Source organism: Streptomyces sp. NBC_00158 (assembly GCF_045160885.1).
Lineage (GTDB): Bacteria > Actinomycetota > Actinomycetes > Streptomycetales > Streptomycetaceae > Streptomyces.
Genome location: NZ_CP108161.1, coordinates 6,227,501 through 6,283,436 on the forward strand (window position 1 = coordinate 6,227,501; position 55,936 = coordinate 6,283,436).

A 55,936-nucleotide genomic window follows, 5' to 3' on the forward strand; every position below is an offset into this window, starting at 1 on the left:
AGGACATGCGAAAGGTCCGGCGTAGAGGGTAAGACCCCCGTAGCTGAAATCTGTACGGCTTGCTTGCTCATCTCCCAAGTAGCACGGGGCCCGAGAAATCCCGTGTGAATCTGGCGGGACCACCCGCTAAGCCTAAATATTCCCTGGTGACCGATAGCGGATAGTACCGTGAGGGAATGGTGAAAAGTACCGCGGGAGCGGAGTGAAATAGTACCTGAAACCGTGTGCCTACAAGCCGTGGGAGCGTCGGATGCAGCTTGCTGTATCTCGTGACTGCGTGCCTTTTGAAGAATGAGCCTGCGAGTTAGCGGTGTGTAGCGAGGTTAACCCGTGTGGGGAAGCCGTAGCGAAAGCGAGTCCGAATAGGGCGATTGAGTTGCACGCTCTAGACCCGAAGCGGAGTGATCTAGCCATGGGCAGGTTGAAGCGGAGGTAAGACTTCGTGGAGGACCGAACCCACCAGGGTTGAAAACCTGGGGGATGACCTGTGGTTAGGGGTGAAAGGCCAATCAAACTCCGTGATAGCTGGTTCTCCCCGAAATGCATTTAGGTGCAGCGTCGTGTGTTTCTTGCCGGAGGTAGAGCACTGGATAGGCGATGGGCCCTACCGGGTTACTGACCTTAGCCAAACTCCGAATGCCGGTAAGTGAGAGCACGGCAGTGAGACTGTGGGGGATAAGCTCCATGGTCGAGAGGGAAACAGCCCAGAGCATCGACTAAGGCCCCTAAGCGTACGCTAAGTGGGAAAGGATGTGGAGTCGCAGAGACAACCAGGAGGTTGGCTTAGAAGCAGCCACCCTTGAAAGAGTGCGTAATAGCTCACTGGTCAAGTGATTCCGCGCCGACAATGTAGCGGGGCTCAAGCGTACCGCCGAAGTCGTGTCATTGCAGCAATAGGGCCAACGCCCGCTGTGATGGGTAGGGGAGCGTCGTGTGCCGGGTGAAGCAGCAGCGGAAGCTAGTTGTGGACGGTTCACGAGTGAGAATGCAGGCATGAGTAGCGATACACACGTGAGAAACGTGTGCGCCGATTGACTAAGGGTTCCTGGGTCAAGCTGATCTGCCCAGGGTAAGTCGGGACCTAAGGCGAGGCCGACAGGCGTAGTCGATGGACAACCGGTTGATATTCCGGTACCCGCTTTGAAACGCCCAATATCGAATCCATTAATGCTAAGCCCGTGAAGCCGTTCCGGACCCTTCGGGGAAAGGAAAGTGGTGGAGCCGGCGATCCAAGGTGGTAGTAGGTAAGCGATGGGGTGACGCAGGAAGGTAGTCCAGCCCGGGCGGTGGTTGTCCCGGGGTAAGGGTGTAGGCCGTGTGGTAGGCAAATCCGTCACACATTAAGGCTGAGACCTGATGCCGAGCCGATTGTGGTGAAGTGGATGATCCTATGCTGTCGAGAAAAGCCTCTAGCGAGTTTCATGGCGGCCCGTACCCTAAACCGACTCAGGTGGTCAGGTAGAGAATACCGAGGCGTTCGGGTGAACTATGGTTAAGGAACTCGGCAAAATGCCCCCGTAACTTCGGGAGAAGGGGGGCCATCACTGGTGATCGGACTTGCTCCGTGAGCTGGGGGTGGCCGCAGAGACCAGCGAGAAGCGACTGTTTACTAAAAACACAGGTCCGTGCGAAGCCGTAAGGCGATGTATACGGACTGACGCCTGCCCGGTGCTGGAACGTTAAGGGGACCGGTTAGTGACCTTTCGGGGTTGCGAAGCTGAGAACTTAAGCGCCAGTAAACGGCGGTGGTAACTATAACCATCCTAAGGTAGCGAAATTCCTTGTCGGGTAAGTTCCGACCTGCACGAATGGCGTAACGACTTCTCGACTGTCTCAACCATAGGCCCGGTGAAATTGCACTACGAGTAAAGATGCTCGTTTCGCGCAGCAGGACGGAAAGACCCCGGGACCTTTACTACAGTTTGATATTGGTGTTCGGTTCGGCTTGTGTAGGATAGGTGGGAGACTTTGAAGCAGCCACGCCAGTGGTTGTGGAGTCGCCGTTGAAATACCACTCTGGTCGTGCTGGATGTCTAACCTCGGTCCGTGATCCGGATCAGGGACAGTGTCTGATGGGTAGTTTAACTGGGGCGGTTGCCTCCCAAAGGGTAACGGAGGCGCCCAAAGGTTCCCTCAGCCTGGTTGGCAATCAGGTGTTGAGTGTAAGTGCACAAGGGAGCTTGACTGTGAGACCGACGGGTCGAGCAGGGACGAAAGTCGGGACTAGTGATCCGGCGGTGGCTTGTGGAAGCGCCGTCGCTCAACGGATAAAAGGTACCCCGGGGATAACAGGCTGATCTTCCCCAAGAGTCCATATCGACGGGATGGTTTGGCACCTCGATGTCGGCTCGTCGCATCCTGGGGCTGGAGTCGGTCCCAAGGGTTGGGCTGTTCGCCCATTAAAGCGGTACGCGAGCTGGGTTTAGAACGTCGTGAGACAGTTCGGTCCCTATCCGCTGTGCGCGTAGGAATATTGAGAAGGGCTGTCCCTAGTACGAGAGGACCGGGACGGACGAACCTCTGGTGTGCCAGTTGTCCTGCCAAGGGCATGGCTGGTTGGCTACGTTCGGAAAGGATAACCGCTGAAAGCATCTAAGCGGGAAGCCTGCTTCAAGATGAGTATTCCCACCTCCTTGAGAGGGTAAGGCTCCCAGTAGACGACTGGGTTGATAGGCCAGATGTGGAAGCCCGGTAACGGGTGGAGCTGACTGGTACTAATAGGCCGAGGGCTTGTCCTCAGTTGCTCGCGTCCACTGTGTTAGTTCTGAAGTAACGAACTCGCCTTGCCGGCTTGAGTTCAACTTCATAGTGTTTCGGTGGTCATAGCGTTAGGGAAACGCCCGGTTACATTCCGAACCCGGAAGCTAAGCCTTTCAGCGCCGATGGTACTGCAGGGGGGACCCTGTGGGAGAGTAGGACGCCGCCGAACAACCTTTGTGGGAAAGCCCCGCACCTTATGGTGCGGGGCTTTTCTGCGTTCAGGGCCCGGTAGCCGATGGCCGGCGGCCCCGGCTGCCTGCCCCATCGGGGACTCCCGTGGGTGCAGCCTGTAGGGTCAGGGGGCATCGATTCGACCATTTCTAGCGTCACAGTGGAGGCCCCCGGGTGGAGGTCCAGGAGACTCGGGTTCAGACCGACCGAATTTTCACCATTCCGAACATCCTGAGCATGGCTCGTCTCGTCGGCGTACCGCTGTTCCTCTGGCTCATCCTGGAGGGCTACGACGGGTGGGCGCTGGCCGTCCTGATGCTCAGCGGGATCAGTGACTACCTCGACGGAAAACTCGCGCGCCGCTGGAATCAGATCAGCAAACTGGGCCGCCTTCTGGACCCTGCCGCGGACCGCCTCTACGTCCTGACCACGCTCTTCGGCCTCACCTGGCGGGAGATTCTCCCGCTGTGGCTCACCGCGGCCCTCCTCGCCCGTGAGGCAATGCTGCTGGTCATGGTGTGGATCCTGCGCCGGCACGGCTATCCGCCCCCGCAGGTCAACTTCCTCGGCAAGGCCGCGACCTTCAACCTCATGTACGCCTTCCCCCTCCTGTTGCTCAGTGACGGGGACGGCTGGTTGGCCTGGATGGCGTCCGTTTTCGGATGGGCGTTCGCGGGATGGGGTACAACGCTCTATTGGTGGGCAGGAATCCTTTACGTGGTGCAAGTCCGCCGCCTGGTCAGGGCTGCCACGGCCGATTGAGCGCGCTCGGCGCCGGTACTGACGCGGAGGAGTTGCGGAGTATCCGTCCCGGACGGGTGAGGTCGGCTGGACCGTCATCTCTCTAGGAGGACTCTTCCGACATGAAGGCCGTCGTGATGGCCGGTGGCGAAGGTACGCGGCTTCGCCCCATGACCTCAAGCATGCCCAAGCCGCTCCTGCCGGTGGTCAACCGGCCGATCATGGAGCACGTGCTCAGGCTGCTCAAGCGCCATGGGCTCAGCGAGACCGTGGTCACGGTGCAGTTCCTGGCCTCACTGGTCAAGAACTACTTCGGTGACGGCGAGGAGCTCGGCATGGAGCTCACCTACGCCAACGAGGAGAAGCCTCTCGGGACCGCCGGCAGCGTGAAGAACGCCGAGGAGGCCCTGAAGGACGACACGTTCCTCGTCATCTCCGGCGACGCGCTGACCGACTTCGACCTCACCGACCTCATCAATTTCCACAAGGAGAAGGGCGCACTGGTCACGGTGTGCCTGACCCGGGTGCCGAACCCGCTGGAATTCGGCATCACCATCGTGGACGAGGAGGGGAAGGTCGAGCGCTTCCTCGAGAAGCCGACCTGGGGACAGGTGTTCTCGGACACCATCAACACCGGCATCTACGTGATGGAGCCGGAGATCTTCGACTACGTCGACCCGGACGTTTCGGTCGACTGGTCCGGTGACGTCTTCCCGCAGCTGATGAAGGAAGGCCGTCCGATCTTCGGTTACGTGGCCGAGGGCTACTGGGAGGACGTGGGCACCCACGAGAGCTACGTCAAGGCGCAGGCCGACGTGCTCGAGGGCAAGGTCCAGGTCGACATGGACGGCTTCGAGATCTCGCCCGGGGTCTGGATCGCCGAAGGGGCCGAGGTCAGCCCCGACGCCGTGCTGCGCGGGCCGCTGTACGTCGGGGACTACGCCAAGGTCGAGGCCGGGGTGGAGCTCCGCGAGCACACCGTCATCGGATCGAACGTCGTCGTCAAGAGCGGGGCCTTCCTCCACAAGGCCGTCGTCCACGACAACGTCTACATCGGCCCCCACAGCAACCTGCGCGGCTGCGTCATCGGCAAGAACACCGACATCATGCGGGCCGCCCGGATCGAGGACGGGGCCGTCATCGGCGACGAGTGCCTCGTGGGTGAAGAATCCATTGTCCAGGGCAACGTGCGCGTCTACCCGTTCAAGACGATCGAGGCCGGCGCCTTCGTCAACACCTCGGTGATCTGGGAGTCCCGCGGCCAGGCGCACCTGTTCGGCGCCCGGGGCGTCTCCGGGATCCTCAACGTGGAGATCACCCCCGAGCTGGTCGTCAAGCTGGCGGGCGCCTACGCGACGATGCTCAAGAAGGGCGCGATCGTCACCACGGCCCGTGACCACTCCCGAGGCGCCCGTGCGCTCAAGCGCGCGGTGATCTCGGCGCTCCAGGCCAGCGCCATCGACGTACGCGACCTGGAGAACGTACCGCTGCCCGTGGCCCGTCAGCAGACGGCCCGTGGCGCCGCGGGCGGGATCATGATCAGAACCTCGCCCGGGGTGCCCGACTCGGTGGACATCATGTTCCTCGACGAGCGCGGAGCCGACCTCTCGCAGGCGCAGCAGCGCAAGCTGGACCGGGTGTACGCACGCCAGGAGTACCGGCGCGCCTTCCCCGGGGAGATCGGCGACCTGCAGTTCCCGTCGAGCGTGTTCGACTCGTACACGGGCTCGCTGCTCCGGCGGGTGGACACCACCGGGATCGCCGATGCCGGGCTCAAGGTGGTCGTGGACGCCTCGAACGGCAGCGCCGGCCTCGTGCTGCCGAGCCTCCTCGGCCGGCTCGGCGTCGACGCGCTGACGATCAACCCCGGTCTCGACGAGTCCCGGCCGACCGAGACCCGGGAGTCGCGGCGGGCCGGGCTGGTGCGGCTCGGGGAGATCGTGGCGTCGGCGCGGGCGGCGTTCGGCGTGCGGTTCGACCCGGTGGGAGAGCGGATCTCCCTGGTGGACGAGCGCGGCCGGATCATCGAGGACGACCGGGCGCTGCTCGTCCTCCTCGACCTGGTCGCCGCCGAGAAGCGCAGCGGCAAGGTGGCCCTGCCGGTGACCACGACGCGGGTCGCCGAGCAGGTGGCGGCGTACCACGGGACCCAGGTGGAGTGGACGACGACCTCGCCCGACGACCTGACTCGGGTGGGCCGCGAGGAGACCACGATCTTCGGCGGGGACGGCCGGGGCGGGTTCATCGTCCCGGAGTTCAGCAGCGTCTTCGACGGGTCGGCGGCCTTCGTGCAGCTGATCGGGCTGGTGGCGCGGACGCAGCTCACCCTGAGCCAGATCGACGCCCGCATCCCGCGCGCCCACGTGCTCAAGCGGGACGTGCCCACCCCGTGGGCGGCGAAGGGCCTCGTCATGCGGCGGGTCGTGGAGGCGGCCGGCGACCGGCAGGTGGACACCACCGACGGGGTGCGCGTGGTCGAGGCAGACGGGCGGTGGGCGCTGGTCCTGCCGGACCCGGCGGAGGCGGTCACCCACCTGTGGGCCGAAGGCCCCGACGACGCCTCCGCGCAGGCGCTGCTCGACGAGTGGGGCGCGGTCGTGGACGGCGCCGGACAGCACTGACCGGTTCCGGCGGCCCGGGTGCGGGGAGTGACCCGGCCCGGCCCGCCGGACGGGCGCATTGGGTGTTGGCGGCGGCGACATGCAACGATGTGCGGCATGTCGCAGCCGCCCAACAACCGGAGTTCGGCCACACCGCCCGCGCGCCCCGACGCGTCCATGTCGCTGCTGACCCACGTGATGGACCACAGCCTCGACGAGGGCTATGCGGAAGCCTCGGCCCGGCGTGAGGCGGACGGTACGGCGGGGCTGCCCCGGACGCTCAAGGCCAAACTGGGGCTCGCCGCGGGTCTGGTTCTCGCGGCGATGGTGGTCACGCTCGGTGCCGCGCAGGCGCGAGTGGCGGCACCGGTCCTGGCCAAGGAGCGTCAGGAGCTGATCGACCGGGTGCAGCGGGCCAACGAGCACGCGGACGCGCTGGAGCGCGACACCGAGCGCCTGCGGACCGAGGTCGCCGACCGGCAGCGCGCCGCGCTGAAGCAGCAGGTCGGGGAGCGTGGCCGGCTGGTGGAACTGCTGGCGGGTGCAACCGAGGTGCACGGTCCCGGCGTAAAACTGGTGGTGGACGATGCCAAGGGCGCCTCGTCGGGCGGCGGTGGCGGCCCGCGCGAGAGCGCCGGGTTCTCGAACACCGGCCGGGTGCGCGACCGGGACATGCAGCGGATCGTCAACGGGCTCTGGCAGTCGGGTGCGGAGGCAGTCTCGATCAACGGGCAGCGGCTGACGGCGCTGTCGGCGATCAGGGCCGCGGGTGACGCGATACTGGTCGACAACAAGCCACTGGTGCCGCCCTACGAGGTCCTCGCGGTGGGCGACAAGAAGCGGCTCGGGCCCGCGTTCCAGGACTCCGTGGACGGTCAGTACCTGCACGTCCTCCAGGAGAGCTACGGGATCCGCTACAACCTGACCCCGATGGACGAGGTACGGCTGCCCGCGGCGTCGAGCCTGACCGTCCGCACAGCCACAGCAGCAGAGCCGAAGAAGGGTGCGTCGTGATCGCGGTACTGGGCCTCTTGGCCGGAGTGGTGGTCGGGCTTCTGGTCCGGCCCGAGGTGCCGGCCGTGGTGGAGCCTTATCTGCCGATCGCGGTGGTCGCCGCGCTCGACGCGGTGTTCGGCGGTCTGCGGGCGATGCTGGACGGGATCTTCGTCGACAAGGTCTTCGTGGTGTCGTTCCTGTCCAACGTGGTCGTCGCCGCGCTGATCGTCTTCCTCGGCGACAAGCTGGGCGTCGGCTCGCAGCTGTCGACCGGCGTGGTCGTGGTCCTCGGCATCCGGATCTTCTCCAACGCCGCGGCCATCCGCCGGCACGTCTTCCGGGCGTGACGCCGATGAGCACGGAGAACACCCCGCCGGAGGAGCCGGAAGTGCCCGGCCCGTCGAAGCCGGAGCCGAAGCCGCTGCCGCCGGCGGCGCAGCCGCAGCCCGCGCCCGCTCCGGCGGCGCGGCCACAGGAGCCGCCGCAGGAGACCGGCCGCCAGCGCCTGGCAGCCGGGCTGTGGCCGCCCAGGTTCAGCCGGGCCCAACTGATCGTCGCGCTGCTGCTGTTCGTCCTGGGCCTCGGCCTCGCGATCCAGGTCCGGTCCAACAGCGACTCCAGCGCCCCGCTGCGCGGCGCCCGGCAGGAGGACCTCGTACGGATCCTCGACGAGCTGGACGGGCGCACCCAGCGCCTGGAGGACGAGAAGCAGCGGCTGGACGATCAGCGCAAGGAACTGCAGAGCAGTTCCAACCAGGCGGAAGAGGCCCGGCGGCAGACGGTTGAGAAGGAGCGCCAACTGGGCATCCTGGCCGGTACGGTGGCCGCACAGGGCCCGGGGATCACGTTGCGGATCACCGACACCAAGGGCCAGGTGAGGTCCGACCAGTTGCTGGACACCCTCCAGGAGCTGCGGGCGGCCGGGGCGGAGGCGATCCAGATCAACGGGGTGCGCGTCGTGGCCGGCTCGTACTTCTCCGACGAGGGCGGCGGGGTCGGGATCGACGGTAAGAAGATCACACAGCCCTATGAGTTCAAGGTCATCGGGAAACCGCAGGATCTGGAGCCCGCGCTGAACATCCCGGGAGGTGTGGTGCAGACGATGGAGAAGGAACAGGCCACGGTCGCCGTCACACGGTCGGCGAAGATCGTTGTGGATGCCTTGCGGGCTGCGAAGCAGCCTGACTACGCTCGGTCGTCATCGCCGTGATGCGCAGCGGAACGTGGACAGGCTCACGCGGGCCGACGCCTGCGGGGGGTCGACGCACGGAAGTCGCCGTGCGTGGTGGAAACTGTCTGGTGGTTACGGACGTTGTCAGAATGTCCGGGTCGGCAGGTGTGTGCATGCAGAGTTCGTCCTGCCCCACGGGCGGGTCTGTTTCGGTCAAGGGGAATCGCCCGTGAAGTTGTTTGAGAAGTTGTTCGGCAAGAAGAAGAACGAGGAAAGCGGTGCGACGCGGCACCGCGCGGGGCAGCCGGAAGGGGAAGGGCAGGGCGACAGGCCGCTCTTCCGCGACGAGGTGGCCGGCCCGGGTGACAATTCGGGCGGGCACGGCGCGTCGTCCGTTGACCCCGCTGGTTCCGGACGCATAGGTTTCGGTGAACCGTCAACCTCTAGTGCGGGTGGAGGGTTTGCCTCTGACCCCTATGCCACCAGTGCCTCCGCGGGGCAGCCGCGGCGCGAGGAGCCGTCCATGTCGGCCGAGCAGACCTGCGGCAGGTGCGGTCACCGCAGCGACGCCGCGAGCCGTTTCTGCTCCAACTGCGGGGCGCCGCTGCGGCCGGGTCTGACGCCGGAGCGCGCTTCGGAGACCACGTCCACCATCTCGATCTCGGGCCTGGAGGCCTACGAGGCCGAGGGGTCGGGCCAGCACGTGTCGTCCTCGCTCTCTCCCGAGGCCCAGGCCGCGGTGGAGGCGCTGCCGCCCGGTTCGGCCCTGCTGATCGTGCGGCGCGGGCCCAACTCGGGCAGCCGGTTCCTGCTGGACGGCGAACTGACGACTGCGGGCCGGCACCCGCAGAGCGACATCTTCCTGGACGACATCACCGTGTCCCGCCTGCATGTCGAATTCCGCCGGAGCCCGGAGGGCGGCTTCACCGTCGCCGACGTGGGCAGCCTCAACGGCACGTACGTGAACCGCGAGCCGATCGAGTCCGTCGCTCTGCACAACGGTGACGAGGTGCAGATCGGCAAGTACCGGCTGGTCTTCTACGCGAGCCTGCGGGGCGTCTGACCCCCTCGGACACCGTCCGGGGGGAACCCCACCCCCGGACACCCTCCGGGGGGACCCCAGGGAAGGTTCCATGCTGCGTACCCCGACGGGCGGTGCCCCCAAGAACGGCACCGCCGGCTCGGCCGGGCAGCTGGTCAGCATCGGCACGGTGCTGACCACGCTGCGGGACGAGTTCCCCGAAGTCACGATCTCGAAGATCCGTTTCCTGGAGGCGGAGGGGCTGGTCGAGCCCCGGCGCACGCCTTCCGGATACCGCAAGTTCAGCACGGAGGACGTGGAGCGGCTCGCGCGCATCCTGCGCCTGCAGCGCGACCACTACCTCCCGCTGAAGGTCATCCGGGAGCAGCTCGACGCGCTCGACCGCGGTGAGCAGATCCGCATCCCCGGGCCCACCGCGCACGGGGAGTCCGTGGACGGCGCCCCGTCCTTGGCCGGGTGCGCGGAGGCGGCGGGCGAGCCGCCCGCCGCGGCCCGGGTGGGCCGCGCCGAGCTGGTCGCGGCCGCCGAGGTGGACGAGGCGCAGCTCGTCGAGTGGGAGTCGTACGGGCTCGTCTCCGAGCTGCCCGGCGGCGGGTTCGACGCCGGGACGCTCACCGTGGCCCGGCTGATCGCGGATCTCGGCCGGTTCGGCCTCGAACCCCGCCACCTGCGCGGGATGAAGGCCGCGGCGGACCGGGAGGCCGGTCTGGTGGAGCAGCTCGTCGCCCCGCTGCGCAGGCACCGCAACCCGCAGACGAGGGCGCACGCGGAAGCCACCATGAGGGAGCTCGCGGGGCTCTCCGTAAGGCTCCACGACGCCTTGGTGCAGACCGCCCTCGGGCTCCGTCCGCACTGACCCGACGGGTCCCGGTGGGGCCCCGACTACCCAAACCTGCCGGGCAGGTCCTAGGGTTGCTGTGTGAACGAGCTCGACGTTGTGGGTGTCCGGGTGGAAATGCCCTCCAACCAACCGATCGTGCTCCTGCGTGAAGTGGGAGGCGACCGGTACCTCCCCATCTGGATCGGTCCTGGGGAGGCGACCGCCATTGCCTTCGCGCAGCAGGGCATGGCCCCTGCCCGGCCGCTGACGCACGACCTGTTCAAGGACGTGCTGGAGGCGGTCGGCGAGGAGCTCACCGAGGTCCGGATCACGGATCTGCGGGAGGGCGTCTTCTACGCGGAGCTGGTCTTCGCCAGCGGGGTCGAGGTGAGCGCGCGGCCGTCGGACGCCATAGCGCTGGCCCTGCGCACGGGAACGCCGATCTACGGCAGTGACGGCGTGCTGGACGACGCCGGGATCGCCATTCCCGACGAGCAGGAGGACGAGGTGGAGAAGTTCCGCGAGTTCCTCGACCAGATCTCTCCCGAGGACTTCGGCACTGGGCCCCAGTAGCCGAGCCGGCGGCCGTGCCGTCCTCCGGGAACTGCCAGCCCATTCGAGTAGCCTTTCCCCGCAGCGGGGTACGGGAAACCACTCTCAGGGTGATTATCACTCGGCGTGCCGAGTGTGGCGATCGTTGACGCACCCCTGGTCACTGCCTACCTTCAAGGTGGCAGGTCAAGGACGGAGGGTCGGCGTGAGGATCACGGGCGGCGGTACGACCGGGGGCACCCCCGCGCGGAGCGACGGTGGGCCGTACCCGGTGCACGGCGGCGCGGCGGGTCCCGCGGACCGTCAGCCGGCGGCCGCGCCGGTCGGACCGGTGAGCGAAGGCCCGGAGCCCGAGCAGGTCGGCTACCGCGGACCGACGGCGTGCGCCGCCGCGGGGATCACGTACCGGCAGCTCGACTACTGGGCGCGCACCGGGCTCGTGGAGCCCAGCGTGCGGCCCGCGTACGGGTCGGGCACCCAGCGGCTGTACAGCTTCCGCGACGTGGTCGTCCTGAAGATCGTCAAGCGCTTCCTGGACACCGGGGTGGCGCTCCAGAACATCCGCACCGCCGTGCAGCACCTGCGGGACCGGGGCTTCTCGGACCTGGAGCGCATGACGTTGATGAGCGACGGCGCGACCGTCTACGAGTGCACCTCGCCCGACCAGGTCGTGAGCCTGCTCCAGGGCGGGCAGGGCGTCTTCGGCATCGCGGTGGGCGTCGTCTGGCGCGACGTCGAGAACGCCCTGTCGCAGCTGCACGGGGAGCGCGTGGACACCGGGGAGACCCTCGTCGGCCACAACCCGGCCGACGAGCTCGCGGCCCGCCGTAACCGGGCCGTCTGAGCCGGGCCGTCCGAGGCGGGCCGGACCGCCGGCCGCGCCCCGCGGTGGGTCGCGGGCCGGTGATCACCGCGTTGTCAGTGGCGTAGGGCAGCATCGGGGGCGTGAGAGCCGCCCCGACCATCCTGCACCTGGACATGGACGCCTTCTACGCCTCCGTGGAGCAGGCGTCGAAGCCCAGCCTGCGCGGGAAGGCCGTGATCGTCGGAGGGCTCGGGCCGCGCGGGGTCGTGGCCACCGCCTCGTACGAGGCCCGGCGCTTCGGGGTGCACTCGGCGATGCCGACCGCGCAGGCCCGCCGCCTCTGTCCGAACGGCGCCTACCTGATCCCGCGCTTCAGCCTCTACCGCGAGGTCAGCGAGCTGGTCATGGGCCTGCTGCGGGATCTGTCGCCGCTGGTGGAGCCGCTCAGCCTGGACGAGGCCTTCGTGGACCTGGAGGCGGGCGGCGCGGCCTTCGACTCGGCGAGCGCCCGCGCGACGGGGGAGCGGCTCCGGGCCGCCATCACCGCCCTCACCGGGCTCAGCGGCTCCGTGGGCCTGGCCGGGTCCAAGATGCTCGCCAAGATCGCCTCCGAGGAGGCCAAGCCCGACGGGCTGCTGCTGATCGAACCGGGGTCCGAGCGCGAGCTCCTCGCGCCCATGCCGGTGCGCACCCTCCCCGGGGTGGGGCCGGCCACCGGGGAGCACCTGCGCCGTGCGGGGATCACCACCGTGGGGGAGCTGGCCGAGGCGGGCGAGGACGAGCTGGTGCGGATGGTGGGCCGGGCGCACGGCGTCGGCCTGTACCGGATGGCCCTGGGTCTGGACGACCGGCCCGTGGTCGCCGAGCGGGACGCGAAGTCCGTCTCGGTGGAGGACACTTTTGACGTGGACCTGCACGACCGGGTGCGGATCCGGTACGAGGTGCAGCGGCTCGCCGACCGCTGCGTGGGCCGGCTGCGCGCCTCGGGGCACTCGGGGCGGACCATCGTCCTGAAGGTGCGCCGGTACGACTTCTCGACGCTGACCCGCTCCGAAACGCTGCGGGGTCCCACCGACGACCCGGCGGTGGTGCGGGAGGCGGCCGCGCGGCTGCTGGAGGGCGTGGACACCACCGGCGGGGTGCGGCTGCTGGGGGTGGGCGTGACGGGGCTCGCGGACTACACGCAGGAGGACCTGTTCGCCCAGGCGCGGGCCGCCGCCGAGGGGGAGGCGGAAGCGGAGGCGCAGGGCCCCGCGGAGGACGCCCCGGGGCCCGCCCCGGAAGGCGGGCCCGCGGAGGGGTCCGCGGCGGCGCTGGAGGGCGCCGGGGACGCTCCCGCACGGCACTGGGCGGCGGGCACCGACGTGCGCCACGCGGTGTACGGGCCGGGGTGGGTGCAGGGCAGCGGGGTCGGGCGGGTGACCGTACGGTTCGAGCGGCCCGGATCGCCCCCTGGCCGGGTCCGCACGTTCCTGCTGGACGACCCCGAGCTGGAGCCCTCCGATCCACTGCCCCTCGTAGGGAAGGCCGAGGCAGCCTAGGGGGTGTCCTGGGGGCGGGGGCGCTGGAAGTCGGAGGGGAGGGCCACGTCCAGGCCGTAGTGGTGGTAGAGCTGGAGCTCCTGCTCGGGGGAGAGGTGGCGGCCGACCCCGAAGTCGGGGGCGTCCTTGATCAGTGAGCGTTCGAAGGGCACGCGCAGGGCGTCGTCCACCACTTCGCTGGGTTCCAGGGGGACGAAGGCGTCGCGGCCGAAGAGGCCCGTCCGGACTGCGGCCCACTCCGGGACGCCGGTGGCGTCGTCGAGATAGACCTCGTCCACGGTGCCGATCTTGGTGCCGTTGCGGTCGAACGCCTTGCGGCCGATCAGGCTGCGGGGATCGATGTCGGTCTGCACGGTCCCTCCGTACGGTCGCGGTGATGCACAGCTCATCCGTAATGACTACAGAAAGGCATATTTGGAGAGGGGGCCACTCGAGGGAGGGTCGAGAACGTCGCTGGTAGGCTGGGTGACGGCTGTTGACCCTGTGCGGGAGAGTCCTCCGAGTGAGTACGACGGAGGCGCCGAAGGAGCAAATCCTCCCCGGAATCTCTCAGGCATACGTACCGCACGAGACGAGGCCACTCTGGAAAGCAGGGGCACGTCCCGGGACCCGCAGTACCGGTACTGGCCCCTCACCGACGGTGAAAGCCGGAGCTCGTGGGCGAACCCCGCGGATCCGGTGAAGCTCTCAGGTTGAGATGACAGAGGGGGAGGCCGTCCGGGTGCCCGCGCCGTGGTGCCCCTCGCAGGTCATACGACCAGGAGGCCTCCGTAATGACCGCCAACCGCATTCCGCTCTCCCAGCTCGAGCGGGGCATCCCCTTCGAGCAGCGTCACATCGGCCCGGACGCCGAGGCGCAGGCGAAGATGCTCGCCCAGGTGGGCTACGGCTCCCTCGACGAGCTGACCGCCGCCGCGGTACCGGATGTGATCAAGACCGCCGAGGCGCTGAACCTGCCCGAGGCGCGTACCGAAGCCGAGGTACTGGCGGAGCTGCGCTCGCTCGCCGACCGCAACCAGGTGCTCTCCTCGATGATCGGTCTCGGCTACTACGGGACCTTCACCCCGCCGGTCATCCTGCGCAACGTCATGGAGAACCCGGCCTGGTACACGGCCTACACCCCGTACCAGCCGGAGATCTCGCAGGGCCGCCTCGAGGCGCTGCTGAACTTCCAGACCCTCGTCGCCGACCTGACCGGCCTGCCCACCTCCGGCGCCTCCCTGCTCGACGAGGGCACGGCCGCCGCCGAGGCCATGTCGCTGGCCCGCCGCGTGGGCAAGGTCAAGGGCGGGGTCTTCCTCGTCGACGCCGACGCGCTGCCGCAGACCATCGCCGTGATCGAGACCCGCGCCGAGCCTACGGGCGTCGAGGTCGTCGTCGCCGACCTGTCCGAGGGCATCCCCGCGGAGATCGCCGAGCGCGGCGTCTTCGGCGTGCTGCTCCAGTACCCGGGCGCCTCCGGTGCCGTCCGCGCGATCAAGCCGGTCATCGACCAGGCGCACGAGCTCGGCGCGATCGTCACCGTCTCCGCCGACCTGCTCGCCCTGACCCTGCTGACCTCCCCGGGCGAGCTGGGCGCGGACATCGCCGTCGGCACCACCCAGCGCTTCGGCGTCCCGATGGGCTTCGGCGGCCCGCACGCCGGCTACATGGCCGTCCAGGCCAAGCACGCCCGCTCGCTGCCCGGCCGCCTCGTCGGCGTCTCCGTGGACGCGGACGGCAACAAGGCGTACCGCCTGGCCCTGCAGACCCGCGAGCAGCACATCCGCCGCGAGAAGGCCACCAGCAACATCTGCACCGCGCAGGTGCTGCTCGCCGTCATGGCCGGCATGTACGCCGTCTACCACGGCCCGGACGGCCTGAAGACGATCGCCGGCCGCACCCACCGCTACGCCGCGATCCTCGCCGCGGGCCTGACGGCCGGCGGGGTCGAGGTCGTCCACGGCTCCTTCTTCGACACCGTCACCGCCAAGGTGCCCGGCAAGGCCGCCGAGGTCGTCGCCGCCGCCCGCGCGAACGGGGTCAACCTGTACCGGGCCGACGCCGACCACGTCTTCGCCTCCTGCGACGAGACCACCACGCGCGCCGACCTGGAAGCGGTCTGGGCCGCCTTCGGCGTCACCGCCGACGTCGAGGCCCTGGACGGGGCCACCGCCGACGCGCTGCCGGAGGGCCTGCTGCGCTCGGACGCGTACCTGACCCACCCCGTCTTCCACCAGCACCGCTCCGAGACCGCGATGCTGCGCTACCTGCGCAAGCTCTCGGACAAGGACTACGCGCTGGACCGCGGCATGATCCCGCTGGGCTCCTGCACCATGAAGCTCAACGCGACCACCGAGATGGAGCCGGTGACCTGGCCCGAGTTCGGCCAGCTGCACCCGTTCGCCCCGGTCGAGCAGGCCGAGGGGTACCTCACGCTCATCAACGAGCTGGAGGAACGTCTCTGTGAGGTGACCGGCTACGACAAGGTCTCCATCCAGCCGAACGCCGGCTCGCAGGGCGAGCTCGCCGGTCTGCTGGCCGTCCGCGCCTACCACCGCGCGAACGGCGACGAGCAGCGCACCATCTGTCTCATCCCGTCCTCCGCGCACGGCACCAACGCCGCGAGCGCCGTGATGGCCGGCATGAAGGTCGTCGTCGTCAAGACCGCCGACGACGGCGAGGTCGACGCCGACGACCTGCGCGCCAAGATCGAGCAGTACCGGGACGAGCTCTCCGTCCTGATGATCACCTACCCGTCGACGCACGGCGTCTTCGAGGAGCACGTCGCCGACATCTGCGCCCAGGTGCACGAGGCCGGCGGCCAGGTGTACGTGGACGGCGCCAACCTGAACGCCCTGGTGGGTCTGGCCAAGCCGGGCCACTTCGGCGGCGACGTCTCGCACCTGAACCTGCACAAGACCTTCTGCATCCCGCACGGCGGCGGCGGCCCGGGCGTCGGCCCGGTCGGTGTCCGGGCGCACCTGGCCCCGTACCTGCCGAACCACCCGCTCCAGCCGACGGCCGGCCCCGAGACGGGCGTCGGCCCGATCTCCGCCGCGCCGTGGGGTTCGGCGGGCATCCTGCCGATCTCCTGGTCGTACGTCCGCCTGATGGGCGGCGAGGGCCTCAAGCGCGCCACCCAGGTGGCGGTGCTCGGCGCCAACTACATCGCCAAGCGCCTGGAGCCGCACTACCCCGTCCTCTACACGGGTCCGGGCAACCTCGTCGCGCACGAGTGCATCATCGACCTGCGCCCGCTGTCGAAGGCCACGGGCGTGAGCGTGGACGACATCGCCAAGCGCCTGATCGACTACGGCTTCCACGCGCCGACCATGTCCTTCCCGGTGGCCGGCACCCTGATGATCGAGCCGACGGAGTCCGAGGACCTCATCGAGATCGACCGCTTCTGCGACGCGATGATCGCCATCCGCGCCGAGATCGAGCGGGTCGCCGGCGGCGACTGGCCGGTGGACGACAACCCGCTCGCCAACGCCCCGCACACCGCGGCGGCGCTGGGCGGCGAGTGGAACCACCCGTACACCCGTGACGAGGCCGTCTTCCCGGGCGGGGTCTCCGCCGCCGAGAAGTACTGGCCGCCGGTGCGCCGGATCGACGGCGCCTTCGGCGACCGCAACCTGGTCTGCTCCTGCCCGCCGCTGGACGAGTACGACAACTGAGCCGCGCCGGCGGGACCGTCGCCGACGGGACGCTGACCCGGTGAGGGAACGGTGAAGGGGCCGGTCCCGGAGCTTCGAGCTCCGGGACCGGCCCCTTTCCGCGTCCCCGCGTCGTCGCCGGGCGGTGTCGGCTACGCCGCCGCGAGCGGGCGGTGCGGGGCGATGATCTGTCCGTCCGGCAGCAGCTCACCGGTGTCCTCGAAGAGCAGGACGCCGTTGCACAGCAGGCTCCAGCCCTGTTCCGGGTGGTTGGCCACCGGGCGCGCGGCCTCCCGGTCGGCGGATTCTGATGACGGGCAGGCGGGCTGGTGCTGGCACATGGATGGGTTCTTTCGCTGCGGTGTGGTCTGTTCGCTACGGCTCGATGCGTGATTCATGGCCGTCCCCCTGGGTCGTCCCCGCACCTGCGGGGAGGATGTCCTCAGTGTTCCCCCAGGACGGCTGCTTCGCAGGTATTTCCCGGCAGCTGTCCTCTTGGAATGAGGACGCATCACCCGTGCGGGCGGTTCAGGCCAACTCCCCTGTCATTTCGGGTGGTTCGCATTGACCCGAGCGGACTAGGCCGAATGGGCCACTCGGGTCAAGCAGCCGGGGCCGCGAGGGTGGGCGGGGCCGGTGGGGCCGCCGGGGTCAGCCGGTGGGTCAGTACGGGCAGCAGCTCGGAGACGGGGTGCGGCCGGAAGGGCGCGATCCCGGGCGGGGCCGGAGCCAGCGGCACCAGCAGGTCGGCGGCGGCGGGGAGGCCGGCGGCGGCGTCGGCGCCGACCGCCCCGTGCAGCCACAGGGTCAGCATGTACAGCTCAGGTACGGACAGCAGCCTGGGCTGGTAGCCCTTGCCGAGCGACTCCGCCTGGCGCAGGGCGCGTTCGGTCGCGGCGACGTAGGGGCCCTCGAAGAAGTGGGAGAAGGCCCAGCCGTCCGGGGTCAGCCGGGTGTCGGCGGCCGCGACGAAGCGGTCGCCGCTGCGGATCAGGAAGCGCCAGCCGGTGAGCCGGGTGCGGGGCGGGCGCCCGGCGGCCGTGTGGCCGGACACGCCCAGGCGGTCGAGCACGTGGACCGGGAGCGGGAGTTCGGCGGTCAGCGGTCCCTGGAACGAGCGCAGGGCCGGGGTGTGTGCCTCGTGGACGGCGGTGGGAGAACCGAGTGCCGCGAGGACGCTGCGCAGGGCGGGCGCGGGAGCCGGGGAAACATGCAGCGGCATGGTGGGTCGCCTCTCACTTGGGAGACCTGTGGTGCGGGGGAAAGTGCGGACGGCGCTGTCGCATTCTGGGGTCAGAGGTGGGCTTTGGGGCAATGGCCGCGCGCCAACTCTCTGCCTCGTTTGCGGAGTTTATACGACATGTGTTCACGCAGTGTTTCGGCTAGCCGTCCCGCCTATTGCCGGCAAGGCGTCTTCCGGTCCCGCTGTCATGGTATTCATGCCGGATGCACGCGGACATGCCGCGCTGACCTCGGAGGTTACCCCAAGGGCGCTCGGCTGGAAACCTCCGTTAATCAGGAATCGGCAAAGGACACGGGGAAATTGCGTCCCGTGGGTTGCCAGGTGAATGTGCCGGAGCGCCCTTCGGGCCATACCGGCGCGCGCTCCCCGCCAAGGCCCCCCGGACGGCGTTATGGATCACGGTGCCTGGGCATCATCGACCGTGACGTGCGCCCGGGTGCTCCGGGCCTGGCCCACTCGAGGAGGGACGCTTCGATGGGGGAGAAGGTCGTGGCAGGCGGATTCGACCTGTCCGATCGGCATCGGTATCGGAGGAAGCTTCACGAGTGCCTGGAGGGGCTGGAGCGGCTTCTGGCGGAGAAGAGGTTCGACCGCCCCAAGAACATGATGGGGCTGGAGATCGAGCTGAATCTCGCGGGTGCCGACGGTTTGCCGCGCATGGTGAATGCGCAGGTACTGGAGCGGATTGCGAGCCCTGATTTCCAGACCGAACTCGGAATGTTCAACCTGGAGGTGAACGTACTCCCGCACAGGCTCGACGGGAGGGTATTCGACCAGCTCTCCGAAGAACTGAGCGCGGGGCTGAACTACGCCCACCGGCAGGCCGCGGAGATCGACGCGGGCGTCGTGATGATCGGGATCCTGCCCACCATCTCCCGCGCGGACCTGGCCCTGGCCAACCTCTCGGCGGTGGACCGCTACTCCCTGCTCAACGAGCAGATCCTGATGATGCGCGGGGAGGACTTCCGGCTCGACATCGACGGGGTCGAGCGGCTGACCTGGAGCACCGGATCGATCGTGCCGGAAGCCGCCTGCACCTCGGTGCAGCTGCACCTCCAGGTCACCCCGGCCCGGTTCTCCGACGTGTGGAACGCGGCTCAGGCGGTGACCGCCGTACAGATAGCGGTGGGGGCCAACTCGCCGTTCCTGTTCGGGCGCGAGCTGTGGCGCGAGTCGCGTCCGCCGCTGTTCACGCAGGCCACCGACACCCGGCCGCCCGAACTCCAGGCGCAGGGGGTGCGGCCGCGGACCTGGTTCGGGGAGCGGTGGGTGGACTCGGTGTACGAGCTCTTCGCCGAGAACGTCCGCTTCTTCCCCTCCCTGCTGCCGATCTGCGACGAGGAGGAGCCGCTGCGGGTGCTCGCCGAGGGCGGGGTGCCGAGCCTGCAGGAGCTGGTGCTGCACAACGGCACGGTCTACCGGTGGAACCGGCCCGTCTACGGGGTCGCCGACGGGGTGCCGCACCTGCGGGTGGAGAACCGGGTACTGCCCGCCGGGCCCACCGTGACCGACGTCGTCGCCAACGCCGCCTTCTACTACGGACTCGTACGCACCCTCGCGGACGAGCCGCGCCCCGTGTGGACGCGGATGTCCTTCGCGGAGGCGGAGGCCAACTTCGACGCGGCCTGCCGGTACGGGATCGACGCGCGGATCCGCTGGCCGCGCAAGGGACGGGCCGGGGGACTGGCGAGCGTGCCCGCGGTGCGGCTGGTGCTGGACGAGCTGCTGCCGATGGCGGCGGCCGGGCTGGACGCCTGGGGCATCGAACCCGCCGACCGGGACTTCTACCTGGGGATCATCGAGGAGCGGTGCCGGCGCCGGGTGAACGGGGCCACCTGGCAGGTGGACACGTACCACCGCGCGGTGGCGGGCGGCCTGGAACGCGAGGCGGCCCTCTCGGCCACCACCCGGCGCTACAGCGAGCTGATGCACAAGGGCGACCCCGTGCACACCTGGCCCGTGGGCCTGGAGGAACAGGAGGTGGACGCCACGCGCGCGGCCCGCCGCTGATCCGCCCGGGCCGATCCACCCCTCCGTCGATCCGCCCCCGCCCGCCCGCCCTCCCCGCCCGTCCGCTCCCGCCGCCGAGGGGGCAGTATGGGGTGATGGTCGGAACGGGACGGGAGTCGGGCGTGCGGGTCGAGCCGGAGCCGGTGGTCGTGGAACTGCGCGAGGACGGGCGCCGGGTCCTGCGCACCGAGACCCTGCTGGTGCTCGCGCTGTCGCTGGGCGCGAGCGGGGTCTCGGCGCTGATCAGCTTCGTCGGCTCGCTCACCAAGCCGGGCGGGCTCAAGGACCAGGCCGCCACGCTCAACGGCTCCTACGCGCCCGGGCGGCCGTGGCTGGACCTGGCCTGGCAGCTGTTCGGGATCGCGACCGCGCTGGTCCCCGTGCTGCTCGTCGCGCACCTGCTGACCCGCGAGGGCGCGCCCGGGCTCCGGGTCCTGGGCTTCGACCGCACCCGCCCCGGCCCGGACCTGGCCCGGGGCGCGCTCGTCGCCGCCGGCATCGGCAGCGCCGGGCTGGCCTTCTACCTGGCGGCCCGGGCCACCGGCTTCAACCTGACGGTGGTGCCGGAGGCCCTGCCCGACGTGTGGTGGAAGTTCCCCGTACTGATCCTCTCCGCGGTGCAGAACTCCGTGGTGGAGGAGGTCATCGTGCTGGCGTACCTGCTGCGCAGGCTCGGCCAGCTGGGCTGGTCGCCCATGGCCGCGCTGCTCGCCAGCTCGCTGCTGCGCGGCTCGTACCACCTCTACCAGGGCGTCGGCGGGTTCATCGGCAACATGGTGATGGGCGTCGTCTTCGTCCTCGCCTACCGGCGCTGGGGCCGGGTCGGCCCCCTGGTCGTCGCGCACGCCCTGCTCGACATCGTGGCCTTCGGCGGGTACGCCCTGCTCGCGGGCGAGGTCGGCTGGCTGCCGACGCCGTAGCGCTCAGGGGGCCGTGAGCAGTTCCCCGTCGATGACGGTGACGGCGCGGCCCGTCAGGAGGGTGCGGTCGGCCGCGAGCCGGACCCGGACCAGGCCCCGGCGCGCCCCGCCCTGGAGGCCGGTCAGCTCGTTGCGGCCCAGGCGTGCGGCCCAGAAGGGGGCGAGGGCGGTGTGGGCGCTGCCCGTCACCGGGTCCTCGTCGATGCCGACGGCGGGGAAGAAGCCGCGCGAGACGAAGTCGTAGCCGCGGGAGGGGTCCTCGGCCGGCGCGGTGACGATGACCCCGCGCCGCGCGTAGGCGCGCAGGGCCGCGTGGTCGGGCGCGAGCTCCCGTACGGTCCGCTCGTCGGCCAGCTCCACCACCAGGTCGCCGATGTGGTCGGCGGTGTCGTGGAACGACCTCGCCTCCGCGCCCAGCGCGCGTTCCACGGCGGGCACCGGATCCAGCGGGGTCAGGGACGAGGTCGGGAAGTCCATCGTGACGGTGCCGTCCGCGGCGGTCTCGGCGGTGAGGATCCCGCAGCGGGCGGCGAAGCGGATCGGGCCCCCGGCCAGTCCGGCCGAGGCGATGACGTGCGCGGTCGCGAGGGTCGCGTGCCCGCACATGTCCACCTCGGCGGCCGGGGTGAACCAGCGCAGCGCCCAGTCGGCGTCGCCCCCGGCGGGCAGCGGGTGGGCGAAGGCCGTCTCGGAGAGGTTCACCTCGGCGGCGACCTGCCGGAGCCAGGAGTCCGGGGGGAAACCGCCGTCGAGGAGCAGGACTCCGGCGGGGTTCCCCTGGAAGGGACGGTCGGTGAAGGCGTCGACGATTCGGATGCGCATGGGCCGACCGTAGGGGGGTTCCCCGAAAACGGACAAAGGCCAATCCGAAGTGACTGGCCTGGTCACTGACTCGTCTCAGTGAAGTTTGACCGTTCTCACTGAAGTTTGACCGGTCGCTGCTCTACGTTCGCGGCTGTTGGGCTGGCGAGGGGCGGGACGAGGGTGGCCACACCTGTACGTGCGTTTGGGGACGCGGCGCTTTCGGCGTTTGAGCTGGACTTTCTGAGGTCTGGAGAGCGTCTTCGGCTGCCGTTGAGCAAAGCGTGGAATGCGCGCTTTGAGGAGGTGGAGCCGGTACGCCCGTTCCGCTGGGCGAAGGGTGGGGAGAGCTTCGCGGGCTGGTACTACGCGGTGACGGTGGCCGATCACGTGGGCTACGAGTCGTGGCTGGAGCGGGACCACCTGATCTTGCTGGACCGGGATCCGGAGGTGGTCGGGATCGCCTCGCAGCCATTCTGGCTGCACTGGCATGACGGGCAGGGACAGCGCCGTCATGCTCCCGACTACTTCGTTCGCCTTGCGGACGGACGGGCCCGGGTGGTCGATGTCCGGGCCACCGACCGCCTGGACGAGCGGACTGAAGAGTCTTTTGCGACGACCCGGGCGGCCTGCAAGGCGGTGGGCTGGGAGTTTCAGCAGGTAGGCACGCCGGACCCGGTGCTCATGGCGAACGTCCGGTGGCTGGCCCGCTACCGGCGCGGCCGCTCGGGGCGGCCGACGGAGGTTGCGGCCCGGTTGCTGGAGGTGTTCGCGGAGCCGTTGCCGTTGTGGGCGGGGGCCGAGATGGTCGGTGACCGGCTTCAGGTCCTTCCGGTGCTGTTCCATCTGCTGTGGTCCGGGCGGTTGGTCACGGATTTGGAGTCCGGGCTGCTGGGAACAGGGAGCCTGGTCCAGGTCGGGAGGCGGGAGTCGTGAGCCGGCTGAAGCGGCCGCCTCGGGTCGTGGTCGGGGACCGGGTCCGGTTCGCGGGACAGACCCGCGGGGTGCTCGCGGTCTCAGCGGTGGCCCTGACACTCACCGATGAGGCGGAGCCGCACCGCGTTGTCCCGCTGCTGGAGCTGTTCGAAGCCGACGATTTTGAGGTCGTGGGCACACCGATGCGGATGCCACTGCCGCCGGCTTCCCTGCTGGAGATCTTCCCTGAAGCGGTCATGGCGAAGGCTCTGTGGTGGGAGGGCCACGTCCTGGAGGTCCTGCACGGCCTGCCGCCGGGGGCCAAGCCAGGCTCGACGCCGCGGTCCGAGTACGCGCCGGATCGGTCACTGACCGCACGCCAGCGGGCCAAGGCGGCCGAGCTGACGGCCGCCGGGCACCCGACCACATCCAGTACGGTCGCCCACCGCCGACGCCGCTACCAGGAGCAAGGAGTGATCGGCCTCGCCGACCACAGGCCAGTCCGCAGGACACCTCAGTTCGGAGAGGCCGACGAGGCGGTGGTCAAGGCGATGCGACAGGCGATCGACGAAGCCGTCGATGCCTCGACGCGCACCGGGACTTTCATCCTCTGGAGAGTCGGCGAGATCCTCAAGCAGACGCCCGAAGGCCGGGAGGCACAGGTGCCGTCCCGCGCGACGCTCTACCGACTGCTGACGAAACTGACCATGGGCACGCACACCACGGGGTCGGCCGTGACTCGCCGTTCCAAGGCCCACGGGGCCAAGACACCGTATGGCGAACTGCCGGTCTTCGCGCCGGGCGAGGTCATGCAGATCGACTCGACCCCGCTGGATGTGCTGGTTCTGCTCGACAACGGAGTCATGGGCAAGGTCGAGCTCACCGCCATGGTCGATGTCGCGACCCGGACACTGACCGCGGCGGTCCTGCGGCCGACAACGAAGTCGGTGGACGCCAGCGTGCTTCTGGCCCGGACCGTCACCCCCGAGTTGATGCGACCGGGCTGGACGGACGTGCTGCGGATGTCCCGGTCGGTGCTGCCGCACCGCAGGCTCCTAGCCCTGGACGAACGGCTTGAGCACGCGGCCGCACGGCCGGTGATCGTCCCGGAGACGATCGTCTGCGATCACGGAAGCGTGTTCATCTCCCGGAACTTCAAGTCCTCCTGCCGCTTCCTGGAGATCGAGTTCCAGCCGACTCACAAGGGCTCGCCGTTCGAGAAGGGCCACATCGAGAAGACGCTGGGCTCGGTGGCGACGCTGTTCGCGCAGTTCCTGCCCGGCTACACAGGCCGCAACAGTGACCAGCGTGGCCGGCACCTTGAGCGCGAACGCCTGTGGTCCCTGCTTGAGCTGCAAGGGCTCCTGGACGAATGGATCGTCGCGAAGTGGCAGAACCGCAAGCACGACGGCCTGCGCGACCCGTCCCACCCAGGCCGGCTGTTCACCCCGAACGAGAAGTACGCGACCTTGGTCGAGGCCTGCGGCTACGTCCCGGTCCCCCTCAGCGGCGCCGACTACGTCGAGCTCCTGCCCGCGGAATGGCGCGTGGTCAACGACTACGGCATCCGGATCAAGAACCGCACCTACGACAGCCCAGGACTGGGGAGGATGCGACGGCAGGACTCCGGCGTCCGGGCCAAACGCGGACTCTGGGAAGTCCACCGTGACCCCTACGACGTCTCCCAGATCTGGGTACGCGACCATCGTTGTGGTGGGGGGTGGGTCCAGGCCACCTGGAAGTACCTCAACCGGGTCCCTGTCCCGTTTGGCGACCTGGCATGGGACCACGTCAGTCACCAGCTGCCCCGCGCCACCGAAGCAGAGATCGCCGACGCGGTTGCAGCCCTGCTGACCCGGGCCCACGCCGGCCCGCAGACCGCTCGGGAGCCCAAGCCGGGCAAACGCGACCAGCGAGTCGTCGCCCGCACGAAAGCCGCAGGCCCCGTCATCCCGCCACCTGCCGCCGGACCTCAGACGGCCCCCGGAGACGAGACCGACGAAGCCGAAGAGACGTTGGCCGACGTGATTCCGCTGGGACTGTTCGACCCGATGGAAGACCCCTGGAAGCGCTCATGACGACGGCGTCCTCCATGCCGCAGGACACACAGCGGCACTTGACCAACCTCGACGGCTGGCGCCGCTTCGTCGAAGGCCCCCCACTCCCACCCCGTCGGCTCACCGACGCCGAATACGACGCCCTCGGCGACCTGGAGAAGGCCGCGTTCGACGAAGCCCGTCTCGATCATCACGCCCATCTGCTCGTGGTTGCCACCTCAACCGTCCGTCACACCGTCGCCAGTGGCCGCCGCCTGGTCCTCCTGAACCGCCACGCGATCAGCGCTCGCCGAGGCCTGATCGTGTCCGGTGCCGCCGGCACGGGCAAGACCATCGCCATCACCCAGCTCGGCCGGTCTCACGAGCTCATGGACCGGGCCCGCCACCCCACTGCAACAGACCGAATCCCGGCGATCTACATCACCGTTCCGCCTGCCGCGACACCCCGCATGATCGCGGCCGAGTTCGCCCGCTTCCTCGGCCTACCGGTCATGGCCAGGCTCAACATGACCGACCTCATGGAGTCCGTCGTCGGCGTCTGCACCGACGCTCGCACCGGCCTGGTCCTGGTCGACGAACTCCACAACATCTCCCTCACCACCCGGCACGGCGCCGAAGTCGCGGACACCCTCAAGTACTTCTCCGAGCGCATCCCCGCCACTTTCATCTACGCCGGCATCGACGTCGAGCACAGCACCTTGCTCTCAGGCACGCGAGGGGCACAGATCGCCGGACGCTTCACACTGATCCCCACGCATCCCTTCCCCTACAACACCGAGTGGCGGGGCCTGGTCGCCACTATGGAGAAGACCCTCATCCTTCGGCGTCACGAGCCAGGCACCCTGGCGACACTGGACCGCTACCTCCACAACCGGACCGGCGGCATGATCGGGGCGCTGTCCCACCAGATTCGCGGCGCCGCGATCGACGCGCTCCTCACCGGAACCGAGAAGATCACCAAGGCAGGACTTGAGGCGGTGGCACTGGACGTCGCCGCGGAATCCCCTGAGTTCCGCAGGTCACGGTCCGCCCGATGAACGCCTCGAAGGTTCACGTCCTGCCGGTTCAAGTCCGTCCTCGGGCGGGGGAGGGATCTCAGTCCTTCATCGCCCGCCTGGCTCGCGTCAACCACCTGACACCGCGCTACCTTCGGATCTACCTGGCTGAGCCGCCTCGGCACCGCGGACTACCCAGCTGGACCCGCCTCGCTGCTGCCACCGGACGGGACGCTGCCGTTCTGCAGGCAACCCTGGAAACGAAGCACTGCCTCGAATGCGGCACCACCATGGCCCCCACGGACATCTTGGGACGCCGGGCCCTGCGGTGTTCCCAAGACTGCCGACGGAACTCCCGTCTCAGGCGCCACCCAAACACTGAATGGCGACGGGTGCCCTGTCGGATCTGCGGAGATCTCATGAGTGTCCGCACTGGGCAGAGGCGCTTTCTGTGCTCATCGACCTGTCGTCAGAGGGCCCGCAGCCGGCGGAACTCCGAGCAGGTAGTTGAGAGCGCGGCGGTGCCATTTGATCCAGTTCGAGCGAAGCAGTGACTTTGCCCCGCCGTCGGCTGCCCCGTGTGGTCCCGCCCTTCCACGACGAAACCGTGGCTTCGTTCATCCGCCGCGTTGCGGCAGCCAACCACGTGTCCGAGAAGGCTCTCCGTGAGCTGCTGGGCGTTCGGATGCTGAAGCAGACACCTATCACCGCGCTCATCGAGCCTCTCAGCATCGTCACCGGCTTCGCAGAGTCCGTCCTGTGTCTCGCGTTGCCCGAGTTCGGACCAGGGCCTGTGACAGATGCCCCCGGTCACTTCGGTCGGCCCCTCGCCCAGAGCAGGAGGTCCCGGGAGCGGCCGGCCTGTCGTCGCTGTGTTCAGGCCGCTGGGATTCGGGGGCCGGTCAACCGCTGGGTGACACACGAGCAGAACGTCTGCCTGCGGCACCAGCTCTGGATCGGTGAGGGCTGCACGGAGGCCGACGACCAAATCGACATCAGCGTTCTGCCCAGTACCAGCAGGGCTCAGCGCCACCACCGGAACCTCATTACTCGCCATGGCCGACGATGGGTCCGAGATGCCTTCTCCGGTGCCAGATCTGCCTTCATCGATCTGGTTGAAGACCACTTCGCCGATCCCTTCGGGATCATCGCCGAGGCGCAGTTCCACCTACGTGACGTTGAAGGGCAGCCAGCCCCGCCCCCCACGCTCCTGAGCATGCTCTTTCACCCGCAGATCGTCACTCTCACAGGACTCCTGGCCAACGCGGAGTGGATCCGGCGAGCCATGGAGTCCGGACACGTCGGCTGGCTGGCTAGAGAGGTCACCCAGCGCGACATCCTGGTCGGCTACTGGCCCAAGGAAAATGACCCGCTCATCCAATGGGTCGAGGCCCACCTGATGCACCACAGGTTCGCGGCCGCCCACGGCTACAAGTTCTACGACGTCCTCTTCCCTGAGGAGACCGTGCGACGGCCTCGGTCCCCACGCGGCCGAGCCAGGCCCTGACACGCCCTGGCTTAGGCTCGATGCAGCACGGCCATGGCGATCTCACGCACGCGGTCCCGCGTGATCCCGGTCCGCTGTTCGACAGCGAGGGGGTGGTTGGTGGGCTCCAGTTCGATGAAGGGCCGCTGGCCGACCGGTCGCGTGTGAGCGTTGGTCTTCAAGTTGGTGGTGCTCTCGGAGTACAGCGCGAGCTCGGTGCTAAGCCAGCCGAAGTACGGCTTCTCCGCCTCGCGGCCCTCCGTGTTCCACACCTCAAGGGCGCGGGCGAAGTTGTCCCTGCTGAGAGAGACCCAGACACCCCATGAGAAGACGTCCTCGCTGCCGATTACAGGTATCTCGACCAGACCCCTGATGAAGAAGTGCTGGTCCTTGATCACGCACTGGTCGGACGACAGCATGCTGTCCGGATCGCTCTCGAAACTGGGATCCCACACGTCAGGAGCCATGGACGAGTAGCTCATGGGGAGCTCCGCGTGGTGGTCGCCGCAGCACGAGCACGTGAAATCGAGATCGTTAGGCATGGGCGGAGCCTAGCGACCACCTCCACTGAGGTTTGCTCGGGCGGTCCGGTCGAACCGGCGGCGTGCTGCCGTCATTCACGAGGCCTGGGCTCTCTCTTTCGGATCTTGTTTGGCCTGCCCCGCCCCGCCCGGCCGTCGGTGGCCCTGGTGACCCTCAGGCCGCCGGTGTTCCGTCGGTGTCCGAGGTCGGGCCCACCGCGGACCACCAGGCGATCAGCCGGTCAGCCATCGCATCGGTCCGGTGGGCGACGGGGTCCAGCTCGAAGTGGTCCTCGAGTTCGTACCAGAGGAACTCGCCGATCTCCGCCCGCGTGGTGCCGCGGTGGAGGCGCTGAAACAAGGGGACGAGCATGCAGTCGTACTCGTCCTGCGAGAGGCCGGCGACACCGAGCGGATCCCACTCGTTGAGCAGATACCGCAGGTTGTCGAACAGCACGGCCGACGGAGTCCAGGTGGGCATCGGCCCAGACTGCCACCCGGGGGTGACCGCCGCCGCCGAATATCGCGGCCCTTCCTCGTGAACACGGCCAGCACGGCGGTCCGGGGCGCCGAGGGCACAGGCTAGCTCGCCCCCGTCTGGTGAAACTTCGCTGAGACGAACGGGCCAGTCGTCAATCTTCAGTGAGACCCATGCAACTTCGCTGAGACAGGACACCTGGTCACACACATCCCGGCCGACTGTCGGCGACAGTTTCCGATATATCGTTGACGCATCGCGATGGATCAACGACAGTGAAGGAGTCGAAACGACGACTGGCATGACGGACATGGCAGAGATGACGAAAGGAGCGCAGTGATGCGTTCGCGCGGACAGCACGACCACGGACATGACCACGGACGGGGCCACGGCCACTGCGGGCCGGACCGTCGGGAGGAGTTCAGGGGCCTGCGCGCCGCCTTCGGTCCGTTCGGGCCGCCCTTCGGGGGCGGGCCCTTCGGCGGGCGGGGCGGGCGCGGCGGACCGCGCGGGCGGGCCAGGCGGGGCGACGTGCGCGCCTCGATCCTGGCACTGCTCGCCGACCGGCCGATGCACGGCTACGAGATGATCCAGGAGATCGGCGAGCGCAGCGGCGGGGCGTGGAAGCCCAGCCCCGGCTCGGTCTACCCGACCCTGCAGCTGCTGGAGGACGAGGGGCTGATCACCAGCGCGAGCGAGGGCGGCAAGAAGCTGTTCACGCTCACGGACGCCGGCCGCACCGAGGCCGAGTCGGGCCCGGACGCCCCCTGGGCGGACGCTGGGCGCGGCCCGGACTTCGAGGCGATGCACCAGATCCGTGCCGCCGCCGGCGGTCTGATGGAGGCCTTCGGGCAGGTCTTCAAGACCGGCTCGCCCGAGCAGCGGGAGAAGGCCCTCGCGGTCATCAACGACGCCCGCAAGAAGCTGTACCTGATCCTCGCCGACGAACACTGAGGCGGGACGCGCGCCCGGCCGGGACGCGTACCGGCCGGACGCACGAAGGGGCGCGCCCCTTCGTGCGTCCGGGCCGTTCCCTTCGGGGTGCGTCCGGGCCGTGCCCTTCCGGTCGGGCCGGGGTCAGGCGACCAGGCCGGCCAGCTTGCGCAGGGACTCGTTCAGCGCGGCCGTCGCGGAGTCCTTGAGCTTGCCCGCCATCAGCGAGACGGCGGCGCCCGTGAACTCGCCGTCGATGCGGACCTTCGTGGCCGCGCCGTCGGCGGTCAGGGTGTAGCGGGTGAGTACCGCGACTCCCATCGGGCCCTTGCCGGTGATGGCGAAGACGCGCTGCTCCTCCAGCTCCGAGACCGTCCACAGGACCTCGGCGGGGAATCCCATCATCTTCATGTTCTCGCTGAAGGTGGACCCGACCACGAGGGTCTCGGGACCGCCCTCCGGGAAGTTGGTGTGGGTCATGCTCCACTGCCCGTACGCGTCCCAGTCCGTCAGCTGGGCCCAGAGCTTCGCGGCGGGCGCCTCGATGCGTGATTCCGCGGTGACTTCAGCCATGCGTCCACCCCTTCTCGTCGGGTACGTGCGGCGGAAGGTAGCCCCGGCGGGCGGAACATACAAGACTGACGGCCTGTCAGATCCGGGGGTTCCCGGCCGGATGATCTCGGGTGTGTCTCAACAGGTGTCTCGCGGATGACGCTCCTGTCCGGCCCTGCCATGATGGCCGGATGCAAGCGTCAGGGAAGAACGCCGGACTGGGCCTCGCCCTCGTCTCGGCATGCGCGTTCGGCGGTTCGGGTGTGGCGGCGAAGCCGCTGATCGAGGCGGGTCTGGACCCGCTGCACATGGTGTGGCTCAGGGTGGCCGGGGCGGCCCTGGTGCTGTCCCCGCTGGCCTGGCGGCACCGGTCCCTGGTGCGCCGCAAGCCCCTGCTGCTGGCCGGCTTCGGACTGGTCGCCGTCGCGGGCGTGCAGGCCTTCTACTTCGCCTCCCTGTCGCGGATCCCGGTGGGCGTGGCCCTGCTGCTGGAGTACCTGGGCCCCGCCCTGCTGCTCGGCTACATACGCTTCGTGCAGCGCAAGCCCGTGACCCGCGCGGCCGCGGCCGGGGCCGCGGTGGCCGTCGTGGGACTGGCCTGCGTGGTCGAGATCTGGGCCGGTCTGCGGCTGGACGCGTTCGGGGTGCTCCTCGGCCTCGCCGCCGCCTGCTGCCAGGCCTTCTACTTCGTCTTCGCGGACCAGGGCGCCGACGCCGAGGACGCGCCGGACCCGCTGGGCGTGATCGCGCACGGCATGATCGTCGGCGCTCTGGTGATGACCGTGATCGCCCGCCCCTGGCGGATCGACTGGCAGGTGCTGGGCACGGACGCCGCCATGGGTGACCTCCGGGTCCCGGCCCTGGCGCTGCTGGCGTGGGTGGTGCTGGTCGCCACCGTGTTCGCGTACCTGACCGGCGTGGTCTCCGTGCGCAAGCTCTCACCGCAGGTCGCGGGCGTGGTGGCCTGCCTGGAGGCGGTCGTCGCCACCGTACTGGCCTGGGTGCTGCTCGGGGAGCAGCTCTCCGGCCCGCAGGTGCTGGGCGGCGCGCTGGTGCTCGGGGGCGCCTTCATCGCACAGTCCTCGCGGCCCGCGCCGGTGGTCGCGCAGGAGGCGCCGCTGCCCGTGGTGCAGGACCGGGAGCCGACGAGCGCGTGATCGCCCGACCGGGATCCGGGACGAAGGACTCCGGTCGGGGGTGGTCCGGGCGCCGGAGGCCGCGTAGGGTGCTGCACATGCCTTCCACCGTTTTCTCCGCCGTTCTGCCGCCGCCGGCCGCCTAGCGCGGGCGGCTGCCGCCAGAACGACGTACGACCCGCCCGGTGTCCCCGGGCCGGTACGCGCTGCCCGCGAAACGACGGCCTCATGTCCTCGTCCTTCACGCATGCGCGGAGAAACACGTGTCGAACCACTCGCCCGCCGCCGGGCGCAGCCTGCTGTACCTCGTCGTCGCCGGAGCCGCCTGGGGCACCGCCGGGGCGGCCGCCTCCCTCCTCTTCCTGGCCAGTGACCTCGGTCCGCTCGCCCTGTCCTTCTGGCGCTGCGCCGGCGGGCTGGCGGTGCTGCTCGCGGTGCTCGCCGTACGCCGCCGCCCCGCCCGCGCGGCGCGTCCCGTCCGGCCCTCGGCGGCCTCGCTGATCGCCACCGGGCTGATGTTCACCCTGTTCCAGGCCGCGTACTTCGGGGCCGTGCGCGAGACCGGCCTGGCGGTCGGAACCGTCGTCACCCTCGGCGCGGGGCCCGTGCTGATCGCGCTGGGCGGCCGGTACTGGATGGGCGAGCGGCTGGGCCGGGGCGGGGTGGCCGCCGTCGGCGGTGCCCTGGCCGGACTGGCCGTACTGGTGCTGGGTTCCGGGGGCGGTGAGGTGCGGCCGCTCGGCGTCGGCTGGGCCCTGCTGTCGGCCGCCGGGTACGCGGCGATGACGCTCCGGGCGCGGTGGCTCGGGCGGCGCGGGGCGGGCGGGGACCCGCTGGTCACCACCGCGTGGTCGGTGGCGGTGGGCGCGGTGTGCCTGCTGCCGCTCGCGGCGCTGGAGGGGCTGCTGCCGCACACCGCCGAGCCGGCCAGGGTGGTCTGGCTGCTGGTGTACGTGGCGGTGGTGCCGACGGCGCTGGCGTACGCGCTGTACTTCACCGGGGCGGCCGCGGTGCGTGCCGCGACGGTGTCGGTGGTCATGCTGATCGAGCCGGTCAGCGCGGCGGCGATCGCCGTCTCGGTGCTCGGGGAGCGGCTGACCGCAGCCGTGGTGCTGGGCACCGTACTGCTGCTGGCGGCGGTGGGCGCGCTGATCGCGGCCGAGGCGCGCCGGCCCGCGGGCGGTGCGCGCCGGGTGGCCGGCGGCGGGCCGGAGGACCGGCCCGCCCAGGAGCCTCAGAGCGCGGTGATGTAGTCCGGGACGGCGATGCCGGGGGCCAGGCCGGCGGCCGGGACGGGGGTCCCGTACGCCGGTGCCACCGGGACCACGCCCGACCAGTGGGGCAGGTCCAGGTCCTCGGCGTCGTCGTTCGGGCCGCCCGTGCGGACCTTGGCGGACACCTCGTTCAGGTCGAGCCGGATCACCGCCGTGGCCGCCAGTTCCTTGGCGTTGGCGGGCCGGGAGTCGGCCGAGCGGCCGGGGACGACCTGGTCGACGAGGGCGTCCAGGGCGATCCGGCACTCCTCCTCGTCCGTGACCTGGTAGGCGGTGCCGTGCACGACCACCGAGCGGTAGTTCATCGAGTGGTGGAAGGCGGACTTGGCCAGCACCAGGCCGTCGACGTGCGTCACGGTGACGCAGACCGGCAGGCCCGGGTCGGCCTTGCCGGCGGCCAGCAGCGGGCGCGAGCCGGTGGAGCCGTGCACGTAGAGGGTCTCGCCCACCCGGCCGTACAGCGTGGGGAGGACCACCGGCGCGCCGTCGCGGACGAACCCGAGGTGGCACAGGTAGGCCTGGTCGAGTATCGAGTGCACCGTCTCGCGGTCGTAGCGCGCCCGCTGGCGGGCGCGGCTCGGGACGGTGCGGTCGGTGGGTTCGTAGTCGGCGACGGTGGTGGCGCTCATGGTGCGGACTCCATTGCACTAGTGCATAATGTTGTTTGTGCTAGGAGAGTATCTGATCAGTGGGCGTCGCGCATCGGAAATCGCGGCCAGTGTCGAAACGGGCGTCGGATCGGGCGCCCTCGCGCCCGGGGCGCCGCTGCCGCCGATGCGGGAGCTCGCGGCCGCGCTGGGGGTGAACCCCAACACCGTGGCCGCCGCCTACCGCACCCTGCGCGAGCGCGGGGTCATCGAGACCGACGGGCGGCGCGGCAGCCGGGTCCGGGCCCGCCCGGCGACCGCCCCGCGCGACGTGGGGCGGATGCCGGTGCCCGAGGGCGTGCGCGACGTCGCCCAGGGCAACCCCGACGTGGCGCTGCTGCCCCCGTTGGACGGAGCGCTGGCCGCCGCCGCCCGGCGGTACGCCGAAGCCCCGACCCTGTACGGGCAGGACCCGGTGCTGCCCGACCTCGCCCGGCTCGCCCGCGCGGACTTCGAGGCCGACGGGGTACCGGCCGGGGCGCTCGCCGTGACCTCGGGGGCGCTGGACGGCATCGAGCGGGTGCTGGCGGCGCACCTGCGGGCCGGGGACGCGGTGGCCGTCGAGGACCCGGGCTGGGGGAGCGTGCTGGACCTGGCCCCCGCGCTCGGCCTGCGGGTGGTCCCGGTGGCCGTCGACGACGAGGGGCCGGTGCCGGAGTCGGCGGCCCGGGCGCTGGCGGAGGGGGCGCGGGCCCTGGTGGTGACGGCCCGCGCGCAGAACCCGACCGGCGCCGCCGTCTCGGCCGCCCGCGCCGCGGAGCTGCGGGAGCTGCTGGCAGGCCGCCCCGAAGTGCTGCTCATCGAGGACGACCACGGCCACGGGATCGTCGACCTGCCGCTGTCCACCCTCGGCGGCGTGACCCGGCACTGGGCGCTGGTCCGCTCGACGGCGAAGGCGTACGGCCCGGACCTGCGGCTCGCGGTGCTCACGGGTGACGCGGTGACGATGGACCGCGTACGGGGGCGGCAGCGGCTGGGCCCGGGATGGGTGAGCCGGCTGCTCCAGTACGCGGTGGTCGAGCTGTGGACCTCCGGCGCCGTGGACCGGCGGGCCGTGGCGGGCTCGTACGCACTGCGCCGGGACGGCCTGGTGGCCGCGCTCGCGGAACGGGGCGTACGGGCCCACGGGCGGAGCGGGATGAACGTGTGGGTGCCGGTCGCCGACGAGACGGCGGTGGTCACCCGGTTGCTGGCGGCCGGCTGGGCGGTGCGCCCCGGGGCCGGTTACCGCGTCCAGGCGGGCCCGGGGGTGCGGATCACCGTCTCCGGGCTGGACCCGGCGGAGGTCGGGGGTCTGGCCGAAGCGGTGGCGGCGGCGGTCCGCCCGGCGGCCGGGGGGCGCTTCGACTGAGACGCGGGCCGCCGGAGCGCGGGCCGCTGGAGCGCGGGCCGCCCCCGTCGCGGAGTGCGGCGGGGGCGGGACGGTGCCGGGCGTCCCCGGCCGGTCAGGCGCTCGCGCGCCGGGCGGGCCGGGCCTGGGTCAGGGCCGCGCCCGCCAGTACGACCGCCGCGCCGACCGGGGTGTTCCAGTGCAGCTGCTCGCCCAGGACCAGGACGCCGGCGGTGGTGGCGATGAGCGGGATGAAGTACGTGACCATCTGCGCGGTGGTCGGTCCGATCTCCGTCACCAGCCCGTACTGCATCTGCAGCGCCATCCCGGTCCCCAGCGCGCCCAGCGCGACCACCGCGAGCGTCGGCCAGAGCGGGAATCCGGCCGGGGCCGCGGTGAAGAGCGCGCTGACGGCGGCCAGCTGGGCGGTGGAGACCATGAGCTGGGCCCCGGTGAGCGCCACCGGGGAGCCGGGGGTGCCGGCCAGGGTGCGGCGGACGTAGATCCAGCCGATCGGGTAGGAGAGCGCGGCCAGCAGGGCCAGCGCGGTGCCCTTGGCGTCGATCCCCGCGAAGCCCTGCCAGGCGCCGAGCACCGTCAGGACGCCCAGGAAGCCGATGCCCAGCCCCGCGAAGCGGCGGCGCGTGGGCCGGTCCTCGGACAGCGCCACCAGCGAGAGCGCCATGCCCCACAGCGGGGAGGTGGCGTTGCAGATGCCCGCCAGACCGGAGGGGATGCTCTGCTCGGCGTAGGCGAAGAGCGAGAACGGGACGGTGTTCAGCAGGAGCGCCGCCACCGTGAGGTGGCCCCAGGTGCGGCGGCCGCGCGGGAGCGGCTCCCGGCGCACCAGCAGTACCGCGAGGAGGGCGAGCGCCCCGAAGAACACCCGGCCGAGGGCCACTTGGAAGGGCGCGAACGCCTCCGTGCCCACCTTGATCAGGAGGAAGCTGAAGCCCCACACCACCGAGAGGAGGCCGAAGCGCAGGCGCCAGTCCACGCGGGCGGCGCGGCCGGTGCCGGGGCGGGTCCGCTGCCGTACGGGGGAGGTGGAGGGGGAGGTGGAGGTGGGACGGGGGGTGGTCGGTGCGCTCATGCGGTTCACTCTGCTGCGCCCGACCTCGTAGGACAAGCGAGAGTTCCTTCGGGCGAAGGCGTAGCATCGCTTACATGTTGAACCTGGAGCGCCTGCGCACCCTCGACGCCCTCGCCCGCCACGGCTCGGTCAGCGGCGCCGCGGGAGGCCTCCATGTGACCACATCGGCGGTCTCCCAGCAGATGGCCAAGCTGGAACGGGAGGTCGGCCAGCCGCTGCTCGCCAAGAACGGGCGCGGGGTCCGGCTCACGGACGCCGGGCGGCTGCTCGCCGACCACGCCGCCCGGATCATCTCCCAGGTGGAGCTCGCGCAGGCCGACGTGGAGGCGCAGCGGGGCTGCGCGGTGGGGGAGCTGCGGATCGGGGCCTTCCCCACCGCCATGCGGGGGCTGCTGCCCCACGCCCTCAGGGCCCTGCGGGCCGGCCACCCCGAACTGCGGGCCCTGGTGCGGGAGCGGGAGCCCGAGGAGAGCATGGCGGCCGTCGTGCGCGGTGACCTGGACATGGCGCTGGCCATCGACTGGCACAACAAGCGGATGCCGGTGCCGGCCGAGCTGTCCCGCGCCCACCTCCTGGACGACGCCGCCGACATCGCGGTCCCGGCGGGGCACCCGCTGGCCGGGCGCCCCGAGATCTCCCTCGGGGACCTCGCCGACGACGACTGGATCTCCTGGAACGAGGGGCAGTTCTGCCACGAGTGGCTGGTGTTCACCCTGCGCGGCATGGGTGTCGAGCCGCGCATCGCGCACATCGCCGAGGAGCACCACACCCAGCTGGCCTTCGTGGAGGCGGGGCTGGGCGTGTGCGTGACGCCCCGGCTGGGCCGCGGGCCGGTGCCGCCCGGGGTGCGGCTGCTGCCGGCGGTCGACACCGTACGCCGCCACGTGTACGTCGTCTGGCGGACGGACGCGGGACGGCGCCCGTCCATCAGGGCGGCCGTCCAGGCCCTCCAGGGCGCGGCCGCGGCGGTGTAGCCGCGGTCAGATCTTGCGGAAGTCCCAGGAGACCACCGATTCCGGGGTGAGCCGGATCCAGGCGTGGCGGCCGTCGTGCGGCATCTCCTCGATCCCGAAGTTCTTGACGGGGAAGAGCCGTTCCGGCTCCAGCAGCTCCGGGCAGGGCTCGCCGGTGCGCGGCGCCTCGCCCACGAAGACCGCGCGGCCGGACAGTTCGACCCCGCGCAGCTCCCCGTACTCCTCCCCGGCGTCCACCACGACCGAGATCCGCGGGTCGGCCCGCAGGTCGGCCCAGCGGCGGCTGCGGGTGATCGAGTACAGCCACAGCGAGGTGCCGTCCCAGACGAACCAGAGGGCGCCGACGTGCGGGCGCCCGTCCGGGGAGACCGTGGCCACCCGGCAGGTGCGCCGCTCGCGCAGGAACGCGTCCACCTCGTCGTCGCTCATCATGATCCGCCGGCCCCGCCGCTGCGCCGTCCGCGCGCCCGTCCCGTCCATCCGAACCGCACCCCTTCACATCTGACCATGTGTCAGGAATCATGCGTGCTCTTCCGTCGCCACGCCAGGGGGAGTCATGCCGGAACCCGATCCAGCCACCACCGCGCTGCTCACCGTCGAGTGCCAGAACGGTGTGGTGGGCGAGGAGAGCGCCCTGCCCGAGCTGGCGAAGGAGGCCCGGGAATCCGGGATGCTGGACCGGGTCGCCGCGCTCGTCGACGCCGCCCGCGGGGCCGGCGTACAGGTGGTGCACGCGGTCGCGGAGCGGCGGCCCGACGGGCTCGGGGCCAACACCAACGCGCGGCTCTTCCGGGCCGCCGGGAAGCTGCCCGTACGGCAGCTGACCGGCAGCCACGCGGTGCGGGTCGCCGCCCCCCTCACCGTGGACAGGCGGGACCTCGTGGTCCGCCGGCTGCACGGGCTCTCCCCGATGGCCGGCACCGACCTGGACGCCCTGCTGCGCAACCTCGGGATCCGCACCCTCGTCGTCACCGGGGTCTCCTCGAACATCGCGATCCCGAACACCGTCTTCGACGCCGTCAACCTCGGCTACCGGGTCGTGGTCCCGTCCGACGCCATCGCCGGGGTGCCCGCCTCCTGCACCGCCGAGGTGATCCGCAACTCCCTCGCGCTGGTGGCGGAGGTCACCACGGCCGAAGCGCTGCTCATGCGGTGGGCTCCGCCGCGCTGCCCCCCGTAACCTGGGCGGATGCTGTCCGAAGTGATCGCGACCCGCTACGTCACGCCCTTGCGTGAGGGCGGCTCGCTCCCGGGGATCGTCGAGGCCGACGATCTCGGTACCTACGTCATGAAATTCACCGGAGCCGGCCAGGGCCGCAAGACCCTGGTCGCCGAAGTCGTCTGCGGGCGCCTCGCCCAGCGGCTGGGGCTACGGGTCCCGCGCCTGGTGCAGATGCAGCTCGACCCCGTCATCGGGCTCGCCGAGCCCGACCAGGAGGTCCAGGAGCTGCTCAAGGCCAGCGGCGGGCTCAACCTCGGCATGGACTACCTGCCCGGCTCGATCGGCTTCGACCCCCTCGCGTACCGGACCGACCCGGTTGAGGCGGGGCGCGTCGTCTGGTTCGACGCACTGATCAACAACGTCGACCGGTCCTGGCGCAATCCGAACATGCTGGTATGGCACGGGGACCTGTGGCTCATCGACCACGGCGCCACCATGATCTGGCACCACAACTGGCCCACCGCCCCGGCCGCCGCCGCCAAGCCCTACAACGCCTCGGACCACGTCCTCGCCCCCGTCGGCCCGGACATCGCGGCGGCCGCCGCCGAGCTGGCCCCGCTGGTCACCGAGGACCTGCTCGCCGAGGTCACCGCCGACGTCCCCGACGAGTGGCTCGTCGACGAACCCGGCTTCGACTCCACGGACGCGGTGCGCCGCGCCTACGTGGAGGCACTCCTGCCGCGCGCCGCCACGATCCACGAGAGGATCACCATGGAGGCCGAGGTCAGGCAGCGGTCCGGTCCGCCGGGCTGGCTCGCCGAGCGCCTCCCTCCCCAGTCGGACAAGAACAAGCAGAAGAGCGGCGACGAGTGACCAAGCGGGACGTGTTCGAATACGCGCTGGTGCGCGTGGTGCCCCGGATGGAGCGCGGCGAGTGCTTCAACGCCGGAGTCATCGTCTACTGCCGGGCGCACTCCTACGTCGCCGCGCGCACCCACCTGGACGAGGCCAAGCTCCTCGCCCTGGACCCCGGGGCCGACGTGGCCGGGGTGCGGGCCGCGCTGCGCGCGGTCGAGGGACTGTGCGCGGGCGGCGAGGAGGCCGGCCAGGCGGCGGGCGACGACGCGGGGCGCAGGTTCCGCTGGCTGATCGCCCCCCGCAGCACGGTGGTGCAGCCGGGACCGGTGCACACCGGCCTGACGGCCGATCCCGCCGCCGAGGTGGAACGCCTGCTGGAGCTGCTGGTCCACTGATTTCCGGGCAGCTCCGCGCCGCTGCCGCCGGGAGCCGTTGACACGGGGTGCCAGGGCTCCTAGCGTCTCCTCAGCTGAGGCTACTAAGCGGTTGCTCACCTCCGGGCGGCCGTTTCTCAAGGGCGAGGAGAACAGCATGTCCACCACCGAGCAGCGCGTCGCCATCGTGACCGGGGCGGCCCGGGGCATCGGCGCGGCCACCGCGATCCGGCTGGCCGCCGAGGGCCGGGCGGTCGCCGTGCTCGACCTCGACGAGGCGGCCTGCAAGGACACCGTCGAGGCGATCACGGCGGCCGGCGGCAAGGCCCTCGCGGTCGGCTGCGACGTCTCCGACGCGGCGCAGGTGGAGGCGGCCGTCGAGCGGGTCGCGAGCACGCTCGGCGCCCCGACGGTCCTCGTCAACAACGCGGGCGTGCTCCGCGACAACCTGCTCTTCAAGATGAGCGACACGGACTGGGACACCGTCATGAACGTGCACCTGCGCGGTGCGTTCCTGATGGCGAGGGCCTGTCAGAAGTACATGGTGGAGGCCAAGTTCGGCCGCGTCGTGAACCTCTCCAGCAGCTCGGCGCTCGGCAACCGGGGCCAGGCCAACTACGCCGCGGCCAAGGCCGGCCTGCAGGGCTTCACCAAGACCCTGGCGATCGAGCTCGGCAAGTTCGGCATCACCGCCAACGCAGTCGCCCCCGGCTTCATCGTGACCGAGATGACCGCGCAGACCGCCGCCCGCGTCGGCATGGGCTTCGAGGAGTTCCAGCTGGCCGCCGCCTCGCAGATCCCGGTGCAGCGGGTGGGCCGTCCGGACGACATCGCCAATGCGATCGCCTTCTTCACGGGTGAGGACGCCGGCTTCGTCTCCGGCCAGGTCCTGTACGTGGCCGGCGGCCCGCTCAACTGACGGTCCCACGAGAGACGGGCGTACGACATGACGGACAGCGGTATCGACAGCGGTGTCGGCGGCGGCGTCGACAGCGGCAAGGTGGCCCTGGTCACCGGCGCGAGCCGGGGCATCGGCTACGGGATCGCCGAGGCGCTGGTCGCCCGGGGCGACCGGGTCGTGATCACCGGGCGCAACGAGGACGCGCTCAAGGAGGCCGTGGAGCGGCTCGGCGCGGACCGGGTGATCGGGGTGGCGGGGAAGGCGCACGACGAGGCCCACCAGGCCCTCGCGGTCGAGCGCGCGATGGAGGCCTTCGGCCGCGTCGACTTCCTGGTCAACAACGCGGGCACCAATCCGGTCTTCGGGCCGATCGCCGACCTGGACCTCGGGGTGGCGCGCAAGGTGTTCGAGACCAACGTGATCTCGGCGCTGGGCTTCGCCCAGCGGACCTGGCACGCCTGGCAGAAGGACCACGGCGGGGCGATCGTGAACATCGCCTCCATCGCCGGGGTCTCCGCCTCGCCCTTCATCGGGGCGTACGGGATGAGCAAGGCGGCGATGATCAACCTGACCCTCCAGCTCGCGCACGAGATGGCGCCGACGGTGCGGGTCAACGCGATCGCCCCCGCGGTGGTGAAGACCAGGTTCGCGCAGGCGCTCTACGAGGGCCGGGAGCAGGAGGCCGCGGCCGCCTACCCGCTCGGCCGGCTCGGGGTCCCGGAGGACATCGGCGGAGCCGCCGCATTCCTGACATCTGCACAAGCGGAATGGATCACCGGACAAACTCTCGTCGTCGACGGGGGAATGTTCCTCAATGCCGGTGTGCACTGACCGATAAACGGACGCATTTGCCTCCAAGCGGGAGGCAAATGCGTACCTAATCGGTCCGAAATCGGTCAAGTGCCTCACGAAACCTACCCATTGGATTTGTGATGCACTGCGGTAGGGTCTGCCGCACCCCTGGCTGATCGAGGAGCGTGCACGTGTTCAACCGGACCAGATGCCTGCAGATCGCTGCGGCCGTTGCGTCCATATCCCTGGTCGCAGGATGCGGCCTGTTCTCGGACGACGGTGACGCCGCTGCGAAGCGCATCACCGTAGGCACGATGAGCGCGCCCAGCACCCTCGACCCCGCGGCCGCCTGGGACGGCTCCTGGGAGCTGTACCGCAACGTCTACCAGACCCTGCTGGCCTTCCCCACGGGAAGCACCAAGCCCCAGCCGGACGCGGCCCAGACCTGCGAGTTCACCGACTCCGCGAACACCGCCTACCGCTGCACCCTGCGCAAGGGCCTGAAGTTCTCCGACGGTGAGGTGCTGGACTCGAAGGCGGTCAAGCACTCGCTCGACCGGATCAAGACGATCAACCACAAGTCCGGTCCCGCCGGCCTCTTCAACAGCCTGGACAAGATCGAGGCGCCGGACGCGCTCACGGTCGTCTTCCACCTGAAGACCCCCGACGCGACCTTCCCGTACGTCCTGGGCTCCCCGGCGGCCTCCCTGGTCGCGCCGAAGGAGTACCCGGCCAACAAGGTCCGCAACGACAACAAGGTCGTCGGCTCCGGCCCCTACGTCCTCACCTCGTACGCCGACGGCGGCGAGGCGGTCCTCGGCCGCAACGAGACCTACACCGGCTTCGCCAACCGCCAGAACGACGGCGTGACGATCCGCTACTTCTCCGACTCGAAGAAGATGATCGCGGCCCTCAAGGGCAAGGAGATCGACGCCACCTACCGAGGCCTCTCCGCCGCGGAGATCAAGGACCTCCAGACCCCCGCCTCGCACGCCCAGGGCGTGCAGGTCGTGGAGAACGTCGGCGCCGAGATCCGCTACCTGGTCTTCAACCCGAACGACCCGCAGATCAACAAGGTCGCCGTGCGCCAGGCGATCGCCCAGGTCATCGACCGCGGCGCGATCGTCTCGAAGGTCTACCAGGGCACCGCCGAGCCGCTGTACTCGATGGTCCCCAAGGGTGTCGTGGGCCACAAGACGCCCTTCTACGACATCTACGGCAACCCCGACGTCGCCAAGGCCAAGAAGATCCTCACGGCCGCCGGGATCACCCAGAAGGTCGAGCTGACCTTCTGGTACACCACGGACCGCTACGGCGCCTCCACCGCCGACGAGTTCACCGAGATCAAGCGGCAGCTCGACGAGAGCGACCTCTTCAAGATCAACCTGCGCGGCCAGCCGTGGAAGACCTTCCAGGAGGGCTACCAGAACGGCCAGTACCCGGTCTTCGGCCGAGGCTGGTTCCCCGACTTCCCGGACCCCGACAACTTCATCGCGCCGTTCGTCGGCAAGGAGAACGCGGTCGGCACCCCGTACGAGCCGGCGAAGATCCTGACCGAGCTGCTGCCCAAGTCCCGCCGCGAGGGCGACCGGTCCGCCGGTGTCCGGGAGTTCGAGGAGGCGCAGCAGATCTTCGCCCAGGACGTCCGCCTGCTGCCGCTGTGGCAGGGCAAGCTGTACGTCGGAGCGCGCGAGGACATCGCCGGCGCCGAGCGGGCCCTGGACCCGCAGACCGCCATGCAGATGTGGGAGCTGCGGCGCAAGACCAGCTGGTGATCCCCCGGGCGGCGCCCGGGTGGCGGCGTTGTCAGTGGTCCCCGGTAGGTTCAGAGCAGTTGCACGAACTTGTACCGGAGGTTGTCGACGTGACCCAGATGCTGCCCGAGTCCTGGCTCCCCGTCCTCGGCGGGGAGCTGGAGCAGCCCTACTTCAAGGAACTCACCGAGTTCGTCGAGAAGGAGCGGGCGAACGGGCCGGTCTACCCGCCCCGCGAGCAGGTCTTCGCGGCCCTGGAGGCCACGCCGTTCGACAAGGTGAAGGTCCTGGTCCTCGGCCAGGACCCCTACCACGGCGCCGGCCAGGGACACGGCCTGTGCTTCTCCGTGCAGCCCGGGGTCAAGACCCCGCCCTCGCTGCGCAACATCTACAAGGAGATGAAGGAGGAGCTCGGCCTGCCGGTCCCGGACAACGGGTACCTGATGCCGTGGGCCGAGCAGGGCGTCCTGCTGCTCAACGCCGTCCTCACCGTCCGCGAGGCCGAGCCCAACTCCCACAAGGCGAAGGGCTGGGAGAAGTTCACCGACGCGGTGATCCGCGCCGTGTCCGAGCGCCCCGACCCCGTCGTCTTCGTGCTCTGGGGCGCCTACGCCCAGAAGAAGATCCCGCTCATCGACGAGGAGCGGCACGTGATCGTCAAGGGCGCCCACCCCTCGCCGCTGTCTGCGAAGAAGTTCTTCGGCTCCCGGCCCTTCACGCAGATCAACGAGGCCGTCGCGGCCCAGGGTCATGAGCCGATCGACTGGCGGATCCCGGACCTGGGCTGACACCACACCGCGCCTCGGCTCCAGAGCCGGTGCCTCCGGCTAGCTTCTTGATGACCGGACCGGAGCGGGTCCGGCGGAGCGAGCCGGAGGACCCGTTGAGGGAACAGCAGCAGGAGGCGTCGGAGGACGCCGTCATGACCAGGATCGGCCAGGCCGTCATCCTGCTGCACGCCGGGGACCGCGAGGAGGCCCGCAACCGGCTCGGCGAGATCTGGTCCGAGATCGGCGAGGAGGGCGACTCGCTCCACCGCTGCACCCTCGCGCACTACCTGGCCGACGCCCAGGACGACCCCGCCGACGAACTGGCCTGGGACCTGCGGGCGCTGACCGCCGCCGACTGCCTCGGCGAGCGGCTCGGGGAGGCGTTCCCCGGGCGGGCCGAGCAGTCCCCGGCCGTGCGGGTGTTCTACCCGTCGCTGCACCTGAGCCTCGCCGCCGACTACGTCAAGCTGCGCCGGCCCGACGAGGCCCGGGTCCACCTCGCGCGGGCCCGGGCGGCCACCGGAGCGCTGTCCGACGACGGGTACGGGAACGGCGTACGGGCCGGCATCGCCCGCCTGGAGCGCCGCCTGGCGGCGGAGGCGGGCCCGGCGCCCAGGCCGTTCCCCGAGCAGGCGTAGCGGCGCGGCGGAAGGCGGCTCCGCCCCGAGGGGTGTCGGTACCGGCCCCCGGGTGTCGGTACCGGCCCCCGGGTGTCGGTACCGGCCCCCGGGTGTCGGTACCGGGCCCCGCCGGTGTCCGTGCGGGCCCCGCCGGTGTCCGTACCGGCCCAGCCGGTGTCAGTGCCGGCCCTGGGTCGGGCGCCCGTACGGCGCTGGGGTGCCCGAAAGGGCGGCGTCGGCGGCGCCTGCGTCCCCGCGGGCCCAGGCCCTGCCCTTCGGAGGAGGGCGGGCCCGCGGCGGAGGACGCGGCCTAGTCGGCCCCGGTGCCCTCGACGCCCGCGCAGATGCGGGCCTCCGGGCCGTCCGGGGCCCAGTTCCCGTGCCGGCGGCCCAGCGCGCACACGTCCGCCGGGCGGACCGGCAGCTCCCGCGCCAGCCCGGGCGGCAGTTCGGCGTGCTTCCCCGCCCCGTGCGCACGGCCCTGCGGGCCCCCCTGGCCGTGCTCGCCCGGCTCGGCCGGCACCGGGACGTCGGGGACCCCGGGGACGGCCCCCGCGCTCTCCCCGGCCTCCGTACGCTGACCGGGCACCGTGCGCGACGCGCCCCGGCCCGCGGCCGTCGGGGCCGACGGGCGCACGCCGTCCCGGGGCACCGCCTTCAGCGCCTCCAGGGCGGGCGCCTGGACGACCACGGGCAGCGCCCCCGGCCCGCCGCGCGGCTCGTGCCGGGGCGGTGGGCCTCCGGCGGGGGCCGCCGCCCCCGGGCCCGGCAGGGCGGGGTTGACGTTCACGCAGCCGGAGACGGCCGAGACGGCACAGGCGGCTCCGAGGAGCAGCTTCGTCGAGGTTCGGGTTGGGTGCACCCGCGCAACTCTGCTGTGTGAGCACCCCGTTGCGAAAACCCAGGGCCGATATTCACCCCGCACGGGTGACGGGGAGGGGGTGTCCGGCGGACACCGGACCGGGCCCGGCTACTCGCCGGTGGCCCCGTCGATGTGCTCGCGCAGCAGGTCCGCGTGCCCGTTGTGGCGGGCGTACTCCTCGATCATGTGGGTGTAGATCCAGCGCAGGCTGAAGACCTCCCCGCGGTGGTGGCTCCCGGCGTCCGACAGCGCGTCCAGGGAGCGGTCCGCGGCCGCCTGCCGGGCCAGGTCCACCTCGGTCCGCCAGACCTGCTCGGCCGAGGCCCAGGTGTCCCCGTCGGTGAAATCGAAGTCGCCGTCCCGGTTTTCCCGGGTGCTGTACAGGTCGGGCAGGTCCGCGCCGAGGGCGATCTCCCGGAACCAGTACCGCTCCACCTCCGCCATGTGCCGCACCAGGCCCATCAGGCTCAGGGCGGAGGGCGAGAGCGGGGTGAGGCGCAGCTGCTCCTCGGAGAGTCCCTCGCACTTCCAGGCGAGGGTGGAGCGGTGGTAGTCGAGCCAGCCGTCCAGCATCTCCCGCTCGCCGGCGGTGGTGGAGGGTTCGGGGCGGTGCGATCCGTTCGAGGTCATGGTCCACATCCTGGACGAACGCGCCCCCTCCCACCAGGGATTAAGCTGCCGCTGTCCCATACGGCACATACCAGGAGGCTCCCGGTGAAGGTCGGCGTCATCGGACTCGGCGACATCGCGCAGAAGGCGTACCTGCCCGTCCTCACCACCCGTCCCGGGGTCGAGCTGCACCTGCAGACCCGTACCCCGGCCACCCTCGAACGGATCGGCGAAGTCCACCGCGTACCGGCGGAGCGCCGCCACTCCACACTGGACTCCCTGCTCGCCGAAGGCCTCGACGCGGCCTTCGTGCACGCCCCGACCGACACCCATCCGGCGATCGTGGAACGGCTGTTGGAGGCGGGCGTGGCGACCTTCGTGGACAAGCCGCTGGCCTACGAGCTCGCCGACTCGCGGCGCCTGGTGGAACGCGCCGAGGAGCTCGGGGTCGGCCTCTTCGTCGGCTTCAACCGCCGCCACGCGCCCGGCTACACGCTCTGCGCCGACCACCCGCGCGACCTGATCGTCATGCAGAAGAACCGGGTCGGGCTGCCCGAGGACCCCCGCACCCTGGTCCTGGACGACTTCATCCACGTCGTCGACACCCTGCGCTTCCTGCTGCCCGGCGAGGCCGACCACGTCGACGTCCGGGCCGTGGTGCGCGAGGGGCTGATGTCCCAGGTGGTGCTCCAGATGTCCGGCGAGGGCTTCACCGCCCTGGGGATCATGAACCGGCGGTCCGGGTCCGCCGAGGAGGTCCTGGAGGTGTCCGGCCAGGACTCCAAGCGCCAGGTGGTCAACCTCGCCGAGGTCGTCGACCACCGGGGCCAGCCCACCGTGCGCCGCCGCGGGGACTGGGTCTCCGTGGCCCGCCAGCGCGGCATCGAACAGGCCGTGGACACCTTCCTGGAGGCCGTGGAGGGCGGCAAGGTGCTCAGCGCCCGGGACGCCCTGCTCACCCACGAGCTGTGCGAGCGGGTGGTGCTGACGGCTCTGGAGCAGGCCTCCCGAGCCTGACCGCCCGCACGCCCCTGGCCGCGCAGTAGAGGCCGAGCACGGCCAGGGAGGCGCCCGCGGGCCAGTTCCCGAAGCGGACGAAGGGGGTCGTGCCCCGGGCGAGCGGCACCTCGTACACGGCCGCCGTGCTCGCCGAGGTGGGCAGGGCGGGCCCGATCGGGCCGCCCGAGGGGCCGTACACGGCGCTCACGCCGGTCAGCGTCGCGTGCACCACCGGGCGGCCCGTCTCGGCGGCGCGCAGGGCGGCCAGGGAGGCGTGCTGGGCCGGTGCCCAGCTGTCCTGGAAGGTCGAGGTCGCCGACTGCGCGACCAGCACCCCGGCCCCCTCGCGGACCAGGTGCCGGCTCATGTCGGGGAAGGCGGACTCGAAGCACACCAGCGGGCCCAGCCGCACGCCGTCCGGCAGCGCCATCACCACGGGGGCGGCGCCGCGCATCCGGTCCTCGCCCGCCGCCTTGCCGACCGAGGTCGCCCAGCCCAGCACCGAGCGGGCCGGGACGTACTCGCCGAAGGGGACCAGCCGCATCTTGTCGTACCGGTCGCCGGTGGGGCCCTCCGGGCCGACCAGCACCGAACTCTTGTAGATTCCGGGCCGGTCCGAGCGCCGGGCGTCCACGTTGACCAGCAGCGGGGCGCCGAGCTCCGCCGACAGGGCCGCCAGCCGCCGCGACAGGTCGGGCCGCGCCGCCAGGTCCGCGCCGACACTGCTCTCGCCCCACACCACCAGGTCGGGGCGGGTCCCCGCCAGGTCCCGGGTGAGGCGCTCCCCGGTGTCGAACCGCCGCTCCGCACCGTCCGCCCCGCCGACCGGGCCGGGCTGTACGACGGCAACCCGCAGCCCGCCCGACACCTCGGGCCGCGGCAGCCACAGCCACACCACCCCGGTCAGCACGGCGCACCCCGCCAGCGAGGCCACCGCCGGAACCCGCGCCCGCTCCACCGCCACCAGCAGCACCACCGCACAGTTCAGCGCCACCACCAGCAGGCTCACCAGCCACACCCCGCCCACCGAGGCCAGCCGCAGCGCCGGCGGCACCTGCCACTGACTGGCCCCGAGCAGCCCCCACGGCCCGCCCAGCCCCTGCCAGGACCGGGCCAGCTCCGACAGCAGCCAGCCCGCCGGTACGAGGACCAGCCCGGCCGCCGCCCGGCCCGGGCCCGGCACCCCGCCGAACAGCTCCCGCACCAGCAGCGCCCAGGGGATCCAGAGCAGCCCCAGCAGCACGGCGAGGGGGACCAGGAACACGTGCAGGCTGGGCAGCAGCCAGTGGTGCACCGCGACGATGAAGCCCGCACCGCCGAGCCAGCCCTCCAGCGCGGCGCGCCGCCCGGTGGGGGCGGAGCGCAGCAGCAGCATCCAGGGCACGAGGGCGACGTACGCGTACCACCACAGCCCCGGCGCGGGGAAGGCGAGGCAGGGCAGCGCGCCGGCGGCCACCGCGGCCGCCGCACGCCACCACCGGGTCCGCTTCGCGAGCAGCATGAGGCGCCTCCGCTTCCAGTGTGGGACCGCCCCCGGCCGGGCGCGGCCCGGGGCCCGGGGGCCGCTCAGGCCGACGTGCGGCGCCACTTCTCGTGGACCGTGACGCCCGTGAGCCGCCAGCCGTCCGGGGTGCGGGCGAGGGCGAAGGAGTAGCGTCCGGCCGCGACGAAGTTGGGGGCCGTGTCCGGGTCGTCGGGGCCGGCCAGCCGCATCGGGTTCAGGAAGTCCGCCCGGACCTCCGCAGAGTCCCCGGGGTATCCGCCCCGGTCCTCCAGCCGGATCACCCGGTTGACGATCAGGTGCTGGCGCACCGGGAAGAGCCGCATGGTCTCCGCGAGCCAGTCGGCGACCTCCGCGGCCGGGCCCTCGACCCCGCCCGCCGAGCCGTAGTCGGCGCGTCCGGCGGGCGTGAACAGGGCGCGGTAGGCGGCCCAGTCCCCGTCGTCGACGGCCGCCGCGTACCCCGAGACCACCTCGTCGATGGCGAGCCGGTCCATCACCGTCGCCAGGTCCACACGCTGCGTCATCGGGTCAGTGTGGGGCTGCGGGGCCACGAGGCCAAGAGGCGTGCGGTCACCGGTCCGTACGGTGCGGATCAGTGACCGGAATGCGCCTCCCGCTGCCGGAGCACGACGAGGAACGCGTCGGTCGCCAGGTCCATCACCACCTCCGCCGGCACGCCCTCGCGCATGCGCTGGGCCGCGTACTCCTCCGCCGGCCAGCTCCCCCGCGGACTTCCCGCCGGAAAACGCTCCAGTACCACGCGGCCCATGGGACACCCCCTGCTGTTCGCCTTCAGGTCTCTGCGGGGACAACGACGCGGGGGCCGCCCGGGAACGTTCCCGGGCGGCCCCCGCGTCGAGTTCAGGCCATGGTCGGGCCGGCCGGGCTAGGAGCCCGACTCGCCCGCGTGCGGGCTGAGCACGCCCGTGCCGATGAGGATGAACAGGGCGATGCCGAGCAGGATCCGGTAGATCACGAACGGCATGAAGCTCTTGGTGGAAATGAACTTCATGAACCAGGCGATGACCGCGTAACCGACGAAGAACGCGAGCACCGTGGCGAAGATCGTCGGGCCCCAGACGATGTGCCCGGGGCTCTCGATGACGTCCTTGATCTCGAACGCGCCGGAGGCCAGCACCGCCGGGATGGCCAGGAGGAAGGAGTACCGGGCCGCCGCCTCGCGGGTGAAGCCCAGCAGCAGACCGCCGGAGATCGTCGCACCGGACCGGGAGACGCCCGGGACCAGTGCCATCGCCTGGCACAGACCGAAGATCAGGCCGTCCTTGACGCCCAGTTCCCGGAGCGTCTTGCGCTGCTTGACCACGCGGTGCCGGCCGCCCTCCTCGTCGCGCGAGGCCAGCCAGTCGGCGAAGCCGAGGACGAGGCCCATCACGATCAGGGTGGTCGCGGTCAGCCGCAGGTCACGGGCGGGGCCGGTGATCTGGTCCTTGAACGCCACGCCCAGGACGCCGATCGGGATCGAGCCGACGATGACCAGCCAGCCCATCTTGGCGTCCTGCTCGGAACGCAGCGACTTGGTGAACAGCGAGCGGAACCAGGTGGAGATGATCCGCCCGATGTCCTTGCGGAAGTAGATCAGCACGGCGGCCTCGGTGCCGATCTGGGTGATGGCCGTGAAGGCGGCACCCGGATCGTGCCAGCCGGCGAAAGCCGCGGTCAGCCGCAGGTGGGCGCTGGAGGAGATCGGGAGGAACTCCGTAAGCCCTTGGACGAGACCGAGGATTAGGGATTCGAACCAGCTCATGTCGGGGTGCGCTCGTCCTTGTGATCGTCGGGCAGTTCGGGTCCGATGCTAGGGCCCGTGGGGAGCCGCCGTGACCACTGGGGGGTGCCCGGGGACGGGCTCGGCCGCGGCGCCGGGCGCCAGCCGGTGCCGCTTGCGCCAGGCGACCGCCGCCGCGACCGCCCCGGAGACCGCGATGAAGCCGAAGGAGGCCAGGAACGCGGGCGATCCGGGGGAGGAGGCACTGGCTCCGGCGATCACGTACGCGGCGGTGTTGGGCACCGTGCCGATCGCCGTCGCGAGGAGGAAGGGCAGCCAGCCGCAGCGGGAGACGGCGGCGAGGTAGTTGGCCGCGGCGAACGGCACCCCCGGGAAGATCCGGACCGCCAGCACCGAGCGGAAGCCGTGCCGGTTCAGCTGGCCGTCGGCCGCCTCCAGCCAGCGCCCGCGCAGGTACGGACGCAACGCCTCCTGCCCCATGACCCGGCCCAGCCCGAACGCGAGCGCGGCCCCGACCACGGTGCCGCCGACGGCGGCCACCAGCCCGAACTGGGATCCGAAGACCGCCCCGGCGGCGAGGTTGAGCAGCGGCCGTGGCACGAACGCGGCCGTGCACACCCCGTACGCACCCGCGAACAGCAGCACCCCGGTACCCACCGGGATTCCCGGCGGCCAGCCCTGCGACAGCAGCCGCTGCGGCTCGTAGAGCAGTACGCAGACCCCGGCCGCGACCAGCAGCACGACGAGCATGGCCAGCCGGGCCATCGGCGCGAGGAGGAGGGACATCCGGGGAGACTAACCGACACATATGGCGCCCCGCCGTAATCCAGGCCTCATCCAGGCATCGTCCGGACCTCTTCCGGACGTCTTCCGGACCTCGCCCGGTGCTTCCCGGCCCGCTCCGGACGGCACCCGTTCCTCGGCCGGAGGGTGTTCCCGGCCGCTCCGGACGTCGCCCCGGCCCTCCCCGGGTGCGGACGCCGCGGTAAATCGTTCGACGCCGGCCGCGCCCTCCGGCAGGATCTGCGGCATGTCCCGGTACGCCTTCCCCGCAGCGCCGTCCGCAGTCGCGGACGCGCCGAAGGCTGCCGTCCCCGCCTCCTCGGCCGTCGCTCTCGCAGAGGCATTCGCCGCAGCGGCACTCGCCGCGTTCGACGGCGCACGAAGCTGACCCTTCCCGGATCGTCCGGCGGACCCCGCAGGGGGAGGGTCGGCTGAATCCAGGGGTCCCGATCCAGCTTCGAGCCACGGGAAGAGATCATGGCCAAGACGGCCTTCACCCGCACCAAGCCGCACCTCAACATCGGCACCATGGGCCACGTCGACCACGGCAAGACCACCCTCACCGCCGCCATCACCAAGGTCCTCGCCGAGCGCGGCGGCGCCTCCTTCGTGCCGTTCGACCGCATCGACCGGGCCCCCGAGGAGGCCCGCCGCGGCATCACCATCAACCTCACGCACGTCGAGTACGAGACCGACACCCGGCACTACGCCCACGTCGACATGCCCGGCCACGCCGACTACGTGAAGAACATGGTCACGGGCGCGGCCCAGCTCGACGGGGCGATCCTCGTCGTCTCCGCCCTCGACGGGGTCATGCCCCAGACCGCCGAGCACGTCCTGCTCGCCCGCCAGGTCGGCGTGGACCACGTCGTGGTGGCCCTCAACAAGGCCGACGCCGGTGACCCCGAGCTGACCGACCTGGTCGAGCTGGAGGTCCGCGAGCTGCTCTCCGCGCACGGCTACGGCGGGGACTCCGCGCCGGTCGTACGGGTCTCCGGGCTCCGCGCGCTGGAGGGCGACCCGCAATGGACCGGGGCGATCGAGGCGCTGCTCGACGCCGTGGACACGTACGTGCCGATGCCGGTGCGGTACACCGACGCGCCGTTCCTGCTGCCCGTCGAGAACGTCCTGACCATCACCGGCCGGGGCACCGTCGTCACCGGCGCCGTCGAGCGCGGCACCGTGCGGCTCGGCGACCGGATCAGCGTCCTCGGGGGCGACGGGGAGCCCGTCGAGACCGTGGTCACCGGCCTGGAGACCTTCGGCAAGCCGATGGAGTCCGCGGAGGCGGGCGACAACGTCGCGCTGCTGCTGCGCGGGGTGCACCGCGACGGGGTGCGCCGCGGGCACGTCGTCGCGGCGCCCGGCAGCGTCGTGCCGAACCGGCGCTTCACCGCGCGGGTGTACGTGCTCTCGGCGCGCGAGGGCGGGCGTACGACGCCCGTCTCGACCGGCTACCGGCCGCAGTTCTACGTCCGGACCGCCGACGTGGTCGGGGACGTGGACCTGGGCGCGGCGGGCGTGGCCCGGCCGGGGGAGACGGTCACCATGACCGTCGAGCTGGGCCGGGACGTGCCCCTGGAGGCGGGGCTCGGCTTCGCCATCCGCGAGGGCGGCCGCACGGTCGGCGCGGGCACGGTGACCGGGGTCCTCGGGTAGGCCGTGGCCCCGGCCGTGGTGGCGGCGGTCCGGCTTTGCCAGACTGCCGTCACCGCCGCCGTCACCACGGGCGTGCGCGGAAGCGAGGGAAGAGGGGGCCGGCATGGACGGCGGAACGGCACTGGTGCTCGGCGGCGGAGGCCTGACCGGCATCGGCTGGGAGTCCGGGATCCTGTACGGGCTCGCCCGGGCGGGGGTCGACCTGACCACCGCCGACCTGGTCGTCGGCACCTCGGCGGGCTCCGTGGTCGGGGCCCAGCTCACTGCGGGCCTCACCGCCCGCGAGCTGTACGAGCGCCAGCTCGGCGACGCGTCCGGGGAGCGTGCCGCCCGGATCGGCCCGGGGGTCTTCGCCCACCACGCGCTCGCGATGGTGCGCTCCCGGGACGCCGCGACGTACCGCCGCCGGGTCGGCGCCTTCGCGCTGGCCGCGGAGACCGGCACGGAGGCGGCCCGGCGCGAGGTGCTGGCGGAGCGGCTCGTGTCGCACGAGTGGCCCGAGCGCCGGCTCGTCGTCACCGCCGTCGACGCGCTCAGCGGGGCCCCGGCCGACTTCGACCGGGCGAGCGGCGCCGGGCTCGTCGACGCCGTCGCCGCGAGCTGCGCCGTACCGGGCGTCTGGCCGCCGGTGACGGTCGGCGGGCGCCGCTTCATCGACGGCGGGGTCCGCTCGGCGACCAACGCCGACCTGGCGGCCGGGTACGCGCGCGTGGTGGTCCTCGCGCCGATCGCGCTCGGGTCCTCCCTGGTCCCCTCGCCCGCCTCCCAGGCGGCCCGGCTGCGGGAGGCGGGCGCCCGAGTGCTGCTGATCACCCCGTCCCCGGCGGCCCGCAAGGCCTTCGGGCGCAACGTCCTGGACCCCGCGCGGCGCGACCCCGCCGCCCGAGCCGGGCTGGCGCAGGCCGCGGCGCACGCGGCCGACGCGGCGGCCGTCTGGGCGGCCTGACAATGGTGGGGTGAGCGACGAACAGATCCCGGTGATCCGGGAAGTGGGCCAGGGCACCGCCAAGCTGATGCCGGACGTGGACCGGGAGCGGGCCTGGCTGCTCACCGTGGACGGGGCGCCCCAGTCCTACGTGGACCTCGACGAGCCCGAGCACCTGGAGTTCGAGTACGTACGCCGCCTCGCGCACGTACTGGACTGCGCGGCGGAGCCGGGCGCCGCCCTGGACCTGCTGCACCTGGGCGGGGGCGCGCTCACCCTCCCGCGCTACGCCGCGGCGGCCCGCCCGGGGTCCCGGCAGGACGTGGTCGAGTTCGACGCCGCCCTCGTGGAGCTGGTGGAGCAGCACCTGCCGCTGGCTGCCGGGGCCGGGGTGACGGTCCACGCCGCCGACGCGCGGGCCTGGCTGGAGGCCGCCCCGGAGACGAGCGCGGACGTACTGGTCGCCGACGTGTTCGGGGGCTCGCGGGTACCGGCCCAGCTGACCTCGGTGGAGTACGCGCGGCATGCGGCGCGGGTGCTGCGGCCCGGCGGGCTGTACGCGGCGAACCTGGCCGACGGGGCGCCGTTCGGCTTCCTCAAGGCCCAGCTGGCCAATTTCGCGGCCGTGTTCGCGGAGCTGGCCCTCGTCGCCGAGCCGGGGGTGCTGCGCGGGCGGCGCTTCGGCAACGCGGTGCTGCTGGCCTCGGACGCCCCGCTGCCGCTGGCCGCCCTGGCCCGGCGGTGCGCCGCCGACGCCTTCCCCGCCCGGGTGGAGTCGGGGGAGGGGCTCGCCCGGTTCATGCGCGGGGCGCGTCCGGTCGCCGACGCGGACGCGGTCTCCTCGCCGGCCCCGCCGGAAGGGGCCTTCAGTCTCGGGTGACCCCGACCGGATCGGCGGCCTCCGCCGGGGCCGGGGCGGAACCCTTCACGGGCGGGGGCTTGCGGGTGATCCGGCGCACCTCCGGGACGAGCAGGACCAGGGCGGTGGCGGCCACCACCAGCGCGGCGCACCCCCACAGGGCCTGGGTACGGCCGAAGGCGGTCTCGGCCGGGCCGGCCAGGGCGGTGGCGAGCGGCAGCATGGACACCGATCCGAACCAGTCGTAGGCGGAGACCCGGGAGAACTTCTCCTCGGGGATCTCCTGGTGCATCGTGGTCATCCAGTTCACGCCGAACACCTCGATCGCGGCGCCGCTGAAGAACATCACCGCGCACAGCCCCCAGACGGGCAGCGGCACCGCCAGCCCCGCGGACGGCAGCGCCAGCGGGAACACGCACAGGGTGCCGACCAGCAGCAGCCGGCGCGGCTTCCACACCATCATCAGGACGGCTCCGGCGATGGTGCCCGCGCCGAAGAAGGCCAGGGCCACGCCCCACGGGGCCGGACCGCCCAGTTGGTCGCGGGCGACGAGGGGCCCGTACACCGCCTCCGCCGCGCCCACGACGGCGACGACCACGGAGAACTGGAGCACGATGCTCCACAGCCAGGGCCGGGTCCGGAACTCCACCCAGCCCTCGCGCAGGTCCGCCAGCAGGCCGCCGCCGGGAGCCCGCTCGGTGGTGGTGCCGACGTCGAGGAAGGCGCGCAGGGCGCCCGCGACGGCGAAGGCGGCCGCGTCCACGGCCAGTACCCAGCCGGGGCCGATCGCGGCGATCATCGCGCCGCCGAGGGCCGCGCCGCCGATGCCGGCGCCGTTCATGGCCATGCGGAAGAGGGCGAAGGCCCGGTTGGCGTGCTCGCCGGAGACGCTGGACAGGAGCATGCCCTCGGCGGCCGGGTTGAAGAAGGCGGTGCCGGTGCCGCAGAGCGCGGTCAGCAGCATCATCTGCCACAGCTGCGGGTCGCCGGCGAGCACGAGCACGGCGAAGGCGGCCTGCGAGACGCAGTTGAGGGCGTTGGCCGCGACCATCACGCGGTGCCGCGGCAGCCGGTCGGCGAGCGCCCCGCCGACGAGCAGGAAGAGGACGAGGGGCAGCGTACGGGCGGCCGCGACGAGGCCCACGTCGGCGCCGCTGCCGCCGGCTTCGAGCACGGCGAAGGAGGCTGCGATGAGCGCCCCGTGGCTGCCCAGGTTGGTGACGACCGCGGCGCCCGTCAGGAGGCTGTAGTTGCGTCCCGCCCAGGCGGGGCGGCGGCGGGGGGTCCGGAGGACGGCGTGGGGGGTCACTCCGGGACTATCCCCTGCCCCGGGCCGAGAATCCAAACGAAATAACGGAAAACGGATGATCGGCCCGGGGGGCGTGCGGGGTGGCCGGCCCCGGAGGGCCTGGGTCAGTCGCTGAGGCGGACGGAGCTGAGGATCTTCTCGTAGGTGGCCTGGTCGACCTCGCCGGGGACGCCGGCGGCGCCGTAGAGGACCCAGCTGGCGAAGTCACCCTTGGAGTTCTTGAAGCTGAAGGCGATGCTCTTGCCGTCCGAGGAGCACTTGTTCTCCTTGGGGACGCCGCTCACGGTCGCCGTCGCCACGTGCCCCTTGAGGCCGGAGAGGGTCGTGTACTCCTTGGTCTCGGAGAACTTGACCATCTCCTTGGGCAGCTTCTGCGAGTACGCGGCGAACACCCAGGTGCCCGCCTCGCTGTGCGCCGCCCCGGCGGTGTCCTTGGCGCCCTGGCCGCCCTTGGTGCCGGTTCCGGCCAGCGAGGTGGTCTCGTCGCGGCCGTCCTTGTTGGAGTCGACCTTGCACCAGTCCTCCTTGAGGTAGGCCGGTGCCGAGAACGTGACGAGCGGGGAGCCGTCCTTCTTCTCCGCGTCCTCGAAGCCGGCGATCACGCCGGAGCCCAGGGCGTTCCACTCCGGCGGGACGTCGAAGGCGGTGCCGTGCTTCGGGTTGATGACCACCTTCCAGCCCGGGATCACCGGCTTGACCTCACCGCCCGCGCGCGGGTTGCCGCCGCTCGGGGGCGCCGCCGGCGCGACCGGGGCGACCGGCGCGGAGGACGAGGCGGCCGGCTTGTCGTCGGCCCGGTTGGCGCCCTCGTCGTCCCGGGTCAGCACGAAGGCCGCGGTGGCGGCGGCGGTCACGACGACCGCGGAGGCCGCGACGATGGCTACGGTCCGGGTGGAGAAGGGGCTGCCGCCGGACTGCCGCACCGGGGGCTGCTGCTGGGTGGGGTTGCCCCACGGCTGGACCGGCGGCGGGGTCTGGTAGCCGCCCGCCTGCGGGTATCCGTAACCGGGCTGCTGCTCACCGAATCCCGGCTGGGGCTGCTGCTGGTACGGGTTCGGCTGTCCCGGCTGCTGCTGGTACGGGTTCTGACGCGGGTCCTGGGGGTTCTGCTCTCCCCCGGGCTGCTGCTGCTGTCCTGGCCACATGGCCGGTAACCATAGTGGGAGCCGCTGACAGGAGCCACGTCCGCCCCCCGTCAGGCTCTGGCCAACCGCACCTACTCGTGGGTAACATCGCGTGCCATGAGCGCA

54 protein-coding genes, 2 rRNA genes and 1 riboswitch (2 of these 57 cut by a window edge) are annotated in these 55,936 nt (G+C 71.2%); of the genes, 37 read left to right on the forward strand and 19 right to left on the reverse strand.

The genetic code is table 11. The features are described from left to right. From OG553_RS28670 to OG553_RS28725, 12 genes are all read left to right on the forward strand, one after another. A 23S ribosomal RNA gene (locus tag OG553_RS28670) occupies window positions 1–2,738 on the forward strand (it extends 381 nt beyond the left edge of the window). Between the two features lie 74 nt (window positions 2,739–2,812). Beyond that, window positions 2,813–2,929: ribosomal RNA gene (gene rrf / locus OG553_RS28675) — 5S ribosomal RNA — on the forward strand. Window positions 2,930–3,105: 176 nt separating this feature from the next. Then, entirely contained in the window at window positions 3,106–3,693 is a 588-nt protein-coding gene (locus OG553_RS28680; protein ID WP_405981727.1) for a CDP-alcohol phosphatidyltransferase family protein, read from the forward strand. 101 nt (window positions 3,694–3,794) lie between these two features. Beyond that, the gene (locus tag OG553_RS28685; protein ID WP_405981728.1) at window positions 3,795–6,293 is read left to right on the forward strand and encodes a sugar phosphate nucleotidyltransferase; all 2,499 of its coding nucleotides are present in this window, start codon (window positions 3,795–3,797) and stop codon (window positions 6,291–6,293) included. A gap of 87 nt (window positions 6,294–6,380) precedes the next feature. After that, a complete protein-coding gene (locus OG553_RS28690; protein ID WP_405981729.1) occupies window positions 6,381–7,286 on the forward strand; it encodes a DUF881 domain-containing protein in 906 nt (301 codons plus the stop codon). Then, a complete protein-coding gene (locus tag OG553_RS28695) occupies window positions 7,283–7,615 on the forward strand; it encodes a small basic family protein (protein WP_007262894.1) in 333 nt (110 codons plus the stop codon). The genes OG553_RS28690 and OG553_RS28695 overlap by 4 nt, the downstream gene beginning before the upstream one ends. Before the next feature lie 5 nt (window positions 7,616–7,620). Next, window positions 7,621–8,478 carry a DUF881 domain-containing protein gene (locus tag OG553_RS28700; RefSeq protein ID WP_405981730.1) on the forward strand — a complete coding sequence of 286 codons (858 nt, stop codon included), beginning with the start codon at window positions 7,621–7,623 and terminating at the stop codon, window positions 8,476–8,478. Between the two features lie 130 nt (window positions 8,479–8,608). Next, on the forward strand, window positions 8,609–9,502 hold the full coding sequence (locus OG553_RS28705) for an FHA domain-containing protein (RefSeq protein WP_405981731.1): 894 nt from the start codon (window positions 8,609–8,611) through the stop codon (window positions 9,500–9,502). Window positions 9,503–9,572: 70 nt separating this feature from the next. After that, window positions 9,573–10,337, forward strand: coding sequence for a MerR family transcriptional regulator (locus OG553_RS28710; RefSeq protein ID WP_405981732.1), 765 nt, complete (start codon window positions 9,573–9,575; stop codon window positions 10,335–10,337). A gap of 63 nt (window positions 10,338–10,400) precedes the next feature. Further along, window positions 10,401–10,874, forward strand: a complete 474-nt coding sequence (locus tag OG553_RS28715; RefSeq protein ID WP_007262890.1) for a bifunctional nuclease family protein — start codon at window positions 10,401–10,403, stop codon at window positions 10,872–10,874. 184 nt (window positions 10,875–11,058) lie between these two features. After that, window positions 11,059–11,697, forward strand: coding sequence for a MerR family transcriptional regulator (locus OG553_RS28720; protein WP_405981733.1), 639 nt, complete (start codon window positions 11,059–11,061; stop codon window positions 11,695–11,697). A gap of 101 nt (window positions 11,698–11,798) precedes the next feature. Beyond that, entirely contained in the window at window positions 11,799–13,199 is a 1,401-nt protein-coding gene (locus OG553_RS28725; protein ID WP_405981734.1) for a DNA polymerase IV, read from the forward strand. On the opposite strand, the gene OG553_RS28730 is transcribed toward OG553_RS28725, so the two are convergent. Next, the gene (locus OG553_RS28730) at window positions 13,196–13,552 is read right to left on the reverse strand and encodes a PRC-barrel domain-containing protein (RefSeq protein ID WP_405981735.1); all 357 of its coding nucleotides are present in this window, start codon (window positions 13,550–13,552) and stop codon (window positions 13,196–13,198) included. The genes OG553_RS28725 and OG553_RS28730 overlap by 4 nt on opposite strands. Window positions 13,553–13,675: 123 nt before the next feature. Next, a riboswitch (glycine riboswitch) is annotated at window positions 13,676–13,774 on the forward strand. A gap of 198 nt (window positions 13,775–13,972) precedes the next feature. Between OG553_RS28730 and gcvP the strand changes: the two genes are divergently transcribed. After that, complete coding sequence (gene gcvP, locus OG553_RS28735; protein WP_405981736.1) at window positions 13,973–16,858, forward strand: aminomethyl-transferring glycine dehydrogenase; 2,886 nt, start codon at window positions 13,973–13,975, stop codon at window positions 16,856–16,858. A 131-nt stretch (window positions 16,859–16,989) separates the two neighbouring features. Here the strand turns inward: gcvP and OG553_RS28740 are convergent, their stop codons facing one another. Both OG553_RS28740 and OG553_RS28745 read right to left on the reverse strand, forming a co-directional pair. Next, on the reverse strand, window positions 16,990–17,178 hold the full coding sequence (locus OG553_RS28740; protein ID WP_007262885.1) for a DUF5999 family protein: 189 nt from the start codon (window positions 17,176–17,178) through the stop codon (window positions 16,990–16,992). A 260-nt stretch (window positions 17,179–17,438) separates the two neighbouring features. Beyond that, complete coding sequence (locus tag OG553_RS28745) at window positions 17,439–18,059, reverse strand: hypothetical protein (protein WP_405981737.1); 621 nt, start codon at window positions 18,057–18,059, stop codon at window positions 17,439–17,441. A 495-nt stretch (window positions 18,060–18,554) separates the two neighbouring features. Here OG553_RS28745 and OG553_RS28750 point away from each other — a divergent pair, with 495 nt between their 5' ends. Both OG553_RS28750 and OG553_RS28755 read left to right on the forward strand, forming a co-directional pair. Beyond that, a complete protein-coding gene (locus tag OG553_RS28750) occupies window positions 18,555–20,090 on the forward strand; it encodes a glutamate-cysteine ligase family protein (protein ID WP_405981738.1) in 1,536 nt (511 codons plus the stop codon). Between the two features lie 95 nt (window positions 20,091–20,185). Further along, window positions 20,186–21,010 carry a CPBP family intramembrane glutamic endopeptidase gene (locus OG553_RS28755; RefSeq protein ID WP_405981739.1) on the forward strand — a complete coding sequence of 275 codons (825 nt, stop codon included), beginning with the start codon at window positions 20,186–20,188 and terminating at the stop codon, window positions 21,008–21,010. Window positions 21,011–21,013: 3 nt separating this feature from the next. On the opposite strand, the gene OG553_RS28760 is transcribed toward OG553_RS28755, so the two are convergent. Beyond that, window positions 21,014–21,832 (reverse strand): PhzF family phenazine biosynthesis protein, encoded by an 819-nt coding sequence (locus OG553_RS28760; RefSeq protein ID WP_405981740.1) that lies wholly within the window; start codon window positions 21,830–21,832, stop codon window positions 21,014–21,016. A 162-nt stretch (window positions 21,833–21,994) separates the two neighbouring features. Between OG553_RS28760 and OG553_RS28765 the strand changes: the two genes are divergently transcribed. The 4 genes from OG553_RS28765 (at window position 21,995) to OG553_RS28780 (ending at window position 27,285) form a co-directional block, all read left to right on the forward strand. Then, a complete protein-coding gene (locus OG553_RS28765; RefSeq protein WP_405981741.1) occupies window positions 21,995–22,747 on the forward strand; it encodes a TnsA-like heteromeric transposase endonuclease subunit in 753 nt (250 codons plus the stop codon). Beyond that, on the forward strand, window positions 22,744–24,804 hold the full coding sequence (locus OG553_RS28770) for a Mu transposase C-terminal domain-containing protein (protein ID WP_405981742.1): 2,061 nt from the start codon (window positions 22,744–22,746) through the stop codon (window positions 24,802–24,804). The genes OG553_RS28765 and OG553_RS28770 overlap by 4 nt, the downstream gene beginning before the upstream one ends. Then, on the forward strand, window positions 24,801–25,820 hold the full coding sequence (locus OG553_RS28775) for an AAA family ATPase (RefSeq protein WP_405981743.1): 1,020 nt from the start codon (window positions 24,801–24,803) through the stop codon (window positions 25,818–25,820). Before OG553_RS28770 ends, OG553_RS28775 begins: the two co-directional genes overlap by 4 nt. A 538-nt stretch (window positions 25,821–26,358) precedes the next feature. Beyond that, on the forward strand, window positions 26,359–27,285 hold the full coding sequence (locus OG553_RS28780; RefSeq protein ID WP_405981744.1) for a TniQ family protein: 927 nt from the start codon (window positions 26,359–26,361) through the stop codon (window positions 27,283–27,285). A gap of 11 nt (window positions 27,286–27,296) precedes the next feature. Here OG553_RS28780 and OG553_RS28785 read toward each other — a convergent pair whose 3' ends face one another. After that, complete coding sequence (locus OG553_RS28785; protein ID WP_405983166.1) at window positions 27,297–27,746, reverse strand: DUF2199 domain-containing protein; 450 nt, start codon at window positions 27,744–27,746, stop codon at window positions 27,297–27,299. Between the two features lie 214 nt (window positions 27,747–27,960). Then, the gene (locus OG553_RS28790) at window positions 27,961–28,266 is read right to left on the reverse strand and encodes a hypothetical protein (protein WP_405981745.1); all 306 of its coding nucleotides are present in this window, start codon (window positions 28,264–28,266) and stop codon (window positions 27,961–27,963) included. A gap of 336 nt (window positions 28,267–28,602) precedes the next feature. Between OG553_RS28790 and OG553_RS28795 the strand changes: the two genes are divergently transcribed. Then, on the forward strand, window positions 28,603–29,217 hold the full coding sequence (locus tag OG553_RS28795; protein ID WP_386275611.1) for a PadR family transcriptional regulator: 615 nt from the start codon (window positions 28,603–28,605) through the stop codon (window positions 29,215–29,217). A gap of 123 nt (window positions 29,218–29,340) precedes the next feature. On the opposite strand, the gene OG553_RS28800 is transcribed toward OG553_RS28795, so the two are convergent. After that, window positions 29,341–29,769, reverse strand: a complete 429-nt coding sequence (locus OG553_RS28800; protein ID WP_405981746.1) for an SRPBCC family protein — start codon at window positions 29,767–29,769, stop codon at window positions 29,341–29,343. 170 nt (window positions 29,770–29,939) lie between these two features. On the opposite strand from OG553_RS28800, the gene OG553_RS28805 reads away from it, so the two are divergent. Then, complete coding sequence (locus OG553_RS28805; RefSeq protein ID WP_405981747.1) at window positions 29,940–30,905, forward strand: EamA family transporter; 966 nt, start codon at window positions 29,940–29,942, stop codon at window positions 30,903–30,905. A 242-nt stretch (window positions 30,906–31,147) separates the two neighbouring features. Beyond that, window positions 31,148–32,137, forward strand: coding sequence for a DMT family transporter (locus OG553_RS28810; RefSeq protein ID WP_405981748.1), 990 nt, complete (start codon window positions 31,148–31,150; stop codon window positions 32,135–32,137). Here the strand turns inward: OG553_RS28810 and OG553_RS28815 are convergent. Continuing rightward, window positions 32,119–32,787: a pyridoxamine 5'-phosphate oxidase family protein gene (locus OG553_RS28815; RefSeq protein WP_405981749.1), complete on the reverse strand. Its 669-nt coding sequence runs from the start codon at window positions 32,785–32,787 to the stop codon at window positions 32,119–32,121. The genes OG553_RS28810 and OG553_RS28815 overlap by 19 nt on opposite strands. Before the next feature lie 37 nt (window positions 32,788–32,824). On the opposite strand from OG553_RS28815, the gene OG553_RS28820 reads away from it, so the two are divergent. Beyond that, window positions 32,825–34,156, forward strand: a complete 1,332-nt coding sequence (locus tag OG553_RS28820) for an aminotransferase class I/II-fold pyridoxal phosphate-dependent enzyme (protein ID WP_405981750.1) — start codon at window positions 32,825–32,827, stop codon at window positions 34,154–34,156. Between the two features lie 94 nt (window positions 34,157–34,250). Here the strand turns inward: OG553_RS28820 and OG553_RS28825 are convergent, their stop codons facing one another. Next, window positions 34,251–35,264 carry a DMT family transporter gene (locus tag OG553_RS28825; protein ID WP_405981751.1) on the reverse strand — a complete coding sequence of 338 codons (1,014 nt, stop codon included), beginning with the start codon at window positions 35,262–35,264 and terminating at the stop codon, window positions 34,251–34,253. 38 nt (window positions 35,265–35,302) lie between these two features. Here OG553_RS28825 and OG553_RS28830 point away from each other — a divergent pair, with 38 nt between their 5' ends. Continuing rightward, window positions 35,303–36,202, forward strand: a complete 900-nt coding sequence (locus OG553_RS28830) for a LysR family transcriptional regulator (RefSeq protein WP_405981752.1) — start codon at window positions 35,303–35,305, stop codon at window positions 36,200–36,202. A gap of 6 nt (window positions 36,203–36,208) precedes the next feature. On the opposite strand, the gene OG553_RS28835 is transcribed toward OG553_RS28830, so the two are convergent. Then, window positions 36,209–36,682: a pyridoxamine 5'-phosphate oxidase family protein gene (locus tag OG553_RS28835; protein ID WP_405981753.1), complete on the reverse strand. Its 474-nt coding sequence runs from the start codon at window positions 36,680–36,682 to the stop codon at window positions 36,209–36,211. Window positions 36,683–36,758: 76 nt separating this feature from the next. On the opposite strand from OG553_RS28835, the gene OG553_RS28840 reads away from it, so the two are divergent. The 8 genes from OG553_RS28840 (at window position 36,759) to OG553_RS28875 (ending at window position 43,451) form a co-directional block, all read left to right on the forward strand. Beyond that, window positions 36,759–37,382: a cysteine hydrolase gene (locus OG553_RS28840; protein WP_405981754.1), complete on the forward strand. Its 624-nt coding sequence runs from the start codon at window positions 36,759–36,761 to the stop codon at window positions 37,380–37,382. A gap of 9 nt (window positions 37,383–37,391) precedes the next feature. Then, window positions 37,392–38,237 (forward strand): HipA family kinase, encoded by an 846-nt coding sequence (locus tag OG553_RS28845; RefSeq protein WP_405981755.1) that lies wholly within the window; start codon window positions 37,392–37,394, stop codon window positions 38,235–38,237. Continuing rightward, entirely contained in the window at window positions 38,234–38,617 is a 384-nt protein-coding gene (locus tag OG553_RS28850; RefSeq protein ID WP_405981756.1) for a DUF3037 domain-containing protein, read from the forward strand. Before OG553_RS28845 ends, OG553_RS28850 begins: the two co-directional genes overlap by 4 nt. A 136-nt stretch (window positions 38,618–38,753) precedes the next feature. Beyond that, the gene (gene fabG, locus OG553_RS28855) at window positions 38,754–39,515 is read left to right on the forward strand and encodes a 3-oxoacyl-ACP reductase FabG (RefSeq protein ID WP_405981757.1); all 762 of its coding nucleotides are present in this window, start codon (window positions 38,754–38,756) and stop codon (window positions 39,513–39,515) included. A gap of 27 nt (window positions 39,516–39,542) precedes the next feature. Continuing rightward, window positions 39,543–40,328, forward strand: a complete 786-nt coding sequence (locus tag OG553_RS28860; protein ID WP_405981758.1) for an SDR family oxidoreductase — start codon at window positions 39,543–39,545, stop codon at window positions 40,326–40,328. A 152-nt stretch (window positions 40,329–40,480) separates the two neighbouring features. Further along, window positions 40,481–42,064, forward strand: a complete 1,584-nt coding sequence (locus tag OG553_RS28865) for an ABC transporter substrate-binding protein (RefSeq protein WP_405981759.1) — start codon at window positions 40,481–40,483, stop codon at window positions 42,062–42,064. Window positions 42,065–42,162: 98 nt separating this feature from the next. Then, complete coding sequence (locus tag OG553_RS28870; protein ID WP_405983167.1) at window positions 42,163–42,831, forward strand: uracil-DNA glycosylase; 669 nt, start codon at window positions 42,163–42,165, stop codon at window positions 42,829–42,831. A 50-nt stretch (window positions 42,832–42,881) separates the two neighbouring features. Continuing rightward, the gene (locus tag OG553_RS28875) at window positions 42,882–43,451 is read left to right on the forward strand and encodes a hypothetical protein (RefSeq protein ID WP_405981760.1); all 570 of its coding nucleotides are present in this window, start codon (window positions 42,882–42,884) and stop codon (window positions 43,449–43,451) included. Between the two features lie 292 nt (window positions 43,452–43,743). Here OG553_RS28875 and OG553_RS28880 read toward each other — a convergent pair whose 3' ends face one another. Further along, window positions 43,744–44,295 carry a hypothetical protein gene (locus OG553_RS28880; protein WP_405981761.1) on the reverse strand — a complete coding sequence of 184 codons (552 nt, stop codon included), beginning with the start codon at window positions 44,293–44,295 and terminating at the stop codon, window positions 43,744–43,746. Between the two features lie 108 nt (window positions 44,296–44,403). Beyond that, window positions 44,404–44,925, reverse strand: coding sequence for a DinB family protein (locus tag OG553_RS28885; protein WP_405981762.1), 522 nt, complete (start codon window positions 44,923–44,925; stop codon window positions 44,404–44,406). An 84-nt stretch (window positions 44,926–45,009) separates the two neighbouring features. Between OG553_RS28885 and OG553_RS28890 the strand changes: the two genes are divergently transcribed. Then, window positions 45,010–45,921 (forward strand): Gfo/Idh/MocA family protein, encoded by a 912-nt coding sequence (locus OG553_RS28890; protein WP_405981763.1) that lies wholly within the window; start codon window positions 45,010–45,012, stop codon window positions 45,919–45,921. Here the strand turns inward: OG553_RS28890 and lnt are convergent. The 5 genes from lnt to OG553_RS28915 form a co-directional block, all read right to left on the reverse strand. Beyond that, window positions 45,860–47,404, reverse strand: a complete 1,545-nt coding sequence (gene lnt / locus OG553_RS28895) for an apolipoprotein N-acyltransferase (protein WP_405981764.1) — start codon at window positions 47,402–47,404, stop codon at window positions 45,860–45,862. The genes OG553_RS28890 and lnt overlap by 62 nt on opposite strands. A 65-nt stretch (window positions 47,405–47,469) precedes the next feature. Beyond that, window positions 47,470–47,931: a nuclear transport factor 2 family protein gene (locus tag OG553_RS28900; RefSeq protein ID WP_405981765.1), complete on the reverse strand. Its 462-nt coding sequence runs from the start codon at window positions 47,929–47,931 to the stop codon at window positions 47,470–47,472. Window positions 47,932–47,999: 68 nt separating this feature from the next. Further along, window positions 48,000–48,176, reverse strand: a complete 177-nt coding sequence (locus OG553_RS28905; protein WP_405981766.1) for a hypothetical protein — start codon at window positions 48,174–48,176, stop codon at window positions 48,000–48,002. Window positions 48,177–48,293: 117 nt separating this feature from the next. Next, window positions 48,294–49,172, reverse strand: a complete 879-nt coding sequence (locus OG553_RS28910) for an undecaprenyl-diphosphate phosphatase (RefSeq protein ID WP_405981767.1) — start codon at window positions 49,170–49,172, stop codon at window positions 48,294–48,296. 48 nt (window positions 49,173–49,220) lie between these two features. Further along, window positions 49,221–49,937, reverse strand: coding sequence for a TVP38/TMEM64 family protein (locus OG553_RS28915; RefSeq protein WP_405981768.1), 717 nt, complete (start codon window positions 49,935–49,937; stop codon window positions 49,221–49,223). Window positions 49,938–50,411: 474 nt separating this feature from the next. Here OG553_RS28915 and tuf point away from each other — a divergent pair, with 474 nt between their 5' ends. From tuf to OG553_RS28930, 3 genes are all read left to right on the forward strand, one after another. Then, entirely contained in the window at window positions 50,412–51,593 is a 1,182-nt protein-coding gene (gene tuf, locus OG553_RS28920; RefSeq protein ID WP_405981769.1) for an elongation factor Tu, read from the forward strand. 103 nt (window positions 51,594–51,696) lie between these two features. Then, window positions 51,697–52,539, forward strand: coding sequence for a patatin-like phospholipase family protein (locus OG553_RS28925; protein WP_405981770.1), 843 nt, complete (start codon window positions 51,697–51,699; stop codon window positions 52,537–52,539). A 67-nt stretch (window positions 52,540–52,606) separates the two neighbouring features. Continuing rightward, window positions 52,607–53,398, forward strand: coding sequence for a spermidine synthase (locus tag OG553_RS28930; RefSeq protein WP_405983168.1), 792 nt, complete (start codon window positions 52,607–52,609; stop codon window positions 53,396–53,398). On the opposite strand, the gene OG553_RS28935 is transcribed toward OG553_RS28930, so the two are convergent. Together OG553_RS28935 and OG553_RS28940 are read right to left on the reverse strand one after the other, a co-directional pair. Continuing rightward, on the reverse strand, window positions 53,385–54,686 hold the full coding sequence (locus OG553_RS28935) for an MFS transporter (RefSeq protein ID WP_405981771.1): 1,302 nt from the start codon (window positions 54,684–54,686) through the stop codon (window positions 53,385–53,387). The two genes, OG553_RS28930 and OG553_RS28935, sit on opposite strands and share 14 nt — an antisense overlap. Before the next feature lie 104 nt (window positions 54,687–54,790). Further along, complete coding sequence (locus tag OG553_RS28940) at window positions 54,791–55,831, reverse strand: hypothetical protein (RefSeq protein ID WP_405981772.1); 1,041 nt, start codon at window positions 55,829–55,831, stop codon at window positions 54,791–54,793. Window positions 55,832–55,927: 96 nt separating this feature from the next. Here OG553_RS28940 and OG553_RS28945 point away from each other — a divergent pair, with 96 nt between their 5' ends. Further along, on the forward strand, window positions 55,928–55,936 hold the 5' end (the start) of the coding sequence (locus OG553_RS28945) for a DUF4442 domain-containing protein (RefSeq protein WP_405981773.1). Its footprint extends 444 nt past the window's final position; the window shows 9 of its 453 coding nt (coding positions 1–9); its start codon is at window positions 55,928–55,930; its stop codon lies beyond the right edge, outside the window.

What these genes read in the sequence shown, in the direction of transcription:
- OG553_RS28685 (WP_405981728.1), top strand. Translation starts at nt 3,795, where the DNA reads ATGAAGGCCGTCGTGATGGCCGGTGGCGAAGGTACGCGGCTTCGCCCC.
- OG553_RS28690 (WP_405981729.1), top strand. Translation starts at nt 6,381, where the DNA reads ATGTGCGGCATGTCGCAGCCGCCCAACAACCGGAGTTCGGCCACACCG.
- OG553_RS28700 (WP_405981730.1), top strand. Translation starts at nt 7,621, where the DNA reads ATGAGCACGGAGAACACCCCGCCGGAGGAGCCGGAAGTGCCCGGCCCG.
- OG553_RS28710 (WP_405981732.1), top strand. Translation starts at nt 9,573, where the DNA reads ATGCTGCGTACCCCGACGGGCGGTGCCCCCAAGAACGGCACCGCCGGC.
- gcvP (WP_405981736.1), top strand. Translation starts at nt 13,973, where the DNA reads ATGACCGCCAACCGCATTCCGCTCTCCCAGCTCGAGCGGGGCATCCCC.
- OG553_RS28740 (WP_007262885.1), bottom strand. Translation starts at nt 17,178, where the DNA reads ATGTGCCAGCACCAGCCCGCCTGCCCGTCATCAGAATCCGCCGACCGG.
- OG553_RS28745 (WP_405981737.1), bottom strand. Translation starts at nt 18,059, where the DNA reads ATGCCGCTGCATGTTTCCCCGGCTCCCGCGCCCGCCCTGCGCAGCGTC.
- OG553_RS28750 (WP_405981738.1), top strand. Translation starts at nt 18,555, where the DNA reads ATGGGGGAGAAGGTCGTGGCAGGCGGATTCGACCTGTCCGATCGGCAT.
- OG553_RS28755 (WP_405981739.1), top strand. Translation starts at nt 20,186, where the DNA reads ATGGTCGGAACGGGACGGGAGTCGGGCGTGCGGGTCGAGCCGGAGCCG.
- OG553_RS28760 (WP_405981740.1), bottom strand. Translation starts at nt 21,832, where the DNA reads ATGCGCATCCGAATCGTCGACGCCTTCACCGACCGTCCCTTCCAGGGG.
- OG553_RS28775 (WP_405981743.1), top strand. Translation starts at nt 24,801, where the DNA reads ATGACGACGGCGTCCTCCATGCCGCAGGACACACAGCGGCACTTGACC.
- OG553_RS28785 (WP_405983166.1), bottom strand. Translation starts at nt 27,746, where the DNA reads ATGAGCTACTCGTCCATGGCTCCTGACGTGTGGGATCCCAGTTTCGAG.
- OG553_RS28790 (WP_405981745.1), bottom strand. Translation starts at nt 28,266, where the DNA reads ATGCCCACCTGGACTCCGTCGGCCGTGCTGTTCGACAACCTGCGGTAT.
- OG553_RS28795 (WP_386275611.1), top strand. Translation starts at nt 28,603, where the DNA reads ATGCGTTCGCGCGGACAGCACGACCACGGACATGACCACGGACGGGGC.
- OG553_RS28800 (WP_405981746.1), bottom strand. Translation starts at nt 29,769, where the DNA reads ATGGCTGAAGTCACCGCGGAATCACGCATCGAGGCGCCCGCCGCGAAG.
- OG553_RS28805 (WP_405981747.1), top strand. Translation starts at nt 29,940, where the DNA reads ATGCAAGCGTCAGGGAAGAACGCCGGACTGGGCCTCGCCCTCGTCTCG.
- OG553_RS28815 (WP_405981749.1), bottom strand. Translation starts at nt 32,787, where the DNA reads ATGAGCGCCACCACCGTCGCCGACTACGAACCCACCGACCGCACCGTC.
- OG553_RS28830 (WP_405981752.1), top strand. Translation starts at nt 35,303, where the DNA reads ATGTTGAACCTGGAGCGCCTGCGCACCCTCGACGCCCTCGCCCGCCAC.
- OG553_RS28835 (WP_405981753.1), bottom strand. Translation starts at nt 36,682, where the DNA reads ATGGACGGGACGGGCGCGCGGACGGCGCAGCGGCGGGGCCGGCGGATC.
- OG553_RS28840 (WP_405981754.1), top strand. Translation starts at nt 36,759, where the DNA reads ATGCCGGAACCCGATCCAGCCACCACCGCGCTGCTCACCGTCGAGTGC.
- OG553_RS28845 (WP_405981755.1), top strand. Translation starts at nt 37,392, where the DNA reads ATGCTGTCCGAAGTGATCGCGACCCGCTACGTCACGCCCTTGCGTGAG.
- fabG (WP_405981757.1), top strand. Translation starts at nt 38,754, where the DNA reads ATGTCCACCACCGAGCAGCGCGTCGCCATCGTGACCGGGGCGGCCCGG.
- OG553_RS28860 (WP_405981758.1), top strand. Translation starts at nt 39,543, where the DNA reads ATGACGGACAGCGGTATCGACAGCGGTGTCGGCGGCGGCGTCGACAGC.
- OG553_RS28870 (WP_405983167.1), top strand. Translation starts at nt 42,163, where the DNA reads ATGCTGCCCGAGTCCTGGCTCCCCGTCCTCGGCGGGGAGCTGGAGCAG.
- OG553_RS28875 (WP_405981760.1), top strand. Translation starts at nt 42,882, where the DNA reads ATGACCGGACCGGAGCGGGTCCGGCGGAGCGAGCCGGAGGACCCGTTG.
- OG553_RS28885 (WP_405981762.1), bottom strand. Translation starts at nt 44,925, where the DNA reads ATGACCTCGAACGGATCGCACCGCCCCGAACCCTCCACCACCGCCGGC.
- lnt (WP_405981764.1), bottom strand. Translation starts at nt 47,404, where the DNA reads ATGCTGCTCGCGAAGCGGACCCGGTGGTGGCGTGCGGCGGCCGCGGTG.
- OG553_RS28900 (WP_405981765.1), bottom strand. Translation starts at nt 47,931, where the DNA reads ATGACGCAGCGTGTGGACCTGGCGACGGTGATGGACCGGCTCGCCATC.
- OG553_RS28905 (WP_405981766.1), bottom strand. Translation starts at nt 48,176, where the DNA reads ATGGGCCGCGTGGTACTGGAGCGTTTTCCGGCGGGAAGTCCGCGGGGG.
- OG553_RS28910 (WP_405981767.1), bottom strand. Translation starts at nt 49,172, where the DNA reads ATGAGCTGGTTCGAATCCCTAATCCTCGGTCTCGTCCAAGGGCTTACG.
- OG553_RS28915 (WP_405981768.1), bottom strand. Translation starts at nt 49,937, where the DNA reads ATGTCCCTCCTCCTCGCGCCGATGGCCCGGCTGGCCATGCTCGTCGTG.
- tuf (WP_405981769.1), top strand. Translation starts at nt 50,412, where the DNA reads ATGGCCAAGACGGCCTTCACCCGCACCAAGCCGCACCTCAACATCGGC.
- OG553_RS28925 (WP_405981770.1), top strand. Translation starts at nt 51,697, where the DNA reads ATGGACGGCGGAACGGCACTGGTGCTCGGCGGCGGAGGCCTGACCGGC.
- OG553_RS28930 (WP_405983168.1), top strand. Translation starts at nt 52,607, where the DNA reads ATGCCGGACGTGGACCGGGAGCGGGCCTGGCTGCTCACCGTGGACGGG.
- OG553_RS28940 (WP_405981772.1), bottom strand. Translation starts at nt 55,831, where the DNA reads ATGTGGCCAGGACAGCAGCAGCAGCCCGGGGGAGAGCAGAACCCCCAG.